At 62.8% G+C, this 57671-nt stretch carries 47 protein-coding genes (1 of these 47 running past the window's edge); 17 read left to right on the forward strand and 30 right to left on the reverse strand.

Annotation, left to right across the window (positions count from 1 at the left end; genetic code table 11):
• Positions 1 to 307 precede the first annotated feature (307 nt).
• The 3 genes from clpB to rluD form a co-directional block, all read right to left on the reverse strand.
• The gene (clpB, locus tag AC6R19_RS16855) at positions 308 to 2911 is read right to left on the reverse strand and encodes an ATP-dependent chaperone ClpB (RefSeq protein WP_500581020.1); all 2604 of its coding nucleotides are present in this window, start codon (positions 2909 to 2911) and stop codon (positions 308 to 310) included.
• 143 nt (positions 2912 to 3054) lie between these two features.
• A complete protein-coding gene (pgeF, locus tag AC6R19_RS16860) occupies positions 3055 to 3819 on the reverse strand; it encodes a peptidoglycan editing factor PgeF (protein ID WP_500581021.1) in 765 nt (254 codons plus the stop codon).
• Between the two features lie 120 nt (positions 3820 to 3939).
• Positions 3940 to 4887, reverse strand: coding sequence for a 23S rRNA pseudouridine(1911/1915/1917) synthase RluD (gene rluD / locus AC6R19_RS16865; protein WP_500581022.1), 948 nt, complete (start codon positions 4885 to 4887; stop codon positions 3940 to 3942).
• A 118-nt stretch (positions 4888 to 5005) separates the two neighbouring features.
• Between rluD and AC6R19_RS16870 the strand changes: the two genes are divergently transcribed.
• Positions 5006 to 5938: an outer membrane protein assembly factor BamD gene (locus AC6R19_RS16870; RefSeq protein WP_500581023.1), complete on the forward strand. Its 933-nt coding sequence runs from the start codon at positions 5006 to 5008 to the stop codon at positions 5936 to 5938.
• A gap of 67 nt (positions 5939 to 6005) precedes the next feature.
• Here the strand turns inward: AC6R19_RS16870 and AC6R19_RS16875 are convergent, their stop codons facing one another.
• Positions 6006 to 7634: an NAD+ synthase gene (locus tag AC6R19_RS16875; protein ID WP_500581024.1), complete on the reverse strand. Its 1629-nt coding sequence runs from the start codon at positions 7632 to 7634 to the stop codon at positions 6006 to 6008.
• A gap of 97 nt (positions 7635 to 7731) precedes the next feature.
• On the opposite strand from AC6R19_RS16875, the gene AC6R19_RS16880 reads away from it, so the two are divergent.
• The 3 genes from AC6R19_RS16880 (at position 7732) to AC6R19_RS16890 (ending at position 11518) form a co-directional block, all read left to right on the forward strand.
• A complete protein-coding gene (locus tag AC6R19_RS16880; RefSeq protein ID WP_500581025.1) occupies positions 7732 to 9327 on the forward strand; it encodes a two-component system sensor histidine kinase NtrB in 1596 nt (531 codons plus the stop codon).
• Positions 9328 to 9442: 115 nt separating this feature from the next.
• A complete protein-coding gene (locus tag AC6R19_RS16885) occupies positions 9443 to 10852 on the forward strand; it encodes a sigma-54-dependent transcriptional regulator (protein WP_500581026.1) in 1410 nt (469 codons plus the stop codon).
• A 102-nt stretch (positions 10853 to 10954) separates the two neighbouring features.
• Positions 10955 to 11518 (forward strand): GspH/FimT family pseudopilin, encoded by a 564-nt coding sequence (locus AC6R19_RS16890; protein WP_500581027.1) that lies wholly within the window; start codon positions 10955 to 10957, stop codon positions 11516 to 11518.
• Position 11519: 1 nt separating this feature from the next.
• Here AC6R19_RS16890 and AC6R19_RS16895 read toward each other — a convergent pair whose 3' ends face one another.
• From AC6R19_RS16895 to murJ, 15 genes are all read right to left on the reverse strand, one after another.
• Positions 11520 to 11978 carry a type IV pilin protein gene (locus AC6R19_RS16895; protein WP_500581028.1) on the reverse strand — a complete coding sequence of 153 codons (459 nt, stop codon included), beginning with the start codon at positions 11976 to 11978 and terminating at the stop codon, positions 11520 to 11522.
• A gap of 72 nt (positions 11979 to 12050) precedes the next feature.
• On the reverse strand, positions 12051 to 15518 hold the full coding sequence (locus AC6R19_RS16900) for a PilC/PilY family type IV pilus protein (protein WP_500581029.1): 3468 nt from the start codon (positions 15516 to 15518) through the stop codon (positions 12051 to 12053).
• 9 nt (positions 15519 to 15527) lie between these two features.
• Complete coding sequence (locus AC6R19_RS16905) at positions 15528 to 16064, reverse strand: pilus assembly PilX family protein (protein WP_500581030.1); 537 nt, start codon at positions 16062 to 16064, stop codon at positions 15528 to 15530.
• The gene (locus AC6R19_RS16910; RefSeq protein WP_500581031.1) at positions 16064 to 17098 is read right to left on the reverse strand and encodes a PilW family protein; all 1035 of its coding nucleotides are present in this window, start codon (positions 17096 to 17098) and stop codon (positions 16064 to 16066) included. The genes AC6R19_RS16905 and AC6R19_RS16910 overlap by 1 nt, the downstream gene beginning before the upstream one ends.
• Before the next feature lie 2 nt (positions 17099 to 17100).
• Positions 17101 to 17571, reverse strand: a complete 471-nt coding sequence (pilV, locus tag AC6R19_RS16915; protein ID WP_500581032.1) for a type IV pilus modification protein PilV — start codon at positions 17569 to 17571, stop codon at positions 17101 to 17103.
• Between the two features lie 9 nt (positions 17572 to 17580).
• Positions 17581 to 18108, reverse strand: coding sequence for a GspH/FimT family pseudopilin (locus AC6R19_RS16920; RefSeq protein ID WP_500581033.1), 528 nt, complete (start codon positions 18106 to 18108; stop codon positions 17581 to 17583).
• Positions 18109 to 18418: 310 nt separating this feature from the next.
• Complete coding sequence (locus AC6R19_RS16925) at positions 18419 to 21409, reverse strand: pilus assembly protein (RefSeq protein ID WP_500581034.1); 2991 nt, start codon at positions 21407 to 21409, stop codon at positions 18419 to 18421.
• 10 nt (positions 21410 to 21419) lie between these two features.
• Positions 21420 to 21959 (reverse strand): pilus assembly PilX family protein, encoded by a 540-nt coding sequence (locus AC6R19_RS16930; protein ID WP_500581035.1) that lies wholly within the window; start codon positions 21957 to 21959, stop codon positions 21420 to 21422.
• Positions 21960 to 22313: 354 nt separating this feature from the next.
• On the reverse strand, positions 22314 to 22808 hold the full coding sequence (locus AC6R19_RS16935; protein ID WP_500581036.1) for a GspH/FimT family protein: 495 nt from the start codon (positions 22806 to 22808) through the stop codon (positions 22314 to 22316).
• A 313-nt stretch (positions 22809 to 23121) separates the two neighbouring features.
• Positions 23122 to 24054 (reverse strand): 4-hydroxy-3-methylbut-2-enyl diphosphate reductase, encoded by a 933-nt coding sequence (ispH, locus tag AC6R19_RS16940; RefSeq protein WP_500581037.1) that lies wholly within the window; start codon positions 24052 to 24054, stop codon positions 23122 to 23124.
• 43 nt (positions 24055 to 24097) lie between these two features.
• Positions 24098 to 24538, reverse strand: coding sequence for an FKBP-type peptidyl-prolyl cis-trans isomerase (gene fkpB / locus AC6R19_RS16945; RefSeq protein WP_500581038.1), 441 nt, complete (start codon positions 24536 to 24538; stop codon positions 24098 to 24100).
• Between the two features lie 5 nt (positions 24539 to 24543).
• Positions 24544 to 25086 carry a signal peptidase II gene (lspA, locus tag AC6R19_RS16950; protein WP_500581039.1) on the reverse strand — a complete coding sequence of 181 codons (543 nt, stop codon included), beginning with the start codon at positions 25084 to 25086 and terminating at the stop codon, positions 24544 to 24546.
• Positions 25079 to 27883: an isoleucine--tRNA ligase gene (gene ileS / locus AC6R19_RS16955; protein ID WP_500581040.1), complete on the reverse strand. Its 2805-nt coding sequence runs from the start codon at positions 27881 to 27883 to the stop codon at positions 25079 to 25081. Before ileS ends, lspA begins: the two co-directional genes overlap by 8 nt.
• 111 nt (positions 27884 to 27994) lie before the next feature.
• Positions 27995 to 28978, reverse strand: coding sequence for a bifunctional riboflavin kinase/FAD synthetase (gene ribF / locus AC6R19_RS16960; protein ID WP_500581041.1), 984 nt, complete (start codon positions 28976 to 28978; stop codon positions 27995 to 27997).
• A 111-nt stretch (positions 28979 to 29089) separates the two neighbouring features.
• The gene (murJ, locus tag AC6R19_RS16965; RefSeq protein ID WP_500581087.1) at positions 29090 to 30643 is read right to left on the reverse strand and encodes a murein biosynthesis integral membrane protein MurJ; all 1554 of its coding nucleotides are present in this window, start codon (positions 30641 to 30643) and stop codon (positions 29090 to 29092) included.
• A gap of 580 nt (positions 30644 to 31223) precedes the next feature.
• Between murJ and AC6R19_RS16970 the strand changes: the two genes are divergently transcribed.
• The 4 genes from AC6R19_RS16970 (at position 31224) to rpsT (ending at position 35922) form a co-directional block, all read left to right on the forward strand.
• On the forward strand, positions 31224 to 31922 hold the full coding sequence (locus tag AC6R19_RS16970) for an OmpA family protein (RefSeq protein ID WP_500581042.1): 699 nt from the start codon (positions 31224 to 31226) through the stop codon (positions 31920 to 31922).
• A 396-nt stretch (positions 31923 to 32318) separates the two neighbouring features.
• Positions 32319 to 33008 (forward strand): proteobacterial dedicated sortase system response regulator, encoded by a 690-nt coding sequence (gene pdsR / locus AC6R19_RS16975; RefSeq protein ID WP_500581043.1) that lies wholly within the window; start codon positions 32319 to 32321, stop codon positions 33006 to 33008.
• 178 nt (positions 33009 to 33186) lie between these two features.
• A complete protein-coding gene (locus AC6R19_RS16980; protein WP_500581044.1) occupies positions 33187 to 35460 on the forward strand; it encodes an ATP-binding protein in 2274 nt (757 codons plus the stop codon).
• 195 nt (positions 35461 to 35655) lie between these two features.
• Positions 35656 to 35922 (forward strand): 30S ribosomal protein S20, encoded by a 267-nt coding sequence (gene rpsT / locus AC6R19_RS16985; protein ID WP_500581045.1) that lies wholly within the window; start codon positions 35656 to 35658, stop codon positions 35920 to 35922.
• A gap of 158 nt (positions 35923 to 36080) precedes the next feature.
• On the opposite strand, the gene AC6R19_RS16990 is transcribed toward rpsT, so the two are convergent.
• From AC6R19_RS16990 to rplU, 5 genes are all read right to left on the reverse strand, one after another.
• Complete coding sequence (locus AC6R19_RS16990) at positions 36081 to 36716, reverse strand: LysE family translocator (protein ID WP_500581046.1); 636 nt, start codon at positions 36714 to 36716, stop codon at positions 36081 to 36083.
• 21 nt (positions 36717 to 36737) lie between these two features.
• Positions 36738 to 37871: a glutamate 5-kinase gene (proB, locus tag AC6R19_RS16995; protein WP_500581047.1), complete on the reverse strand. Its 1134-nt coding sequence runs from the start codon at positions 37869 to 37871 to the stop codon at positions 36738 to 36740.
• A 52-nt stretch (positions 37872 to 37923) separates the two neighbouring features.
• Positions 37924 to 39129, reverse strand: coding sequence for an Obg family GTPase CgtA (cgtA, locus tag AC6R19_RS17000; RefSeq protein ID WP_500581048.1), 1206 nt, complete (start codon positions 39127 to 39129; stop codon positions 37924 to 37926).
• 100 nt (positions 39130 to 39229) lie between these two features.
• Positions 39230 to 39487, reverse strand: coding sequence for a 50S ribosomal protein L27 (rpmA, locus tag AC6R19_RS17005; protein ID WP_193166355.1), 258 nt, complete (start codon positions 39485 to 39487; stop codon positions 39230 to 39232).
• Positions 39488 to 39505: 18 nt separating this feature from the next.
• Positions 39506 to 39817: a 50S ribosomal protein L21 gene (gene rplU, locus AC6R19_RS17010; protein WP_073277570.1), complete on the reverse strand. Its 312-nt coding sequence runs from the start codon at positions 39815 to 39817 to the stop codon at positions 39506 to 39508.
• Positions 39818 to 40051: 234 nt separating this feature from the next.
• On the opposite strand from rplU, the gene AC6R19_RS17015 reads away from it, so the two are divergent.
• Positions 40052 to 41014 carry a polyprenyl synthetase family protein gene (locus AC6R19_RS17015; protein WP_500581049.1) on the forward strand — a complete coding sequence of 321 codons (963 nt, stop codon included), beginning with the start codon at positions 40052 to 40054 and terminating at the stop codon, positions 41012 to 41014.
• Between the two features lie 366 nt (positions 41015 to 41380).
• Here AC6R19_RS17015 and AC6R19_RS17020 read toward each other — a convergent pair whose 3' ends face one another.
• Both AC6R19_RS17020 and galU read right to left on the reverse strand, forming a co-directional pair.
• Positions 41381 to 42754 carry a phosphohexomutase domain-containing protein gene (locus tag AC6R19_RS17020; protein WP_500581050.1) on the reverse strand — a complete coding sequence of 458 codons (1374 nt, stop codon included), beginning with the start codon at positions 42752 to 42754 and terminating at the stop codon, positions 41381 to 41383.
• Complete coding sequence (gene galU / locus AC6R19_RS17025) at positions 42755 to 43612, reverse strand: UTP--glucose-1-phosphate uridylyltransferase GalU (RefSeq protein WP_500581051.1); 858 nt, start codon at positions 43610 to 43612, stop codon at positions 42755 to 42757.
• A gap of 290 nt (positions 43613 to 43902) precedes the next feature.
• Here galU and fabA point away from each other — a divergent pair, with 290 nt between their 5' ends.
• Together fabA and fabB are read left to right on the forward strand one after the other, a co-directional pair.
• Positions 43903 to 44427: a 3-hydroxyacyl-[acyl-carrier-protein] dehydratase FabA gene (fabA, locus tag AC6R19_RS17030; protein WP_091391200.1), complete on the forward strand. Its 525-nt coding sequence runs from the start codon at positions 43903 to 43905 to the stop codon at positions 44425 to 44427.
• 99 nt (positions 44428 to 44526) lie between these two features.
• Positions 44527 to 45753, forward strand: a complete 1227-nt coding sequence (gene fabB / locus AC6R19_RS17035) for a beta-ketoacyl-ACP synthase I (protein WP_500581052.1) — start codon at positions 44527 to 44529, stop codon at positions 45751 to 45753.
• Positions 45754 to 45900: 147 nt separating this feature from the next.
• Here fabB and AC6R19_RS17040 read toward each other — a convergent pair whose 3' ends face one another.
• From AC6R19_RS17040 to AC6R19_RS17055, 4 genes are all read right to left on the reverse strand, one after another.
• Positions 45901 to 46740 carry a sugar nucleotide-binding protein gene (locus tag AC6R19_RS17040; protein WP_500581053.1) on the reverse strand — a complete coding sequence of 280 codons (840 nt, stop codon included), beginning with the start codon at positions 46738 to 46740 and terminating at the stop codon, positions 45901 to 45903.
• A 15-nt stretch (positions 46741 to 46755) separates the two neighbouring features.
• Entirely contained in the window at positions 46756 to 47322 is a 567-nt protein-coding gene (gene ssb, locus AC6R19_RS17045; RefSeq protein ID WP_500581054.1) for a single-stranded DNA-binding protein, read from the reverse strand.
• A gap of 119 nt (positions 47323 to 47441) precedes the next feature.
• Entirely contained in the window at positions 47442 to 48614 is a 1173-nt protein-coding gene (locus AC6R19_RS17050) for an MFS transporter (protein ID WP_500581055.1), read from the reverse strand.
• Positions 48615 to 48956: 342 nt separating this feature from the next.
• Positions 48957 to 50363, reverse strand: coding sequence for a mannose-1-phosphate guanylyltransferase/mannose-6-phosphate isomerase (locus AC6R19_RS17055; protein WP_500581056.1), 1407 nt, complete (start codon positions 50361 to 50363; stop codon positions 48957 to 48959).
• A 243-nt stretch (positions 50364 to 50606) separates the two neighbouring features.
• On the opposite strand from AC6R19_RS17055, the gene uvrA reads away from it, so the two are divergent.
• From uvrA to AC6R19_RS17085, 6 genes are all read left to right on the forward strand, one after another.
• A complete protein-coding gene (uvrA, locus tag AC6R19_RS17060) occupies positions 50607 to 53432 on the forward strand; it encodes an excinuclease ABC subunit UvrA (RefSeq protein ID WP_500581057.1) in 2826 nt (941 codons plus the stop codon).
• A 92-nt stretch (positions 53433 to 53524) separates the two neighbouring features.
• Entirely contained in the window at positions 53525 to 54136 is a 612-nt protein-coding gene (locus AC6R19_RS17065; protein WP_500581058.1) for a hypothetical protein, read from the forward strand.
• On the forward strand, positions 54133 to 55356 hold the full coding sequence (locus AC6R19_RS17070; protein ID WP_500581059.1) for an Nramp family divalent metal transporter: 1224 nt from the start codon (positions 54133 to 54135) through the stop codon (positions 55354 to 55356). Before AC6R19_RS17065 ends, AC6R19_RS17070 begins: the two co-directional genes overlap by 4 nt.
• Positions 55357 to 56109 (forward strand): 5-oxoprolinase subunit PxpA, encoded by a 753-nt coding sequence (gene pxpA, locus AC6R19_RS17075; protein WP_500581060.1) that lies wholly within the window; start codon positions 55357 to 55359, stop codon positions 56107 to 56109.
• Complete coding sequence (gene pxpB / locus AC6R19_RS17080) at positions 56106 to 56834, forward strand: 5-oxoprolinase subunit PxpB (RefSeq protein ID WP_500581061.1); 729 nt, start codon at positions 56106 to 56108, stop codon at positions 56832 to 56834. Before pxpA ends, pxpB begins: the two co-directional genes overlap by 4 nt.
• A gap of 2 nt (positions 56835 to 56836) precedes the next feature.
• On the forward strand, positions 56837 to 57671 hold the 5' portion of the coding sequence (locus AC6R19_RS17085) for a 5-oxoprolinase subunit C family protein (RefSeq protein ID WP_500581088.1). The gene runs 104 nt beyond the window's last position; the window shows 835 of its 939 coding nt (coding positions 1-835); its start codon is at positions 56837 to 56839; the stop codon falls past the right edge of the window.

Genomic DNA, 57671 nt, shown 5'->3' on the forward strand with positions numbered 1-57671 from the left:
ATCTTGTAGGCGCCTTGAGCGACCACGTAGAGAAGCCTGAAACTCAGTAATGGTTGGACAGCGGAAACCAGATTAGTGGTTGACATCAGGAGCCGCTTTAGAGAAGCGGCCTATGGCCGCGATCGGGCTTTCCGGGTGAACCGAACATCGATCGCGGCCATGGGCCGCTCCTACAGTACCCTCTCCCCTTGGGGAGAGGGTTAGGGAGAGGGGGCGCCGACCAGCACCCCCTCCCCCGGCCCCTCCCCCGCAAGCGGGAGAGGGGAGAGTGGTTGCGGCGCCGGAAAAAAGAACGGAGACGCCGCGTTTAGCGGAACACGGCCCTGTCCCCTTCGAGCTCGGCGTGAATGGTATCGCCGGGGGCAAACTTGCCCGCCAGCACGTCCTGCGCCAGCGGGTTTTCCAGCCACATCTGTATCGCGCGCTTCAGCGGGCGGGCGCCGTAGACCGGATCGAAGCCGACCTCCGCCAGCTTGTCCAGCAGCGGCTCGGCCACCTCCAGCTTCAGGTCGCGCTCACCCAGGCGCCGGCGCAGCGACTCCAGCTGTATCTCGGCGATGGAGCGCACCTCCGCCTTGTTCAGCGGGTGGAAGACCACCACCTCGTCGATGCGGTTGATGAATTCCGGGCGGAAGTGCTCGCCCACCACGTCCATCACCGCGCTTTTCATCTGTCGGTAGTGGATTTCGGTGTCCAGTTCGTCCGCGTCGCGGGCGGCGGCGTATTTCTGGATCAGGTCGGAGCCCAGGTTGGAGGTCATCACCACCACGGTGTTGCGGAAATCCACCGTGCGCCCCTGGCCGTCGGTGAGGCGGCCGTCCTCGAGCACCTGCAGCAGTATGTTGAATACTTCCGGGTGGGCCTTTTCCACCTCATCCAGCAGTATCACCGAGTAGGGTTTGCGCCGCACCGCCTCGGTCAGGTAGCCGCCCTCCTCGTAGCCCACATAGCCGGGAGGCGCACCGATCAGGCGCGCGACCGAGTGCTTCTCCATAAACTCCGACATGTCGACGCGCACCATGGCGTCCTCTGTGTCGAACAGGAATTGCGCCAGGGCCTTGCACAACTCCGTCTTGCCGACGCCGGTGGGGCCTAGGAACAGGAAGGAGCCGTTGGGCCTGTTCGGATCAGCGAGGCCGGCGCGGGAGCGGCGCACCGCATTGGCCACCGCGGCCACCGCCTCGCCCTGGCCAATCACGCGCCTGTGCAGCTCATCTTCCATACGCAACAGTTTTTCCCGCTCGCCCTCGAGCATCTTCGCCACCGGGATACCGGTCCAGCGGGAGACCACCTCGGCCACCTCTTCCTCGGTGACCTTGTTGCGCAACAGGCGCGGCTCCTCCTCGTCCTTGGCTTCGTCGGCGGACTTCAGCTGTCCCTCCAGTTGTGGAATCAGGCCATACTGCAATTCCGACATCCGCTCCAGGTCGCCGGCGCGGCGCGCCGCCTCCATATCCAGCTTGGCCTGCTCCAGCTTCTCCTTGATGTCGTGGCTGCCGGCCAGCTGGGCCTTCTCCGCCTTCCACACCTCCTCCAGGTCGGAGTATTCCTTTTCCAGCTTGTGGATTTCCTCCTCGAGCTTGGCCAGGCGCTTCTGCGCCGCCTCGTCGTCCTTGTCCTTCTTGACCGCCTCGCGCTCGATTTTGAGCTGGATCAGGCGCCGGTCCAGCTTGTCCATCTCCTCCGGCTTGGAATCTATTTCCATGCGGATACGGCTGGCGGCCTCGTCGATCAGGTCTATGGCCTTGTCCGGCAGCTGGCGATCGGTGATATAGCGCTGGGACAATCTGGTCGCGGCGATGATCGCCGAGTCGGTGATATCGACACCGTGGTGCACCTCGTAGCGCTCCTTCAGGCCGCGCAGAATCGCGATGGTGTCCTCTTCGGTGGGCTCGTCCACCAGCACCTTCTGGAAGCGCCGCTCGAGGGCCGCGTCCTTCTCGATGTATTTGCGGTATTCGTCCAGGGTGGTGGCGCCGACGCAGTGCAGCTCGCCGCGGGCCAGCGCCGGCTTGAGCATATTGCCGGCATCCATGGCGCCCTCGGCCTTGCCGGCGCCGACCATGGTGTGCAGTTCGTCGATAAACAGGATGATGCGGCCTTCCTGTTTCGAGAGTTCGTTCAGCACCGCCTTCAGGCGCTCCTCGAATTCGCCGCGGAACTTGGCCCCGGCCAGCAGCGCGCCCAGGTCCAGGGACAGCAGTCTCTTGTCCTTCAGTCCCTCCGGCACCTCGCCGTTGACGATGCGCTGCGCCAGCCCCTCGACGATGGCGGTCTTGCCCACGCCGGGCTCGCCGATCAGCACCGGGTTGTTCTTGGTGCGCCGCTGCAGCACCTGGATGGTGCGGCGGATTTCGTCGTCGCGGCCGATCACCGGATCCAGCTTGCCGGCCACGGCGCGCTCGGTCAGGTCGAGGGTGTATTTGTCCAGGGCCTGGCGCGCATCCTCGGCGCCGGCATCGTCGACCTTCTCGCCGCCGCGCACCTTGTCGATGGCCGCCTGCAATTGTTTGAAATCGCCGTTGGCATTGAGGATTTTCGACACCTCGCCGGCGGCGGGATCGAAGGCGGCCAGCAACACCGTTTCGCTGGCGATAAAGGTGTCGCCGTTCTGCTGCGCCCTCTTGTCCGCCAGGTTGAACAGCCGCGCCAGTTCCTGGGACATGCCCACGTCGCCGGTGGGCGTGCCGACGGTGGGCAGGCTGTCGAGCCTTTTCGCCAGGTCGTTGCGCAGGCCGTTGAGGTTGAAGCCCGCCTGGGACAGGAAGGCCGGCACGCTGCCGTTGTTCTGGTTCAGCAGTGCCAGCAGCAGGTGTTCCGGGTAAATCTGGTTGTGGTCGCGCCCGACGGCCAGGGACTGCGCGTCGGCAATCGCGGCCTGCAGCGGATTGGTCATTCGGTCTATGCGCATGGACGAACCCCCTCCTCCTCGGAAGACAAAACAGTGGCGCCGATTTGGCGCCACCCATTCAGTGTAGTAATGGGAGATAAAATAGGGGCGGGAGAAGGGTTTTCAATGATCCAGATCAAATGGCCCCTGTTTCGGGCCGCTGTTCAATCCTGAAGCCAGATCAGGGACGCCATGCGGCCGGTGGTTTTGTCGCGGCGGTAGGAAAAGAAATTTTCTTCTTCGGTAAAGGTGCAGCGGTCGCCGCCGTAAATTTCAGTGACACCCAGTTGCCTGAGTTCTGCGCGCGCCAGGGCGTAGATATCGGCGAGGAAATGCAGCGGCTTTTTGGTGTGCGGGCGGAAGCACTGAGCGATGGCCTCCGCGTGCTCACCGCTCAGCGCATTTTCAAAAAAGACCTCCAGCACATCCACGCCGGTTTCAAACGCCTGCGGACCAATGGCCGGGCCCAGCCACACCACCAGCTCCTGCGGATCGCAGTCGAGCGCCTCGACGCTGGTGCGCAGTATACCTTCGGCCAATCCGCGCCAACCGGCGTGGGCCGCCGCCACCCGGGTGCCGGACTTGTCGCAGAAGAGCACCGGCAGGCAGTCGGCGGTGAGCACCGCGCAGACGGCGCCGGGAGCCGCAGCGAAGCTGGCATCGGCGGTGCGCACCAGGCCGTCGCCCTTCGCCTCGACAACCCTGTCGCTGTGGATCTGCTCCAGCCACTGGGGTTTGGCCGGGAGTTGCAGTTCCTGCAGCAGCTGGCTGCGATTGGCGGCCACCGCCTGCTCGTCGTCCCCCACATGGGCGCCGAGATTGAAGGACTCGTAGTCGCCCTTGCTGTGGCCGCCGCTGCGCAGGCTGGTGGCGGCGCGCACATTGGCGGGCGCGGGCCAGTTGGGGAAAAGGTAGTGTTCTATGGTCATGGGCCTTCCGGGCTCTCTGGTGGATGCGCTTGGCGCTTGCGTGCGTGACCGCCATGGATGGCGGAGTGCCGCCCAGCGGAAATGCTGAAAACGCAGGAGCGGTTTTCTGCCATCCACCGATCAGGGGGTTCGCAACAATTCGAGCAGCCGCAGCATATCCGCGGGCATGGGCGCGCGCCAGTGCATCTCCTCGCCGGTTTTCGGGTGCAGCAGGGACAGCTCGGCGGCGTGCAGGGCCTGGCGCGGGAACTGCTGCAGCGCCCGGACCAGTTCGGCCGAGGCCTCCGCGGGCAGTTTGGGGCGGCCGCCGTACAGTGGGTCGCCCACCAGCGGGTGGCGGATATGGGCCATATGCACGCGGATCTGGTGGGTGCGGCCCGTCTCCAGTTTGCAGCGCAGCAGTGTGTGGGCGCGGAAGCGCTCCTGCACCCGGTAGTGAGTGACCGCCTCCTTGCCCCCAAAGTCGAGGACAGCCATCTTCAGCCGGTTCTGGCGGTGGCGGCCGATGGGCGCATCCACCGTGCCGCCGCCGCTGACGGTGCCCTGGACTATGGCGTCGTACTGGCGGCTGACACTGCGCGCTTTCAGCTGCTGCACCAGGCTGGTCTGCGCCGGCAGCGTCTTGGCCACCACCATCAGGCCGCTGGTGTCCTTGTCCAGTCGGTGCACTATACCGGCGCGGGGTATCTGCGCCTGGGCCGGATTGTGGTGCAGCAGGCCGTTCAGCAGTGTGCCGTCCGGGTTGCCTGCGGCGGGGTGCACCACCAGCCCCGGGGGCTTGTTGATCACCAGCAGGCTGTCGTCTTCGTGGACGATCTCCAGGTCGAGGGACTGGGCGCGCCATTCCCCCTGGGGTTCCAGTTCGGCGCGCAGGCACAGCTGCTCGCCGCCGAACAGCTTGTCCTTCGGCCTGGCGGCGCCACCGTTGACGGTCAACTGGCCGCCTTTTATCCAGGATTGCAGCCGTGCGCGGGAGTAATCGGGAATTAATTCCGCCGCAGCCTGGTCCAACCTGTGTCCGGCCAGGTGGGCAGGCACTTCGATGTCCAGTTCGAGCAGTTCGGTCATGGTTCAACTTCAAACACTTTGGGCAGCTGCACGACTGTGGTTAAATGGCGGGCCGCCGGTTACCTATAATTGGCCGCTAGTTTAAAGGTAGAGAGTAATAATGATAGAGCGAGGGGCTATGCAGGCCTGGAAAACGCTGTGGTTGGCCGTACTATCCACGATATTGGTCGCCTGCGCCAGCACCGATGAATCCGAAGAGGGGCTGCCCTCCGGCAGCCGCACCGAGCAGGCCTTCTACGAGGCCGCCCAGCGCCAGCTGAGGTCCAGCCAGTGGGATCTGGCGATCAAGAACCTGCGCGCGCTGGAGGACAACTTCCCCTTCGGCAACTACGCCGAGCAGGCGCAACTGGAGCTGATCTACGCCTACTACCGCAACTACGAGAACGACGCCGCCATCGCCTCCGCGGACCGCTTTATCCGCCTGCACCCGCAGCACCGCAACGTCGACTACGCCTATTACATGAAGGGCCTGGCCTCCTTCACCGAGGGCAGCGGCCTGTTCGAGCGCTTCCTGCCCACCGACATGACCAGCCGCGACCCCGGCTCCGCGCGGGAGTCCTTCGCCCACTTCGCCCAGCTGATGGCCCGCTACCCGGACAGCCGCTACGCACCGGACGCGCAGAAGCGCATGATCCACCTGCGCAACCTGCTGGCGCGCTACGAGATACACGTGGCCAACTACTACTTCAAACGCGGCGCCTACCTGGCCGCCGCCAACCGCGGCCGCTATGTGGTGGAGAACTTCCAGCAGACCCCGGCGGTGCCGGATGCGCTGGCGGTGATGGTGCAGGGCTACCACCTGCTGGAGATGCCGGAGCTGGAGGCCAATGCGCTGAACGTGCTGCGCATCAACTACCCGAACCACCCGGCCTTCCGCAGTGACGGCAGCTTCAATTACAACTACTACAAGGGCGCCAGCGGCCGCAGCCTGGCCCACCGCCTCACCCTGGGCCTGTTCGAGAAATCGGATCCCCGCGGCTTCGACACCCGCGAGCTGTACAACCCGGAGTACCAGCGCGAAGAGGCGCCGCTGCCGCCGGAGCTGATGTAAACGGCGGATGCCACCAATAAAAAACGGCGCCCCGGGCGCCGTTTTTTTGTTCTCGCCGGATTCCCGCCTATTCGCCGGCCTTCCAGCCATTGGTGATCGGGTAGCGCCGGTCGCGGCCGAAGCCCCGCTCGGAGATCCGCACCCCCACCGCCGCCTGGCGGCGCTTGTACTCGTTGCGGTCCACCAGGCGCACCACCCGTTCCACCGTCTCCCGTTCGAAGCCGCGGCGGATGATCTCCTCGGCGCTGCAGTCCCTGTCGATATACAGGTTCAGTATCTGGTCCAGTATCTCGTAAGGGGGCAGGCTGTCGGAGTCCACCTGGTCCGGCGCCAGTTCGGCGCTGGGGGGGCGGGAGATCACCGTCTCCGGTATCACCTCGGACAGCGTATTTCTATAGCGGGCCAACTGGAACACCAGGGTCTTGGGCACATCCTTGAGCGCGTTGTAGCCGCCCACCATATCGCCGTAGAGGGTGGCGTAGCCCACCGCCAGTTCGCTCTTGTTGCCGGTAGTCAGCACCATGGCGCCCTTCTTGTTGGAGATGGCCATCAGCACCACGCCGCGGGAGCGGGCCTGCAGGTTCTCCTCGGTAGTATCCCGCTCGGTATCGGCAAACTCTTCTGCCAGCGCCCCCATAAAGGCGTCGAACATGGGCTCGATGCTGATCACCCGGTAGTGGATGCCCAGGCGCTTGGCCTGGTCGGCGGCATCGTTCTTGCTCAGGTCGGACGTGTAGCGGAAGGGCATCATCACCGCCTCCACCCGCTCCGCCCCCAGGGCGTCCACGGCGATGGCCAGGGTCAGGGCGGAATCTATGCCGCCGGACAGGCCCAGCACCACGCCGTTGAAGCCGTTCTTGTTCACATAGTCGCGCACGCCGAGCACCAGCGCCTGGTAGACAGAGGCCAGGTCCTCCAGGGCCGGGGTGACCTCGCCCGGGCCCAGTTTCACCTTGCCGTTCCTGTGGGTCACCGCGACCGGCAGCAGCTGCTCCACATACTCCGGCGCCCGCGCACACAGCTTGCCCCGGGCGTCCACGGCGAAGGAGCCGCCGTCGAACACCAGTTCGTCCTGACCGCCGATACAGTTCACATAAAGGATCGGCATATTGCCGGCACGGGCCTGGTTGGCGAGCAGCTCCAGGCGCTCCTGGGCCTTGCCGCGGTGGAAGGGCGAGGCGTTGATGTTCAGCATCAGCTTGGCGCCGGCGGCCGCCGCCTGGGCCACCGGTTCCGGGTGCCAGATGTCCTCGCAGATGGTGATGGACGTGGGGATGCCCTTGATGTCCACGATGCATGGCTGGTCGCCGGGCACGAAGTAGCGCATCTCGTCGAAGACCTGGTAGTTGGGCAGCTTCTGCTTGGCGTACTCCGCCACCAGCTCGCCGTCGACGATCAGTCCGGCCATGTTGAACACCTTGCCGGCCACCACCCGCGGGTAGCCGATCAGCACAGCGCAGGGCAGTTCCGCCGCCATCAGCTGCGCCAGGGCCGCGTCGATGCGCCGCTGCATGCTCGGGCGCAACAGCAGGTCCTCCGGGGGGTAACCGCACAGGGTCAGCTCGGGAAACAGCACCAGTTCGGCGTCCAGTTCGCGGTGCGCCTTCCTGGTGACGTCGATCACCTGCGCGGTGTTGCCGGGAATGTCCCCCACCAGAGAATTGATTTGTGCCAGCACTAGCTGCAAAGTAGACATCTTTGTACCTCGGGTCCAAGAGACGGCTATTGTACCGTGACCCGGGAGACAACCGCAGTAACCACAAAACAACCAGAACAATTCCGAGAGCCACTCCTTGAGCACTGCAGCGCCGGGCGCCAGCGGGACCACCCTGCAACACCACGAACTACTGCGGGTCTACGCCTACTACCGCGTGGCCATAGCCCTGGTGCTGCTGGGTATCTTCACCTCCGGCCTCGGCCGCGGCGCGGTGGGCAACAGCGCCCCGGCGCTCTACCTGAACACGGTGATCGCCTATGCCGCGCTCAACTTCGGCTGGCTGCTGCACCTGCGCCGCAGTGCCTACCACACCAGCGCCGGCCAGGTGGGGTTGATCCTCGGCTGTGACATACTCGTCTTCCTGCTGCTGATCCAGGCCAGCGGCGGCCTCAACTCCGGGCTCGGCTACCTGCTGCTGATCAATTGCTCGGTGGGCTCCATGCTGCTGGACCGGCGCATGGGCGCCTTCTTTGCCGCCGTGGCCAGCCTCGGGGTGATCGGCCAGCAACTGTACGGCCTGCTCGCGGGCCTCGCCAATACCCAGGACATAGTCTCCGCCGGCAGCCTGGGAATACTGCTGTTCGCCACCGTCAGCGCCCTGCAGTACCTTTCCGCGCGCATTCGCAGCGCCACACTGCGCGCCGACCAGCAGAGCCGCCAGGCGGCGCACCTGCAGCGGCTGGCGCAGCAGATCATCGAACGCATGCGCACCGGCGTGCTCGTCGTCGACGCCGCCAACAAACCGGAACTGATCAACCGCGCCGCGCGGCAGCTGTTGGGAGAGCAGCTGCAGCCGGGCGGCGAGCGCCAGGCCGAGCTGCGCCGCATAGTGCGCGAGTGGCGCCGCGACACCGCCCGCAGCGTCGCCCTGATGCAGGCGGACAACGGCGGCGAGCTGCGCCTCAGTTTTGCCAACCTGCGCCGGGAGCACGGCGACAGCACCCTGGTGTTCGTCGAGGACAACCGCAAACTCACCCAGGCCGCGCAGAAACTCAAGCTCGCTTCCCTCGGCCACCTGACCGGCTCCATCGCCCACGAGGTGCGCAACCCCCTCGGCGCCATCAGTCACGCAGCGCAGCTTTTGTCGGAGTCGCCCAATCTCAGCGACGAGGACCGGCACCTGACCCAGATCATCTGCCGCCACAGCCAGCGGGTGAACGAGATAGTGGAGAACGTGATGCAGCTGTCGCGCCGCCGCGCATCGGTGCCGCAGCTGCACGACCTGGGGGACTGGCTGGAGCTGTTTATCCAGGACTTCCGCGCCGGCGCCCCGGCCGAAACCAGGATCCGCCTGGAACTGCCGGAGCAACCGGTCAACGCCCGCTTCGACCCGCAGCAGCTGGCGCAGGTGGTCACCAATCTGTGCAACAACGCCCTGCACCACTCCCATATCTCCACCGGCCGGCGCGACGTGGAGATCGCCGTCTACCGCCACGGGGAGCGCGATTGCGCGGTGCTGGACGTGATCGACAGCGGCCGCGGCGTGCTGCCGGAGCACAGGGACAAGATATTCGAGCCCTTCTTCACCACCGGCCAGGGAGGCAGCGGCCTGGGGCTCTACATAGCGAGGGAACTCTGCGAGGCCATCCAGGCCAACCTCTACTACTGCCGCAGTGAGGGCAACAAAAGTTGCTTTCGGATAGAATTCGCCCACTCAAACCGGATTTTTTGACGCAACAGGGGAACCATTTTCCAATGAACTAGTTGCCAATCGGTAAAGATTCTCTGCCATAATCAGGCGCTGAATCTCAGTGCTTCAAGAAAACCAACAATAAGACCGCGAATAAATGCAACCACTGGCCCTGGTCGTCGACGACGAACCGGATATCTGCGAACTGCTGACCCTGACCCTGCGGCGCATGGACGTCCGCTGCCACACCGCCGCCAACCTGAGCGAGGCCCACCGCCTGCTCAGCGAGAACCGCTACGATTTCTGTCTCACCGATATGCGCCTGCCGGATGGCGACGGCCTGCAGCTGGTGGAGCATATCCAGGAACACAGCGACGGCGACCTGCCGGTGGCGGTGATCACCGCCCACGGCAATATGGACACCGCCATCAGCGCCCTCAAGCTGGGCGCCTTCGACTTCGTCAGCAAGCCGGTGGACCTGGAGCGGCTGCGCAGCCTGGTGCAGCTGGCGCTGCGCCTGAACCAGAAGCGCAACGAAGTGCAGACCCGGGGCGCCGACCAGCTGCTGCTCGGCGAGGCGGAAAACATGCGCCTGCTGCGCCGGCAGATCGCCAAGGTCGCGCGCAGCGATGCCCCCATCTACATCAGCGGCGAATCCGGTTCCGGCAAGGAGCTGGCGGCCCGCTCCATCCACGCCCAGGGTGCCCGCGCCGACAAGCCCTTCGTGCCGATCAACTGCGGCGCCATTCCGGCGGAACTGATGGAGAGCGAATTCTTCGGCCACAGGAAAGGCAGCTTCACTGGCGCCCACAAGGACAAGCCCGGCCTGCTGCAGACCGCCGAGGGCGGCACCCTGTTCCTGGACGAGGTGGCGGACCTGCCGCTGGATATGCAGGTCAAACTGTTGCGCGCCATCCAGGAAAAGCGCGTGCGCCCGATCGGCGCCAGCCAGGAAGTGCCCATAGACGTGCGAATTCTAAGCGCGACGCACAGGGACTTGGCGAGGGAAGTGGCCGAGGGCCGCTTCCGCAGCGATCTCTACTACCGCATCAATGTGATCGAAATCGCCGTGCCGCCGCTGCGGGAGCGCGCCGGGGATATTCCGCAACTTGCGGGCATCATCATGCGCCGCATCGCCGCCAATGCCGGACTCGATGCACCGCAACTCTCAGATGAAGCGCTGGACGCGCTGAAGAACTACTCCTTTCCGGGCAACGTGCGCCAGCTGGAAAACATCCTGGAGCGCGCCTTTACCCTCAGCGACCAGCAGCTGATCCGCGCCGAGGACCTGCTGCTCGACCGCGAGGCCGTGCAGATAGCGAAAGCTCCGGAGCCGCAGCCGGCTCCCCAAATCACAGCCGAGCCGCCGGTTGCGCAGGCCTACCCCGGCCAGTTCGATCCCAGCCACTACGGTTCCCTGGATGAATTCCTTCAAACCATCGAAAGGGAAGCGATTGAGAGCGCGCTGACCGATACGCGCTGGAACAGGACGGCGGCGGCGCAGAAGCTGGGGATCAGTTTTCGGTCTTTGCGGTATCGACTGAAGAAACTCGGGCTGGAAGACTGAGTACTAAAAACAGTACACACGTACGTACTGTAATGGCCTGTGATTGGCTTTTTCGGTTCTATCAGTATGCTGGTGCAAGCTCAAGGAAGTGGAGTTTGCACTGTGAACAAAGTTTCGGGTTTTACCCTAATCGATTTGATGTTGACCATTGCTATTCTAGCCATTGTGATGGCCGTAGCAGTACCGTCGATGACGGACTTTCTCCATCGTTATCGAAGCGAAACATACCGTCAGCAACTGTTCGACCTGATCGCCCTCGGTCGGGGCAAGGCCTACAGCCTGGGGGAAATTTATACTCTCTGTGGGAGCTCGAACGGACAGGAATGTAACGGCGATTGGTCCCAAGGGGTACTGTTGTTCGCGGATGGCAACGGCAACGGCGAGCGGGAGGAAAACGAAACGATCGAACGGGTAATGTCCGCGTTGCCGAAAAGTGCCAGCCTGAAATGGAACAATCTCAGAAATTATCTGCAGTATCGCCCTAACGGCCGCACCCCGCGGCAGACAGGAAATTTTGCCTACTGCCCACCGGACGGAAACCCCGAATACGGTTGGATTATCGTACTCAATGCCACCGGCCGCCCCTATTTTGGCAGGGACAACGACGGCGATGGCATTATGGAAAACGGCAGCGGCGTTGAATTGACCTGCGCCGCAGCAGAATAAATCAGCTGCAGATCTTGTCCCAGCACAAATCGCCCGGATCGGCAAAGGCGCCGTCATTACCGCGGTCCCAGGCCTTTTCGCCACTGGAGCTCAGCCGCAGCTGGCCATCACCAACTTGCGAACCTATGGGAGTAGCGAACAGATCATAGCTATTGCCATCGCCACTCACGTCGATGGTGAGATTGTATCTTTTATTACTACCATCTAGCGGCGACTGGGTCGGGAAAATGGCGGGGGCACCGTCGTCGTTACCGCCTGCAGCAGCGCCGGCATAGGTGCCATTCTGGGTAAAATGCCGCTCCATCGCCTGCGCCAGCCCCAGCAGGGCGCCCTGGGCATCGGAGCGGTTGGAGGAGCGCACCTGGTTCTGGTAAGAGGGCCAGGCGACACCGGCGAGTAACGCCACTATCGCCACGACAATCATCAATTCGATCAGGGTAAAGCCGAACTGCTTTTTCATTTCTCTATCTCGCAGTGTGTAAGAGTGCGGCCGGACACTGCCCGACCGCTGAATCAACCAACCGTTGCGGAATCAGTTTGGAGAGAACTCCTCCCAAGACAGACGGCCCTCTCGTTCCTCCTTACCGGGATCAATCGGGGCACAATCAACGTCTCCCGAACTACCCGGGGTGCAGCGTATATTGCTGATAAAGCCCGGCTCGCCCGGCATTCCCGGATCGGGGGGCGGATTAGAGCCAGTATCGTCGCATTCGGTACCGTTTGCGTTGATACAGCGGCTCGGCTCGAATATCTGGCCCACATAACCGGCATCATCCTGGTCGATCTTGCCATCGTTGTTGAAATCTGTCACCGGTCGATCCAGTCCCTCTTCGGGCAAGCCAGTGCGAAAATCCATGGCCATCAGCCAGCCGGTACCACTGGACGCACAGGGCTGGGGGTTAGGGATAATGGTATTGAAGAACAGGCTGTTACGGCGCAGAGCCGCAGAACTGACCACTCGCTCGGCCGCATAGGCACCCGAGGCGTTATCCAGCGGCATGTACCAGCCATAATCTTCCGCCCAATTGATGTCACCATCAGTCGCATCGGAAACCCTGCGCATCGTGTTGACACGTTGAAGATCACGCTCGACCAAATCACTGGCTGTGCGATTGGCAACCCCTTTGTCCCAAACCACGTAGAAACCACCTCCATTGATTTCCGTCAAATCGCCCGAATTCAGGTATTGCCCGGTGCCGAACATCACCAGCACATTGGGCCCAGCGCCATTCGTCGCCGCCGTATTGCGCGCTACTAACGGCATTGCGGTAATCGCATTGTGCGGTTCGCCATTGCCGGCACTGAACAGCTTGTAATCTTTGCCCCAACCACTGGCCTGACAGCTTCCGTCGCCATCGGCGTTGCACAGGTCAAAGGCCCACATATTGCCCATCAGGTCACCGGCGTAGACACGATCGACTTTGCGGTCACCGTTCAAATCAATAAGGCGCGGAGAGGAGAGGCCGTTCTTCCGGCCACTGTTGTCGGCACCGATACCGGTACTGATAAACTCCCAGTCACCGGCATCCCAACTTCCGTCGGCCCCCTCCTCGATATAGACAATAAAGAGGCCCGCCTCGCCATTGTCGCTGTTATAGCCGTTGCCGAAAATCGCCGCCCACTTGTCATTATTCAGCTTGGCGATCTGCGCCTCGGAAAAACCGTAACCCAGGTTGGCGCGGCCGGTATCGTCGCCGCCATCAAACTCCCACAGCACAACGCCGGCGGCATTGGTTTCATTGAGGTTGGCGGGATTGGTCACATCCAGGGCGAAATAACCCTTGCCGCCGCCGCGCAAGCCGCCCACCAACACGGTTGTCCAATCCGGCTGATTGCCACCGTCCGGATCGATAAATGCATCGGACACGGCCGGTGTCAGGTCCACATAATAATTGTGCGAATAGGTGGAACTGGTATAGGCATGCAGGCCCTTATAGCGCTCGTCGTTCAATACCAGGGCCGGCACATAGGCGAAAACCTCTTCGCCAGTACTCGCGTCAAAGCCGTGCAGCATGCCGTCATTGGCACCCACATAGACCATGGGCGTACGGCTTGCCTTATCGATCTCGAACTGCGCATAGGGCTTGCTGTTACTGCCAAAATCCGCCGGCCAGTTCAGCTCAGGCTTGCCTACATAAATCGGCGTGGAGTGCACTATATCGCCCAACAGTATCTTGCTGCCGGCTGCACTGCCGGTAGAGAAGTCACCGCGGGGGCGGAAGCCGTCCAGGCTGTCTTTGCTGGTGTCGCCGCGGATATAGGCCAGGCGATCACTCCATCGATCGTCGATGGAACCTGTGCTATCGTTCACTCTCAGGTCCGCCCTTTGAGGCGTCACATCGTCCAGTCCGCATTCGGAAATTGAACAAAACTCGATATAGCCATTGCAGTGCAGCCACTCGCTGTTAGTTCCTCCGCCACATGAGTTATTGCCCCAAACCCCTGTATTCACACTCTGATCTTCCGCCTGGAGGGTGCTGCCATCAATCTGGATATAGTCCACCTGCACATCGCGGGACCCATAGTCATTATAAAACTCAACCTGGATTTTCCCCGAGGTATTGCTTGTTACAGCACTATAGGTTTTATAGGTCTTCGAAAGAGTCCAGCTCTCAACTGTTGTACCCCCGACCTTGAGGTGGATCTGCTCAGTGCCCACTACACCCCGCGCGCGTACCGTAATCGTGAAACTGCTGGTTCCATCGTCCAGGTCGGATACGGTGAACGGTACTCCATCGCCATCCAGATACGTAACGATCTCACGGCTGCTGGACGACTCGTTGGCCAGCTTCTCCGCAGCCTCCCATGCGGTGTCGGAAATACGGCCGGTTTCGGGGTCGAGATAGCGCGCATAGAGACGCCCGCTAAAATCCGAAGTATCGAACTTGGCCGAATAGATCACCGAACCGGTATCCAGAGAGGTGGAGTTAAACGAAACCGAGGACTGGGTTCCGATGGAATTGGAGATGGCATCAATCGCCGCATTGAAAGAAGTCACCAGTTCGCTGGCGTTCGACGCATAGCTGTAGCTACCTCCCCCCTGGCTGCCGGCATCCTTCAGCAACTGGTTGTTCGCCAGATTCGAATCCGCAAAGCCGATAAAATAGCTGGTGATATTATTCTTGACTGCGTCGTTGTTATTATCCTTCAGGTCCGGGCGCAGGTCGACATCGTAGAGTGCCATAGCCACATCATCCAGGTAGTCCGAACCGTCATTCGAATCGTAACTTTGATCCGGCTTTTTATCGTGGCTGCCGCAGTTGGAGTCGGCTGCACTGCAGTCGCCATCGTAGTCCCTTAAATAGGGGTTATCGTCGATGTCGACGTCCATGGTCGGCAGGCCATCGGTCAATGCCAGAACGAAATTCTTCTGGCAATAGTACTGAATAGCCGGGCTGGCCGCGGTGGGCGCGTTGACTCCGCTGGCATAGGTCGGCGCAGGCCCGAGTACATCCGAGGCAGAGGCGGTCGCCTGATTGGTTTGGCCCGGGTGCAGCGTCAGTGTCGCCTCCTTGCCCTGCACATAGTAGCGACCGATCGACGCCAGCGATTCCGCCAGCGGCGTCCAGCCTTTTGCGTCAATAGCGTTGATTTTTTTGACCAGGTCCTGTCGCGCACCGCTAGTTGACAGACTGGTAAGCCCCATCAGAATTCGCGCGCCGTCGTCGTCGCCATTACTATCATTCGAAGTGTCTGTAACACCACTGCGATTGAAGCGCGCCAGGCCCACACGCATATCGTTGAGGCCGTTGACCACCCCAACCGCCGCCTCCTTGGCCGCGGTCAATCGGGTCTCACCACTGTCCAGCTTCGAATCCATGGAGCCAGACGAATCCAGCAGGATCATCAGGTTGGGCTCCGCCTTACCGGTGGCCTGCAGGGGTGTATTGGAAAGGGTAAGCGGCTCGGCGCTGACACAGGTTGCAAGGGTCGCGGAGAAGCCGAACAGGCCACACAGCAGTGGCTTGAGTGTGTTTTTTTTGATTGTTGCTCTGCTCATGGAAATATCCTAGAAGCGCTTGCCGTAGTGGCTGACAATGGTGCGGGTTGTGGTGCTCGAAATACCGACACCCAACGCGACTATGCGGAAGACCTTGATCTCGCCACCGCCGGTGGACTCGCCATAGCCTCCGACGGTGATGCTATCGGCCGGATCTTCCTTGTCGGCATTGCCCGCCAGCTCGATATACATGCGGCCGGTCATCTTGTTGCCGTCCGGCCCCTCCATCTCCACTTCAAACTCTGCGGAATTGGTGTCGGTCCAGGTAGCAGCATCCAGCAGATTGTTTGGACCATCCCCTTCAGCGCGACGCCAACCCGTGGCGCCGAAGTCCCCAGTCGTCGAAATACCATCGATATAATTCTCGCCCTGCTTTACCAGCGCCTCCGCCACTTCAAGGGCCGTCTTGGCATCACGGGAAGCGAAGGTCATTTTCTCCTCCAGCAACACGGTACGCGCCGCCGAAACGCCGATCAGGGTAAGCACCAAGAGCACTATCAGACTGACTACCAGCACTGCCCCCTTCTGCTTTGCGGTTGACTGCATCACATATTCCCCCTGTTACGCACTTTGGCAGTGCCCAGGTAGACCTTTCTCAACTTGCCGTCGTTGTAGATAGTGTCGTTACTATCCAGGTCGGTAACCGCCAGGTCATCGGCATTGATGGCCGTATCACTGGCTACCACCAGTTGCACCTTGAGCACCTGTGCCTGCTCCATTATTGCAGGATCGGCGTTCGCCACACTCCAGGTATCCACCGTATCGTCGCCATTGGTATCGCGACCATAGAGTATCTGCATGTCTTCCACACCCGGGATCAGTTCCTGGGCATCTCCACCATTCTCGCTGACGAACAGTGACGGGCTGCCGGCAGCGCTGTCGGCGACAAAGTAGATACGCTGGTAAGGCACCAGGATACGAGAGTCGGCACCGTACTCCCGCTGCAGGTTTTTGCTGAGATTGTCGATGCCGGTACTGTTGCCGGTGTTATGCACCAGCGTCCGTTTTCCGGAGTCGCCACCGCTTCCGTTCTGGATATTGGTAATGGTAAAGAGTTCGCCACTCTGGCAGTTGGTCAAGAGCACGGTCTGATCCACCTCAACTGCGCAATCCTGGCTCGCATGAAGGGATGCAGCGGTGGTGCTGGGAACCATGCGACCGGTACCGCCACAGGCGTCCTCGGCGCCACGTAGGTACAATATATCGGTGCCGTCCAAAACCGCTTTGGTGCCAACCGTCTGGCTGCTCGCGTTGTCAGTTCCGAGAATGCCATTGGCACCGAGATTGGCCAGGTAGCCCGGATCGTAGCCGTCTGCTGTATCGCTAGGATCCAAGTGGTCCTGGATGCTGGCCGAGTCCGGCGCGCAGCCCCAGTAGTCCGCCATACGGATTTCCTTGGTCAACAGGTCCATGGCGAAACGGCCGCTCTCCTGCACCCGTGCGAAAGCGGTCTGCATGCGCATTGTGTCGCGGTTGCTGTCAAATATCTGCAGTACACCCCACAGCAGCATGGCGCTCAGCACCAGTGCAATCATCAATTCGATCAGCGACAAACCGCTCTGCCGGGCGAGAGATTTCATATTCATAGTTCCACCACCAACACGAAGGTTGAATCGTCCAGGCCGCCGTCGCTGGTGCCGCGGTTTTCGCCGGTGTGCTGCTCCCGCCAGCTTACGGTAAAGGTAACGGTATCTCCGTTGCGGCTGATCTGTCCGGTGCCAGAGGGCAGATTATCGCTGATCACCTGCCCCCAGTCGTAGAGATCCATACTGGCCAGCTCCCGCGCAGTGCAGCCGTTACTGCAATCCTGGGGGGCTTCATCTTTTCCGTTGACTGTCTTGTCGTCGTAGCTATTCAGCGCCACCCCGGCGGGGTTGGCCCGCATGCGTTCCGCCATTTCCTGAGATGCCAATGCAGCCAGGTAGCGGTGGTGGGAATTGTTGCCGTTTTTCAGGCTCATCATCTGGGTGGCGGAAAGGCCGAGCAGCCCCACCGCCAGGATCAGGATGGTGACCAACACCTCGATCATCGTCGCACCTGCTTGTCTTTTCATGGAGGCCACCTAGCTGCAAGAGATACTGGAAGTCAGTCGTAAGACACCTGAGGCCAGCAGGCTGAGTTCCTTGCCATGGTCGCCGCTGCGGTCATCACAGAGAGTCAGCTTGAACTGGTTGCCACCTCCGCTGACGGACCCACGCGGGCTGTAGCTCAGGCTTATATTGGCGCTCGCGGTGCCATCCACTTCACCGCTGACGGCAAGATCGGCGGAAGTCGACAGGCGTACCAGGCGCAACTCCTCAGCGTCGTTATCGTCAAAGTTGCCGTCACCGTCGGCATCGAACCAGACCCGCAGGCCCTTAGACAGATCGCCGGCGAGGGCATCCACCCGGACCGTGCGCCCACGGCGGACCGCCTCCGCGCGCGCATAGTTCAGCGCACCGGAGATATCATTGATTGCGGCTGCCAGACGGTTATTTTTTATCATCGTGTTGAACGAGGGGACCCCTATGGCCGTGACAATGGCCAGTATCGCCACCACCATCATCAACTCGATCAGGGTGAAGCCGGCTGCCCGACGCAAACTGTTCATTTTTTATCCTTTTTTACCTTGCCGTTATTTCACTTGGTACACGACGGGCGTACCTATACCCCAGCTATGTTCAAAACTGAAGCGAACAAGCCCAATGTGCCCAGTTTCTCCGATGGGTGGATTGTCGCGGCCGACAGGCGGTAACTACTCGGTGGAAATCTTTTACGGGGAAGGAAACGTCGGCCGGCAGTCTTTGAACAAAAAACGTCCAGCAACCGCGCTGTCAGTGGGAAAGAATGGCTAGCTCATTGCTTTTGTTTCGGCGACCACGCATACGCCAGAGGTGGCTCCCCGCAGCCGAGCGGTTTATCTAGAAAGGCGTCACTTCATTCCAGGACAGACGTCCCACGCGATCGCCGGCATACCAATTGCGATCACCACACAGCAGGTTGCCGTTGACATTGAGACAGAACTTGCCCTGAGAACCTAAGCCGCCGCCACCGGTGATGATGGTAGGTGCGCTGGGCAGACCTCCAGTGGAGCCGCCATTTGAAGTCCCTGATTCGCTGTCCAGATCCAGCGGCAGTTCACCGACGAACCCTTCGTCCACAGCGTCGATAACACCGTCATTATTCGCATCGAAAACCGGGAGAGCAGGCGCGAGACCGGTGGCAAAATCCACACTCATCAGCCAGCCCGTCCCTCCGGACGAGCAGGTTTCCGTGCTCGGAATGGCCGTGTTGAAGAAGAGCACACTGCTCATCAGCAGCGACTCTACGACTACCCGCTCGCCGCCAACTGTCTCGACAGTACCGGCGCTGCCATCGGCAAGGAGGATTTGCCAACCGTACTGGGTAGTCCAGTCGACCGGCTCTCCGGAGACGATGCGCAAGCCATTGCTGAGGCCAAGCCTGCGCAGCTCCAGATCAGATGAATCAAGACCGAAGTCCCCCCTGTCCCAGACCGCGTAATATGAGGAACCATCGGTATTCTGGAGGTCCTCGGTGTTCAGATACTGGCCAGAACCAAACAATACCAGGATGTTGGGGAAGCCCCCCGCAGGTACCGCGTTGTTCCTAGCCAAACGGGGGGCGGTAGTGATGGGTTCGCGCAGCGAACCGGTGCCCATGTCGGTGCGGAACAGCGGATCCGGGTAGGCCTTTCCCCAATTCGTATCTACACTTTCACAAATGCCGTTACTCATGTTGCATAGGTCAAAAGTCCACATGTTGCCCTGCACGTCCCCGGCGTAGACCCAGTCAGCCACGCCGTCGCCGTTCAGATCAGCCAGGGACGGGGTGGACAAACCATTCTTGTCCGTGTCACTCCCCTCTCCGGTCGTGATTTTCTTTACTTCACCATTATCAAAATAATAGATATACAACACCGCAATGCCGTTATTGCTGTTATATCCGTTTCCGAAAATCGCCGCCCAGCGCCCGTTGTTTAGCAGCGCGATTTTGGGCCGACTGAAAGACAATCCCATATCGTCGTCATCCATGCCCAGCTCCCCAAGGACAATTCTGCCGGCATTACCTGCAGAAAAATCGGCGGGGTCGGTGATATCAAGAAAGAAGTAACCCTTACCACCTGCACCGAGACCGCCGACCAGGACCGTGCGCCAGGCGTTATCGAAATAGACATCGGCGACTGTCGGAGTCAGGTCCACGTAGAATTTATGCGCGTATTCCTGACTCGCCAGGTAATGGAGACCACTGGAATTTTCTGTACTCAGCACCAATTCAGGCACATAAGCTATTTTCTCCTCTCCAGTCAGCGCATCAAAACCGTGCAGCATACCGTCATTCGCGCCCACATAAACCATGGCCTGGCGATCCACGTTGTCGGCGACGAATTCCGAGTAAAGATCGGAGGATGTGCCGAAGGGAGGAGAATCCGGGTAATTGAAGTCGGGCTCCCCTACATAAGTTGGCGTGGAGTTGACGATATCACCGATGGCACCGTCGCGCCGGCGGAAGGCACTGGCAGAATCTCCCTCGCCTGCGCTGCTGCCGCGAATGTAGCCCAGCCGCTCTCCAGCCCGATCATCCACTGTTGCAGTGGCAGTATCGATTTGCAGATCCGCTTCATGCACGCTGACCGGTACACCGCCTATAAGGTTATTCGCGAACAGTCTGCCCCTGCCATCCTCCGAGGTCAGGATAAAACGTGCCCTTGGAGCCGGAAGTGCACTTTCTGCATCCCACAGTTCCATTTCGCTGATATCGCCGTCGGAGTCGATCGTATGCGCAAGCAGATTGCCGGACCATTTGTCGCTGTTGTAGCTGGCCAGATAGGCGATAGCACCACTATTCAGCGAAGTCGCGTTGAAAGCCACTGCCGAGGAGGCTCCGATCCTGGAAAAGATGTCGGTCAGAATTGAACGGAAGGCGTTCTGCAGCGCAGCGCTATCCGATGCGAACAAAAATTGACCGCCGGCCTGATTGGCAGCACTTTTCATCAATGGATTGTCGGCCAGTGATCCCTCGGCAAATCCCACCATATAGGTGGTTACATTGTTCTTTGCGGGGTTACTGTGGTCCAGACCACCCAAATCCGGACGAAGATCCATGTCGAACATGGCGGTAGTGACGTCGTCCAGATAATCCGAGCCATCATTTGGATACTGAGGGCAACCTGGTTCCACACTACAGTTGTCACTGTCGTCGTTGTCGTAATCCTGTAAGAGCGCACTGATATTCTGGTCTCGCGTAGGGAGACCGTCTGTCAGTACCATAAAGAAGTTTTTCTGGCAATAAAACTCTACTGTCTGACTCGGTGCGCTCTGCCCGGTGGCAAACGCCGGCTCATTGATAAAAATCTGATCTACGGAGTGGGTGCTGTCGGCGGATTGTCCAAACGAATTTTCCGGGTGTAATGTCAAGCGGTTACTGGCCGGGTAGCCCAAGGTGAAATAGCGCCCTATATCAGATGTGGCTTCTGCTAATGGCGTAAAGCCCCCCGCATTAATACCGGAGATTTTATTCTTTACGTTTGTCTTCTCCGTCGCTGTCAATACAGAAAGGTTCTGGAGGATTAATGCACCATCGTCGTTGTTAAATTGCGCCAGACCGACGCGCATGCTTTCGTCATCCAGGCTATCAATCAGGTTGGAAGCCGCCTTTTTTACCGTCTCAATGCGCGTTTCACCGGAATCCAGTTCCTTGTTCATGGAGCCGGATGAATCGAGCATAATCAAAAGATTGGGTTTGGCACCTCCCTGAGTAGCCAGCGGCACGCTGGAGACGGGGCCCGGCGCAGTCTTTGTGCTCTGTGCGTCAACCAGTATCGATAAGGTATAACCTAGGACGCCGAGCAACAGCATCAGGCTGCGCTGCGAAAAATTCCGGGAAGAAATCATCTGGTTTCCCCTATAGAATCTTTCCGTGGTGAGTGACCAGTATTCGCTCTGTTTTCGCCACTCCCAAACCACGCGCGACAATACGGAACACCTTGATATTGCCGCTCGCCGCGGTGACATTATTGGTACCTTTAACTTCCACTAAACCCACCATGGCCTCCGGGTCCAGCTCACCGGCGAGCTCGATAAAATATTGTCCGGTAAACTCTCTGCCGTTCATGGTTACGACAACCTTTTTGCTTACTTCTTCTTCCCATGTGGTACTGGCAAAGAGGTCTGCCGGTGCACTACCCTGATTGTAATGTCCGCTGGTGCCTATGGCGGTGAAGTCGTCAATCGTACTGATCGCATCGATTTCTGCCTCCGCCGCGCGAAGCGCGGCTTCCGCCACTTCCAGCGCCAACTTTGCATCACGGGAGGCGAATGCCATCTTTTCCTGCAGGATAATACTGCGCGCACCGGATACTCCGATCAGGGTCAATATCATTAGCACTATCAGGCTCGCTACCAATACCGCGCCTCGTTCACGATCAGCTGACAAGTTTTTCATTAGCAATTCTCCATGTTTCACAACTTGTTCGAAGCCGTATACACATTGCGCACTCTGTCATCGTTTTCGAGTGTAGCTGCCGCATTTTGTCCCAGCAGGGTACAATCGAAAGGCTTCACTCTACTGCTTTATCCGGGACAATCAGCAACTGTATTTGGATTTCCGCGACCTGGTGGTTCCCTGTACTGCTCACGGAGGCTTCCCCTAGATACCCGCCGTGCCGTTTCCACTCATGTACGGACCAGGCATATTGGTTGTCTCGTTGCGGCATATAATGCAAGTACGCAAAAAGGTTATAGATCTTTCACTCGGCGAAGATTGCACTTGCTGTTTGTACTCGGGCACAGACCGCCCCTAACCGCAGGTCAAGTCGCGATTTCGAAGCGCCCCACTGGTGAGCAGATTCAGGCTGCGCCCCCTCTCTCCACTAGCTGCGGAATCACAGATTTCGATGACAAGAGGGGCGGCCATGTTCGTCTGACCATTGGGTCGATAAGCGAACTCGATGGAGCCGGCCGTTACCTTCACACTGGCGCCGGCGCATGGGGATGTTACCTGAATGATTTCACCACTACCCACTCTGCTGTTGGCATCCGAATCGTTAAATACCTGCACACCACTGGCGATCCCGTCGCGCGCGGTGATTTTTATAGGTCGGTTGCGCCTCACCGCTTCACTACGCGCCAACTGCAACGCACCGGCCAGTTCGCTGGCACAGGAAAGACGCTGCTTGCGCTTGATCACATCTACAAAGGAGGGGGCAGCGATGGAGGTGATGATCGCGAAAATTGCGATAATAAACCCCAATTCCATCAGGGTAATTCCCGCGGATTGTTTCCGAACTTGCATTTCGCTTCCTTACACTACCGCGGCTGGTCCATCAGCCACTTCGATACAACCACCTTCAGCCTAGGTAGGCCATCAGAAGCAGAAAGCTTTTATGGCAGAGATTTTTCTGTCATAACGACTGGCGGTAGTTGTTCTGCAACCAATGGCGCTCAGGGCAAACTCGACTGGCACCGGACGGCACTCAATGTAAGTGTCCGGTCTCATGTCCAGAGAGCGTATTGGCTCAACTCAGGCCGTGATCAAAATCGAACATTCAGTGAGGATAGCAGGGAATTTTCGGGAGGCGGGTGTAGCGGCGCAGAGCGCCGCCGGTTTAACGCAATTCTTTCGGCAGGGAGAAGCGGATATTTTCCTCGCGCCCAGCCATCTCCCGGGGCAGCTCGGCCCCCAGCTGCTGCAGACGCTCTATGACCTCCTGCACCAGCACCTCCGGTGCCGAGGCGCCGGCGGTGATACCGATGGCGCTCTTGCCGGCCAGCCAGGCGGAATCTATGTCCGCGGCGCCGTCGATCAGCTTGGCGGCGGCGCCGCAGCGCTCGGCCAGTTCGCGCAGGCGGTTGGAGTTGGAGCTGTTGGGGCTGCCCACCACCAGCACAAGGTCGCTCTCCAGGGCCAGTTGCTTGACCGCGTCCTGGCGGTTCTGGGTGGCGTAGCAGATGTCGTCCTTGCGCGGGCCTCGAATTTGCGGGAAGCGTGCGCGCAGGGCGTCGATGACCTTGGCGGTATCGTCCATGGACAGGGTGGTCTGGGTGACGAAGGTGAGGTTGTTCTCGTCCTTCACCTGCAGCCTGGCTACATCCTCCTCGTCCTCCACCAGGTAGATGGCGCCGCCGGCGCCGGTGTCGTACTGGCCCATGGTGCCCTCCACTTCGGGGTGGCCCTGGTGGCCGATCAGTATGCATTCGGCTCCGTCGGTGCTGAACTTGCTCACTTCCATATGCACCTTGGTCACCAGCGGGCAGGTGGCATCGAACACCTTGAGGCCCCGCTCGGCGGCCTCCTGCTGTACCGCCTTGGAGACGCCGTGGGCGCTGAAGATCACGATGACGTCGTCCGGCACTTCCGACAGTTCGTCCACGAACACGGCGCCACGCTTGCGCAGGCTGTCCACGACGAATTTGTTGTGCACCACTTCGTGGCGCACATAGATGGGCGCGCCGAAGACGTCCAGGGCGCGGTTGACGATGTCGATCGCGCGGTCGACGCCGGCGCAGAAGCCGCGGGGGTTGGCGAGTCGGATTTGCATATTCAGTTCAAAACCCTGGTTTCATTGGTGCGCGCGGCGCACCCTACTGAATCGAGTCCACCTCGATGATCTTTACGTGGAAGTTGAGCGTCTGCCCGGCCAGCGGGTGGTTGAAGTCGACGGTGACCTCGTCTTCGCCCACTTCGCGGATCACGCCGGGCAGTTCGCCACTGCCGTTGTCGAACGAGACTACCAGCCCCTCTTCGAGCTCGATGTCCGGTGAGAAGCTGTCGCGGCGCACCTTCTGCACATTGGCCGGGTTGCGCTGGCCGAAGCCCAGTTCCGGCGGTATCTCGATTTCCGCCTCGTCGCCGGCCTTGAGGCCAAACAGCGCCTGTTCGAAGCCCGGCAGCAGGCTGCCGTCGCCAACGCTGAAAGTGGCCGGATCGCCTTCAAAAGTGGAGTCCACTTCGGTGCCGTCGTCCAGTTTCAGGCTGAAATGCAGGGTTACCCGGCTGTGCTCGCCGATTTCGGTATTTGCCATATTCTCTAAACTTCCGCGCCCTTCTTTGCTTCGCCTTTCTTGTCGGCGCCGTCTTTGTCCGAAAAGAACAGCAGTTCGATCACCAGCATGGCAGCGCCGATACTGATCGCCATATCCGCGACATTGAATACCGGAAAACTCCAGCTACCGTAGTAGACGGAAATAAAGTCCCGCACATAGCCGAGCAGCATGCGGTCCCAGAGGTTGCCGATGGCGCCACCGAGAATCAGCGCCAGCGCAAAGGGCTCCCAGCGCTTCGCGGGGGAAAGTCGCCACAGCCACACGCTGACCATGGCACTGAAACCCAGCGCAATGGCGCCGAAGAACCAGCGCTGCCAGCCGCCGGCATCGGCGAGGAAACTGAAGGCGGCACCGGTGTTTTCCGCATAGGTGAACTGCAGCAGGCCGGGGATTATCTGCATCGCGGGGCCGTACATAAACATTTCCACCGCCCACACCTTGGTGGCGATATCCAGGCCTATCACCACCAGCGCCAGCCAGTACCAGCGCCAGGGGTGTCCGAATACTTTCAATCCGTTACTAGGCATAGTGCCTTTCCTCGCCCTTTCCGGCCACGTTTTCCACGCAGCGGGAGCAGATCTCCGGATGGTCCGGATTCGCGCCCACATCGGCGCGGTAGTGCCAGCAGCGCGCGCATTTGGGGTGATCCACCTTGCGCACGTCCACTTTCAGCCCGGCCAGTTCGGTGGCGTGGGCGCCGGCGGCGTCGCTGAGGCGCTGCACCGAGGTGGAGGAGCAGATCAGCACGAAACGCAGCTCGTCCTCTAGTTCGGTCAGTTTCTCGCGCAGATCGTCGTCGGCGTAGAGGGTCACCGCAGCCTGCAACGAGCCGCCGATATTGCCGGCCCCGCGCTGTTCCTCGAGCACCTTGTTCACCGCGGCCTTTACCTTGGCGATGTCCGCCCAGTAGCCGGCACCCTTCTCCGCACCCTCGGGCAGCTTCGGCAGCGGATACCATTCATTTAAGAAAACGCTCTCGGCGTTTTCTCCGGGGATAAACTGCCACAGCTCCTCGGCGGTAAAGCTGAGGATAGGAGCTATCCAGCGCGCGAAGGCCTGCACGATATGATAGAGGGCCGTTTGCGCGGAGCGGCGCGCGACGCTGTTCGGCTTCGTCGTGTACTGGCGGTCCTTGATGATATCCAGGTAGAAACCACCCATCTCCACCACGCAGAAGTTGTGCAGCTTCTGGTAGATCTGGTGGAACTGGTAGTTGTCGTAGGCGGCGATGATTTCGTCCTGCAACCGCGCGGCCTTGTCCAGGGCCCAGCGGTCCAGGGCCAGCAGTTCCCCTTCCGGCAGCAGGTCCTTTTGCGGATCGAAACCGGCCAGGTTGGACAGGAAGAAGCGCGCGGTGTTGCGCAGGCGGCGGTAGGAGTCCGCGGTGCGCTTCAGGATCTCGTCGGACACCGCCATCTCGCCGCTGAAGTCGGTGGCGGCCACCCACAGGCGCAGCACGTCGGCGCCCAGCTTGTTGATCACATCCTGGGGCGCGACGGTATTGCCGATGGACTTGGACATCTTGCGCCCCTGGGCGTCCACGGTGAAGCCGTGGGTCAGCACCTGCTTGTAGGGGGCGCAGTCGTTGATCGCAATCGACGTCTTCAGGGACGACTGGAACCAGCCGCGGTGCTGGTCGGAACCCTCCAGGTAGAGGTCCGCCGGGAAGCGCAGGCCGTCGCGGCGCTCCAGCACCGCGTAGTGGGTGACGCCGGAATCAAACCACACGTCCAGGGTATCGGTCACCTTCTGGTACTGGTCGGCCTCATCGCCGAGCAACTCACGGGGATCCAGGTCGAACCAGACATCCATGCCCTCGGCATCGATGCGTTCGGCCACCTTGTCCATCAACGCCGGGGTGTCCGGGTGGATCTCGTGGGTCTCCCTGTGCACGAAGAGCGCGATGGGCACGCCCCAGGTGCGCTGGCGGGAGATACACCAGTCCGGGCTGGCATCCAGCATCGCATCGATACGCGCCTTGCCCCAGCCGGGGATCCACTGCACCTGGTCGGCAGCCTTCTGCGCGTGGTCCAGCAGGTCGTTCTGCTGCATGCTGATGAACCACTGCGGTGTGGCGCGGTAGATCAGCGGCGTCTTGGTGCGCCAGCAGTGCGGATAGCTGTGCACCAGTTTGTCTTTGTGCAGCAGCACGCCCTTCTCTTCCAGCAGCGTGACAATCTTGTCGTCCACCTTGTAGACATGTTCGCCGGCGAAGAGGGGCACGCTGTCGCGGTAGACGCCGTTGTCGTCGATGTAGTTGAGGGTCTCTATGCCGTATTTCTTGCCCACCACAAAGTCGTCGGGGCCGTGGTCCGGGGCCGTGTGCACGCAGCCGGTGCCGGCGTCGGTGGTGACGTGGTCGCCGAGCACGATCGGCAGCTCTTTTCCGTAGAAGGGGTGATTGACCTTCAGGTGCTCCAGGGCCGCGCCGCGGATACGGCCGACAATGTCACCCTCGAGGCCGGCGCGCTCCAGCACCGCGTCCTTCAGTTCTTCGGCGACGAGGATGCGCCGATCGCCGGCCTGCACGACCACGTATTCCAGCTCGCCGTTGACCGATACCGCCTGGCTGGATGGCAGCGTCCAGGGGGTGGTGGTCCAGATCACGACGGACAGGGGGCCGTCGCCAGCGTGACCGCCTGCGGCATCGGCGATCGCCAGCGCCGTCTCCTCGGTGACCGGGTAGCAGACATCGATGGAGTAGGAGGTCTTGTCCTGGTACTCCACTTCCGCTTCGGCCAGCGCCGAGCCGCCGACCACGCTCCAGTAGACCGGTTTGAAACCCCGGGCCAGGTGGCCGTTTTTCACGATGCGGCCGAGGGCGCGCACTATGTCGCCTTCGAACTGGAAGTCCATGGTGCGGTAGGGATTGTTCCACTCGCCGAAGACGCCGAGGCGGATAAAGTCCTTCTTCTGCCCCTCCACCTGCCTGGCGGCGTATTCGCGGCACTTCTGGCGGAAGGTCTTGTGGTCCACCTTGGTGCCGGCCTTGCCGATCTTGGTTTCCACCTTGTGTTCGATGGGCAGGCCGTGGCAGTCCCAGCCGGGCACGTAGGGGGCGTCGAAGCCACTCAGGGTCTTCGACTTGACGATGATGTCCTTGAGGATCTTGTTGACCGAGTGACCAATATGGATATCGCCATTGGCGTAGGGCGGGCCGTCGTGCAGGATAAACTGCTCGCTGCCGGCGCGCGCCGCGCGGATCTTTTCGTAGAGCTTGCCCTGCTGCCACTGCTGCAGAATCGCCGGCTCCCGCTGGGGCAGGTTGCCGCGCATGGGGAAGTCGGTTTCGGGCAGGTTCAGAGTCGCTTTGTAGTCGGTCATTGAAATGGATTCAGCTCTGTAGGATGGACAAAGCGCAGCGTGCCCATCTTCGGCGTTGTTGATGGGCACGCTGCGCTTTGCCCATCCTACGGGTGTTGTTTACCGGTATTGTTACGGATTCTGTGCGAACCAGGCCTTGGCATTCTCGATATCCCGGGCAATCCATTCTTTCAGGATTTCCAGGGAGGCGAACTTCTCCTCGTCGCGCAGTTTGTGGCAGAACTCCACCGCCAGCTCGCGGCCGTAGAGATCGCCGTTGAAATCGAACAGGTTCACTTCCAGCAGCGGCTGCGCGCCCTCGCCCTCCACGGTTGGGCGGAAACCCACATTGGCTACGCCGTTTATCTCCCGGCGACCGGTGGCCAGTTCCGAGCCGTCGGTCGCGGTCACGCGCACCGTGTAGACGCCCACCAGGGGCGAGCGGTAGCGGTGCAGGCGCACATTCGCGGTGGGCGCGCCCAGTTGGCGTCCCAGCGCCCGCCCGGGCGCCACGCGGCCGGTGATGCGGTAGGGTTTGCCGAGCAGTGTTTCCGCCAGTTCGAAATCCGCATCCTCCAGCGCCTCGCGGACGCGCGTGCTGCTGACCCGCCCGCCGCGGACCTCCACCGTGGCTGTGTCCTCCACGGTAAAGCCAGCCCCGGCACCCGCTTCCTGTAGCAACCGGTAGTCGCCGCTGCGATCGCAGCCAAAGCGGAAGTCGTCACCCACCACCAGGTGTTTGATGCCAAGGCCGCCCAACAGTATGCGCTGGATAAAGTCCTCTGCGCTCAAACTGCGCAGTTTTTCATTGAACTGAAGGCACAGTACCCGGTCCACACCTGCGTCGAACAGTGCCAGCACCTTCTCCTTGAAGCGCATCAGCCGCGCCGGCGCCCGCTCGCCGGAGAAGTACTCGTGGGGCTGGGGCTCGAAGATGATCGCCACCGACGGCAGCTTCTGTTCGCGGGCGCGCCGGTTCAGCTGCGCGACGATCGCCTGGTGGCCGAGGTGCACGCCGTCGAACGAGCCGATGGTGGCCACGCAGCCTTTGTGGCGGGGACGCAGGTTGTGCAGCCCGCGAATCAGTTCGCGCTTCTGTTCCCGTTCTTGGGCCAAGGCGGTTCTTCCCATCCTCACAAAATCGAGCGGCGCAGTATAGCTGATATGTGGTTGGCGGCGTAGGGTGCGCCGTGCGCACCATTGGTTCCGCCGGTGCGCGCGGCGCACCTATGAGGAGGCCCGGAAATGGCGGGAGCGCAGGCCCGAGGCCAGCAGCACCAGGACATAGGCGGCCGCGCCACCGGCGACCAGCACGCCCATACGCCCGGCACGGGCCTGCCAGGACCAGTCGCTCCAGTCCTGCCAGTAGTAGAGCGCCACCAGCAGCACCCCCACCATCGCCAGGTTCGCCAGCAGCAGGCGCAGCAGATAGGCGCCCCAGCCCGCCTCAGGGCGATAGACATCGTCCCGGCGCAATCCTTTGTACAGCAACCAGGCGTTGATCGCCGCCTGGCAGGCGGTGGCCAGGGCCAGCCCCATGTGGCCGAGTCTGAGGTAGTAATTCAGCGGAATCACGAACGCCAGGCTCAGCACCATCTTGGCGGCTATCGCGATCAGGCCGAAGCGCACCGGGGTATAGGTGTCCTGGCGGGCGAAATAGCCCGGGGCCAGCACCTTGATCAACATGAACGCCAGCAGGCCCAGTGAATAGGCCCGCAGTGACCAGGCGGCCATCTCCATATCCCGCGGCTCCATGGCCCCGTACTGGAACAGGGTCGTCAGCAACGGCTCCGCCAGAACCACCAGCGCCACCGCCGCCGGCAGCGAGATCAGGGTGACGCTGCGCAGCGCCCAGTCCAGGGTGTGGCGGAAGCGCCGAGGGTCGCCGTCCGCGTGCTGGCGCGACAGGTTCGGCAGTATCACCGTGGCCACGGCCACGCCGAAGACCCCCAATGGCAACTCGGTCAGGCGGTCGGAGAAGTACAGCCAGGACACGCTGCCGGTGGGCAGGAAGGAGGCCAGCAGGGTGTCCAGCACCAGGCTGATCTGGGTCACCGACACCCCGAAGATGGCCGGTGCCATCAGTCGCAGGATCTTGCGTACACCGGGGTAGTGCCAGTCCCAGCGCGGCCGCGGCAGCAGCCCCTGGCGCATCAGGAAAGGCAGCTGGAACAGCAACTGCACCACGCCGGCGGCAAACACCCCCCAGGCCAGCGCCATGATCTGCGGCTCGAACCAGCCGCTGGCGATGGTGGCCGCCGCGATCAGCACCAGGTTCAGCAGCACCGGCGTCAGTGCCGGCACCGCGAAGCGGTCGAAGCTGTTCAGTATCGCGCCGGCAAAACCGGTCAGGGAGATCAGCATCAGATAGGGAAAGGTGATACGCAGCATATCCGCCGCCAGATCGAACTTCTCCCGCTCGCTGCCGTCCCACCACCAGCCGAATGCGAAGATTCCCGCCACCAGCGGCGCACAGAGCACACCGAACAGGGTCACCAGCAGCAGGGTGCCGCCCAGCGCACCGGCGACCCGATCGTTCAGCGCTCGCGCCGCGGCGATACCGCCCTTTTGGCGGTACTCGGCCAGCACCGGCACGAAAGCCTGGGCAAAGGCGCCCTCGGCGAACAGGCGGCGGAAGAAGTTGGGGATCTTGAAGGCCACGAAGAAGGCGTCTGCGGCATCGCCGGCACCGGCAAAGCGGGCTAAAACCATGTCCCGGGCCAGCCCCGCCACCCTGGAGAGCATGGTGGCGCCGCCGACGATGGAGCTGCCGCGCAGCAGGCCGGAAGCGCCGGACCGGCTACCGGGCCGGTCGCTCGGGCGCTTCTGGGGCTTGTCCTTGTTGGCGGGCGACTGCGACAAAACGGCGACTCCTGGCAGATGATAGGGACCCACAGGGGCCCGGTGGCCGGCAAGTCTACCGCAATTCCCCCGGAGGGACGGAAGCCCCGGAACACCAAACAGTGCCTACTACCGCTGGCACGCGAGCCTATACTCAGAGTGAGCAAGTGGCGCGCCCCAAGGGAGAGAGGGGCGGAAGGAGATGACGGATGACCATCAACGCATTGATTATTGCTCTGGCGCTGGCAGTTTTGCTGTATGTCGCAGTGGCGCTCGGGCCCCGCCCCCAGCGTGTGCGTGTACGCATAGACGCCCCCCGCGACAGGCGCTATCGCCGCCCCCACTGGCGCCAGCCTGGGTAAGCGCGGCGAGGCTGCCAGATTTCGCCACAATTGCGCTCGGGTTCGCCACTCCGGCGCCACGGCAGCGCCTCCTTGCGGTTTTTTAATAAGTCCCGACCGGGCCGGAACACAGGGTGGCCCATACGAGAGACTCGAAGAAAACCGCAAGGAGATGGATCATGAAAAAAGTACTGATAGCCGCGACTCTGGGCTCCCTTATCGCCACCGGCACCCAGGCCGCAGATCACAAGCGTGAGTTCCAGGGATCGAAACTGACTCCGGCCAAGCAGGCCACCGTATTTACCGGCGCCGCCGTGGCGGGCGCAGCTGTGGGTGGGCCGGTCGGGTTTATCGCCGGTGCCCTGGGCGGAGCCTGGCTGGGCGAGCAGATCAAACAAGCAGAAGAGGCAGATATGCTGGCGACACAACTGACCGAGAGCCGCGTAGAACTGGGCAACCTGGCGCAACAACTGGACGCCGCGCGCCTGTCGGCCAACGACGCCAACGAACTGGCCCTGGATTCACTGCAATTCCAACTGATGTTCGCCACCGGCGACGACCAGCTGCAGGAAGAGCAGCTGCGCCAGGTCGCGGCCCTGGCGGACTTCCTCAACCGCCACAGCCGGCTGCAGATACAACTGGAAGGTCGCGCCGATCCGCGCGGCAGCGACGGCTACAACAATGTGCTGTCCGACCAGCGCGCCCTCTCGGTACAGCGCGCCCTGGAAGCCTGCGGTGTCGACCCCGCCCGCATCAGCCGCCGCGCACTGGGCGCCACCTACTCCAAGGCCCCCCGCGGCGACGCCGACGCCTACGCGATGGAGCGCCGGGTGGACATCCACTTCGAGCTGCCGGAGGCCATGGCGGGGAATTTTTAAGGGACGGGACTCGGGACTCGGGACTCGGGACTCGGGACTCGGGACTCGGGACTCGGGACTCGGGAAAGAATACCGAAGCCGATGCGAAGGTCCTGATGCCGGGGGCGGCTCGCGGGACCTTCTGCGGCCATGGATGGCCGCGGAGAGCGTACAGGGATGTATTCACGGGGGGGCGCCTAGCCCGTGTCCCGCAAACCGCCACCGGCAGCAGGACCGCCACAAGGCGATCTACAGGCACCTGTAGCCCGGACTGAAAATCCGACCCACACCAACACCCTCCTGTGAAACCCCTGTTGTACTTGATGTATTTGCGGGCGCCTGCGCCCGCTTTTTTGCCATTTCCCGGCGAATTCAGGCATGATTCCCCGCCAGTATAAAAATCACCCGGATCCAGCCATGTCTGCCACCATCGCCATCGTCGAAGACGAACGCGCCATCGCCGAGAACTACCGCGACGCCCTGCGCCGCAGCGGCTACCGAGTCGACCTCTACAGTTCGCGTCCCGACGCCCTGGAGGCCTTTCGCCAGCGGCTGCCTGACCTGGCGGTGATCGATGTCGGCCTGGGCGCGGAGGTCGAAGGCGGCTTCGAGCTGTGCCGGGAGTTGCGGGCCATGGCGCCCACCCTGCCGATCCTGTTCCTGACCGCGCGCGACTCGGAGCTGGACATCATCTCCGGCCTGCGCCTCGGCGCCGACGACTACCTGACCAAGGACATCTCCCTGCCCCATATACAGGCGCGCATCAATGCACTGCTGCGCCGGGTCAGCGTACTGCGGGACCAGAATGACGACACCGAAACCCTGACCCAGGGCAAGCTGGAGCTGGATATCTCGCGCCTGCACTGTCACTGGGAGGGCGAGCGGGTGGACCTGACGGTGACCGAATTCTGGATAGTGCACGCGCTGGCGAAGCGCCCCGGCCACGTGAAGTCCCGCAGCCAGTTGATGGAGGCCGCGCGGGTGGTGCTGGACGACAACACCATCACCTCGCATGTGAAACGCATCCGGCGCAAGTTTCAGGCGCTGGATGGAGGGTTCGATGCCATAGGTACTGCCTATGGGATGGGGTATCGGTGGCAGGTATGAGGCGAGAAGAAACGGGACTCGGGACTCGGGACTCGGGACTCGGAATAAGCAGCATTCCTGCTGACACGGCAGCGGTTTACTCCTTTCTTCACCAAGAGTGGACACAGAGCCACCGGCTGCACATTCATTGTTGGTATTTCGGGTCCCGAGTCCCGAGTCCCGAGTCCCGGCCAACTCCATGAACCTCCGCCGCCAACTCCTCCTCGTCAGCCTGGTCGCCCTGGCGCTGCCCTGGGCCGGCTGCCAGTATCTGCGCCAGGTGGACAGCGCCCTGGCCCAGGGGCAGATGCAGGCCCTGGAGGCCACCGCCAGCGCCGTGGCGGCGCGGCTCGCCAGTTCGCCGCAGCTGATAGTCCCGGATCCGGAGCGTCACGCCCGCCCGCCGGGCGCCCAGCTCTACCTGAATCCCCTGCCCCAGGCGCCGCTGCTGGACGGCTACGGCGACGACTGGCACCGTTGGAAATTCCCGACGCGCCAACTGCTGGACGCCGATGGCGAACCCCTCGCCCGGGTCACCCTGGGCCAGTTCGACGGCCGCATTTACCTGCTGCTGACCGTCGCCGATACCACCTCTGCCCATCACGATCCCCGTACCGGCCTGTTGGCCAGCGGCGATGCCATCGAATTCCACACTGCCGACCGCCACTACACACTGCCGGTGGCCAGCCAGGGCTCCGCCCAGGCCCTGTGGCACAACCCCAGACGCGGTGACACCGAGCGCGAACTGCGCCTGCGCGGTCGCTGGACCTCGTCCGCCCGCGGCTATCAATTGGAAGTGTCCCTGCCCTATGCGCTGACCGGCGGCGAACTGGCGATTACTGTCGTCGACCGCGACACCAGCGACGGCGGCCCGCCACGGCGCAGCGCCGGCACCCTGCCCACCGACGGCCTGCCCGGCAAGCTGGTGCAGCCGCTGGCTGGCCTACAGGCGGAGCTGGACCACTTCGCGCGGCCGCAGCTGCGCCTGGCAGTAGTGGACAGCGAGGGCTTCCTGCTCGCCAGCAGCGGGCGGGTTGAGACCGAAAACGAAGGCGAGCCGCAGGAATCCTGGCTGCGCAGCTGGATCTACCGCCGCCTGCTGGCCCGCGAGGCGCTGCCGGCCATGCCGGACAACGCACTGCCTGAGACGATGACCGGAAACCGCATCACCGAGCAGCAGTGGTTCCGCGGCCCCCTCGCCGGCCGTATCGGCGCGGTCAGTGTGCCGGTGATCACCCGCGCCCAGGCCCACAATCCCCGCAGGCATCCTACTGCGGCTGTCCCAGAGCACGGCCTGGCCGCCTTTCGCTCGGTCGGGGCGCTCGACGTACAATCCGGTACGCCTGCGCACCCCTCGGTCGCGACAAATCCGCCGGGAGCGGACTTGGGCGGCTCCGCCGCCCCGAAGGGCGCAGGGCAGGATGCCCGAAGCAAAGACGGCCAGTCCGCACCCCGGCACAGCCTCGCTACGGATCCCTGCGGGGATTGTGGACCAACCGTCGGGCGCCCACTGCTGGGCCGGGTGATCGCGCTGCAATCCGGCGAGGCGTTGCAGTCCCTGACCGAATCCGCCGCCCACCGCCTGTGGCTGATCAGCTGCGCCGCCGCCGGCACCGCGCTGTTGCTGCTGCTGGGCTACGCCAGCTGGCTGTCCTGGCGCATCCGCCGCCTGCACCGCGCCGCGCGCAACGCGGTGGACGCCAGCGGCAAGCTGCGCGGCGATTTCCCCCGCTCGCGCATGGGCGACGAACTGGGGGCCCTGAACCGCGCCTTCGCCAGCCTGCTGGCCGAGCTGGACCAGTATCACCAGTACCTGCGCACCCTGGCCGGCAAACTGTCCCACGAGCTGCGCACGCCCCTGGCGGTGGTGCGCTCGTCCCTGGACAACCTGGCCGCCAGCGACCTGGACGAGCACGGCCGCCGCTACGCCGAGCGGGCCATGGAAGGCGGCGCGCGCCTGTCCGGCATCCTCAACAGCCTGTCCGCCGCCAGCCACCTGGAGGCCAGCATCCAGCAGGCAGAAAAGGAAGACTTCGACCTGGCGGATCTGCTGCAGGTACTGGTGCAGAGCTACGGCGATGCCCAGCCGGCCCATCGCTTCGCCCTGGACAGGCCCGGGGGCGAGCTGCCATGTCACGGCGCGCCGGAACTGCTGGCGCAACTGCTGGACAAGCTGGTGGACAACGCCTGTAGCTTCGCGCCCGAGGGCAGCGAGATACGCCTGTCCGTGAGTTCGGAGGTGGGCCGCTACCGGCTGTCGGTGGAGAACGACGGCCCGCTGCTGCCGGAGGGCTACGCCCACAAGCTGTTCGACTCCCTGGTATCGGTGCGCGGCGACGGCAGCAGGGCCGGCCACCTGGGGCTGGGGCTGCATATCGCCCGACTGATCGCCGACTTCCACCGCGGCCGCCTCAGCGCCGCCAACCGCGAGGACGGCTGCGGCGTAATATTCACCCTGGATCTGCCGCGCTGATTTTCCTCCCCAAGGCTCGGACCCTGTAAGGGCCCGGGGGGCGGCCCTGCTGCCGGGGCCTTCTCATCTGATTCCCCATTCTCCCCCGTCCCCACAATGGTTGACAAACAACCAACGGTGGGGATAATGTCGCGTCCCGATCGGGCCCCGGCCCGTTAGTTACAGATTTATTGAGATTCCAGACAGGAGCAACCGGTGGCCAACTCACCTCAAGCGAAGAAACGCGCGCGCCAGAACGACAAGCGCCGCAAGCACAACGCCAGCCTGCGCTCCATGGTGCGCACCTACATCAAGAAGGTAGTTGCGGCCATCGATGCAGGTGACGCGGAAAAAGCCAAGACAGCCTACGCGGAAGCGGTGCCGGTCATCGACCGCATGGCGGACAAGGGCATTATTCACAAGAATAAGGCCGCCCGTCACAAGAGCCGCCTGAACGCGCAGATCAAGGGTCTGGCCGCCTAAGGATTCCGCAGAGGCGAATCTTGTGTTCGCCCAATAAAAAAGCCCCGCCAACGGCGGGGCTTTTTTATGCCTGCGGATCGGGCGCCATTTCAACGCACCCCCTACATCCCCCTCGCGAGCCCCCATAGCGGGCCAGGAACCCCTCGTATTTTAACCCTTCAGACCCGCCGCTGTTCCGCGGCCAGACGCAGCGCCAGGCCCGCCAGCACAAAGCCCATTATGTAGCGCTGCACCGCCAGCCACAGCGGGTTGCGGCTGAACCATCCGGAAATGCCCGCCGCGGACAACACGATCAGCAAGTTTACGGAAAAACTGACCGCGATCTGCGTCAGGCCGAGCATCAGCCCCTGGGAAAATACGGCACCCCGCTCCGGATCGATAAACTGGGGGAAGATGGACAGGTAGAAGACCGCGGCCTTGGGATTCAGCAGGTTGGTCAGGAAGCCCATCGCAAACAGGCGGCCCGGTGAATCCGGCGGCAGCGGCCGGGGGTCGAAGGGAGACCTTGCACCGGGGCGCAGCGCCTGCCAGGCGAGCCACAGCAGATAGGCGGCCCCGGCCCACTTCAGCAGCTCGTAGGCCATGGGCACTGCCAGCAGCAGCGCGGTCAGGCCCGCGGCGGCGGCAAGGATATGCACCAGGAAGCCGGCGACCACCCCCAGCAGGGAGATAAACCCGTCCCGCCTGCCCTGGCAGATGGAGCGCGACACCAGGTAGATCATGTTCGGGCCCGGCGTCAGCACCACCAGCAGCGCTGCGCCGGCGAATACCAGCCATTCGGTTGCGGAAATCATCGATCCCTCCCGGGCGCCGGATCAAAGGAGAATCAGGTTGTCGCGGTGAATCAGCTCGTCGTCGTCGCGGTAGCCGAGCAGCTCGATAAATTTTTCCGTCGGCTGGCCGAGTATCTTCGCGGTCTCGCCGCTGTCGTAGTTGACCAGGCCGCGGGCGATTTCCTCGCCGGCACCGTTGCGACAGGAGACCAGCTCGCCGCGGTGGAAGCGCCCCTCCACGGCGGTGACACCGACGGACAGCAGGCTCTTGCCGCCGGTGCGCAGGGCCGCCTCGGCACCGCTGTCGAGGATCAGGGCACCGCGTACCTGCAGCTGGCCGGCCAGCCAGCGCTTGCGTGCCGTGAGCGGGTCCGCCTCCGGCAACAGCAGCGTGCCCAGGGGCTCGCCGGCGCAGACCCGCTCGATGATGCTTTCCCGCGCGCCGCCGGCGATCACAGTACAGGCGCCGGAGCGGGCCGCCAGCTGCGCGGCGCGCACCTTGGTGGTCATGCCGCCGCGGCCGAGGCCGCTGCGGGAGCCGCCGGCCATGGCCAGCAGCTTCGGGTCCGCGGCCGAGGCCTCGCCGATCAGCTCCGCCTGCGGATTGTCGCGGGGGTCCTGGGTGAAGAGGCCGTCGGCGTCGGTCAGGATCAGCAGCGCATCCGCCTCCACCAGGTTGGCCACCAGGGCCGCCAGGGTGTCGTTGTCGCCGAAGCGGATCTCGTCGGTGACCACCGTGTCGTTCTCGTTGACGATGGGCAGGGCCCCGAGGGCCAGCAGGGTGCGCAGTGTGCTGCGCGCATTCAGGTAGCGGGTGCGGTTGGAGAGATCGTCGTGGTCCAGCAGTATCTGCGCGGTGCGGCAGTCGAACTGGCCGAAGGCGTGTTCGTAGACCTGCACCAGGTGGCTCTGGCCTATGGCGGCAGCCGCCTGCAGTTGGTGAATGGACTCGGGGCGGCGGCGCCAGCCGAGCCGGTCCATGCCGGCGGCCACGGCGCCGGAGGAGACCAGGATCACCTCTACGCCGCGCTCGCGCAGCGCGGCAATCTGCTCCACCCAGTTGAATATCGCCGCGCGGTTGACGCCGCGGCCGTTGTCGGTCAGCAGGGCGCTGCCGATTTTGATGACCCAGCGCCTGGCTGAAGCGAGCCGCTGGCGAGACGATCCGGAATCCATTTCCCCCTCCCCCACCCCCTCCCCCGCAAGCGGGAGAGGGGAGAAAAACGAATCAGTGGCGGTATTCTATATCGACGTCGTGATCGTCGTCGTCCCAATCTTCATCCTCGCCGCCCAACCCCTTGGCGGCGCGGCGCTTGGCGCGCTGGATCTCGCGCAGCTCGTCGATGCGCTCGCGCGCCTCGCGCTGCATCTGCCGCTGGGATTCCAGCTCCGCCTCGACCAGCTCCGGATCGGCGGCCTCCTCTTCCCTGCGCTCCTCCAGGTAATCCATCAGGCGGCCGGAGAGCACATCGGTGCCCTCGCCGCGGATGGCGGCGACGCGGAACACCGGCCCCTTCCAGCCCAGCGCCCGGACTATGGCATTGCAGCGCTCGTCCAGCTCCGCCACCGGCACCAGGTCGGTCTTGTTCAGTACCAGCCAGCGCTCGCGACCGGCCAGGGTGGGACTGAAACTGGCCAGCTCGCGCTCGATCGCCAGTGCGTTTTGCGCCGGGTCCGAACCGTCGAAGGGCGCCAAGTCCACCAGGTGCAGCAGCACGCGGCAGCGGGTCAGGTGCTTGAGGAAGCGGACCCCCAGGCCCGCCCCCTCGGCCGCGCCCTCGATCAGGCCGGGGATGTCGGCGATCACGAAGCTGCGGTGCTTCTGCACCTGCACCACGCCCAGGTTGGGTACCAGGGTGGTAAAGGGGTAGTTGGCCACCTTGGGCCTGGCCGCGGACACGGCACGGATAAAGGTGGACTTGCCGGCATTGGGCAGGCCCAGCATGCCCACGTCCGCCAGCACTTTCAGTTCGAGCTTGAGGTTGCGCTCCTCGCCCATGCTGCCTTTGGTGGTCTGGCGCGGGGCGCGGTTGGTGCTGGACTTGAAGCGGGTGTTGCCGAGGCCGTGCCAGCCGCCCTGGGCCACCAGCAATCGCTCCCCGGCCTCGAGCATGTCGCCGAGGGTCTCGCCGGTGTCAACGTCGATCACGGTGGTGCCCACCGGCACCTTCAGCACCAGGTCCTCGCCCTTGGCGCCGGTACAGTTGCGGCCGCGGCCGGGTTCGCCGCTCTGGGCGGCATAGCGGGTCTGGTAGCGGTAGTCCACCAGGGTGTTCAGGGAGTCGTCGGCCTCCAGGTAGACGGAGCCGCCGTCGCCGCCGTCGCCGCCGTCGGGGCCACCCTTCTCGACGAACTTCTCCCGGCGAAAGCTCAGGCAGCCGTTGCCGCCCTTGCCGGCCTGGACGTGGATGGGAGCTTCGTCTACGAATTTCATGGTAATTCCAGTGTAGTTTTTCGGGACCCGACCCCGGATACAAAAAACCCCGCTCAAGGCGGGGCTTTCGGGACTGTCTCGGCAGCCTTGGCCAACAACCTTATGCCGTTTCGATGGAAACGAACTTGCGGTTGTTGGGGCCCTTCACCTCGAACTTCACGACGCCGTCCGCGGTGGCGAACAGGGTGTGGTCCTTGCCCATACCAACGTTGACGCCGGCGTGGAACTTGGTGCCGCGCTGACGCACGATGATGTTGCCCGCCAGAACGGACTGGCCGCCAAAGCGCTTCACGCCCAGGCGTTTACTTTCGGAATCGCGACCGTTGCGCGTACTACCGCCAGCTTTCTTGTGTGCCATGAGTCGTTACTCCTCTGCTTATGCCTTGATGCCAGTGATCTTGACTTCGGTGTACCACTGACGGTGGCCCTGGCGCTTCAGGGAGTGCTTGCGGCGACGGAACTTGATGATCTTCACCTTCTCGCCGCGACCGTGGCTGACCACTTCGGCAGTCACTTTAGCGCCGTCTACTACGGGGGCGCCGATGTTGATCTTGTCGCCGTCGACGACCATCAGCACCTTGTCGAAATCGATGGATTCGCCGGTGGCGACTTCCAGCTTCTCCAGGCGAAGTACTTCGCCCTCTTCTACGCGGTGCTGCTTGCCACCGCTTTCAATAACAGCGTACATATTTCTATGCTCCGATATGGACGACACGAAGCAGCGGATGGGACTCTGCAGTCACTGCCCCGCATTTTGGGAGCTTGCGCCGTGTGTTTAAAACTACATGCCGCCGCCGGCAGTCGAGGGCCGGTCAATGCGGGGCGCAGATTCTAATCAATTCGCCGGATTGATACAATAGCGCCCCTTCGCGATCCGGACGCCTCCGGAACAGCCCTCAGAAGCAGTATAAGGAATCTGTACATGTTGCCTTTCCACCGGGTCGCCGCCGACGATTTCGCCGCGGTCAACCAGCGCATTCTCGACCAACTGCACTCGGACGTGCCCCTGGTGGAAAACATCGGCCACTACCTGGTGGAGGCCGGCGGCAAGCGCCTGCGGCCGCTGCTGGTACTGCTGTGCGCCCGCGCGGCCGGCTATAGAGGCAGCGACCATATCGACCTGGCGACCATCATCGAGTTCATCCACACCGCCACCCTGCTGCACGACGACGTGGTGGACACCTCGGACAGGCGCCGCGGCCGCCTGACCGCCAACGCCAAGTGGGGCAACGCCCCCGCGGTACTGGTGGGCGACTTCCTCTACTCCCGAGCCTTCCAGATGATGGTGGCGCTGCAGAATATGGACATCATGGCCATCCTCTCCGACACCACCAACACCATCGCCGAGGGCGAGGTGCAGCAGCTGGTGAACGCCGGCGACCCCGAGGTGGGCGAGGACAACTATCTCACCGTGATCCACAAGAAGACCGGCGCCCTGTTCGAGGCCGCCTGCGAGACGGCGGCGGTGCTGGCCGGCTGCTCGGGCGGGCAGCGCGAATCCCTGAAACTCTACGGCCGCAGCCTCGGCCTGGCCTTCCAACTGGTGGACGACGCCCTCGACTACCGCGGCAACCCGGAAGAGCTTGGCAAGAATGTCGGCGACGACCTGGCCGAGGGCAAGCCGACGCTGCCGCTGATCTACACCATGGCCAACGGCACAGCCGCGCAGGCGGCGCTGGTGCGCGAGGCGATCGAGCGGCGCAGCGCGGACAAGCTGAGCCAGATAGTCGAGGCTATCGAAGCCTGCGGGGCGCTGGAGTACACCATGGAGCGGGCGCGGGCGGCTGTGGACGAGGCCAAGGATCAGTTGGCGTTCCTGCCGGAGGGGGAGCAGAAGACGGCGCTGCAGCAGCTGGCGACTTTTGCCGTGGAAAGAACGGTCTAGAAAGGTACTGCGGAAATTGATCCGAAGGGCGAACCTTGTGTTCGCCCTATGAGCGGCGGGCTATAAGACAAGGTCGATGCAAAGGCCCTGATGCCGGTGGCTGTTTGCGGGACTGTCAGCGAGAGGGGCCGAAGGCGCCGTGAATGCCTGGAGCGGCCGGGCCACCTCGCTGCCAAGCCTACAGGGATGGCCGGTTTTTTGCTCCTGCAAAACCAGCATTTCCGCCATCCATGGCGGTCATATTCACGACGTGTCCCGCAAACAGCCACCGGTAGCAGGGCCGCCACTGAGCCTGCTACAGAGCGGCCCCCACCACCGATGGGCGAACACAAGGTTCGCCCCTACAGCCGAACCTCGAGGCCAGAATCAGCCGCGAATCAGCTGCAGCAGCTCCTCGGTCTTCTCCTTCATCAACGCCTCATCCCCGCGGGACTCGACGTTCAGGCGCACCACCGGCTCGGTGTTGGACATGCGCAGGTTGAAGCGCCAGTCCGCGAAGGCGACGCTGAGGCCGTCCACGTGTTCGACGCTCTCGGCGCCGGGGCCGTACTTTTCCTCCGCCGCCTTCAGCAGCGCCGCTGGATCCGCCACCTTGGAGTTGATCTCGCCGGAACAGGGGAAGGCGGCCATGCGCTCGCCCACCAGCTGTGACAGCGGCTTGCCACTGCGGCTGACCAGTTCGGCCACCAGTAGCCAGGGAATCATGCCGCTGTCGCAGTAGGCAAAGTCGCGGAAGTAGTGGTGCGCGCTCATTTCGCCGCCGTAAATGGCATCCTCTGCGCGCATGCGCTCCTTGATGAAGGCGTGGCCGGTCTTGCTCTGTATGGGCTCGCCACCGGCGGCCCTGACTATGTCCTGGGTGTTCCACACCAGGCGCGGGTCGTGCACTATTTTTGCCTTTTCGCTGTGGGCACCCTTGGCGCTGTCACCTTTGGCCAGGAAGGCCTCGGCCAGCAGGCCGACCACGTAGTAGCCCTCGATGAAATTGCCGTTTTCGTCGAAGAAAAAGCAGCGATCGAAGTCGCCGTCCCAGGCGATGCCGAAGTCGGCGCCGCTTTCTTTAACGGCACACGCAGTGGATTCGCGGTTTTCCGGCAGTATCGGGTTGGGGATACCGTTGGGGAAGCTGCCGTCCGGCTGGTGGTGCACGCGCACGAATTCGAACGGCAGGTGCGGCGCCAGGGCGTCCACGATGCTGCCGGCGCCGCCGTTGCCGGCGTTGACCACCAGTTTCAGCGGTTTCAGCCCGGAGACGTCCACATAGCCGAGCAGGTGCTGCACGAAATCGGCGCGGTGTTCGTAGCGGCTCAGTTCGCCGCGCCTCTCCGCGGGGGCGAAGTCGTTCTCCTCCGCCAGGCGCTTGATATCCAGCAGGCCGGTATCGCCGCTGATCGGGCGGCTGCCGGCGCGCACGAACTTCATGCCGTTGTAGTCCATCGGGTTGTGGCTGGCGGTCACACAGATGCCGCCGTCAAAGTCGCCGTGAAAGGTGGCGAAGTAGACCTCCTCGGTGCCGCACTGGCCGATATGGAAGACGTCGGCACCGGCATCGCGCAGGCCGTCGGCCAGGGCATCGGTCAGTTCGCCGCTGGTCAGGCGGATGTCGTGGCCGACGACGACGCGCTTGGCACCCAGGAACTGGGCGAAGGCGCGGCCGACGCGGTAGGCGATATCGGTGTTCAGCTCATCGGGCACGCGGCCGCGCAGGTCGTAGGCCTTGAAACAGGTCAGCTCGGTCATTTACTTTTTCTCCGCCGCTTCGAGACGAGTCTGCTCCGGCAGGTAGACATTCTCGTAGACGTAGTTGGTGGCCTCGATAAAGCCGTCCACGGAACCGCAGTCGAAGCGGCGGCCCTTGAAGGCATAGGCCAGCACACAGCCGCGCTGGGCCTGGGCCAGCAGGGCGTCGGTGATCTGCACCTCGCCGTTCTTGCCCGGCGGCGTTTCGCGGATCAGGTCGAAGATATCCGGGGTGAGGATATAGCGGCCGATAATGGCCATATTGCTGGGCGCATCCTCGGCGGCTGGCTTCTCCACCATATCGGTGACCTGGTAGAGGCCGGGCTTGATCTCGTTGCCGGCGATGACGCCGAACTTGTGGATATGCTCTTTGGGCACCTCCTCCACCGCGACGATGCTGCAGCGGAACTGCTTGTACAGCTGCACCATCTGCCCCAGCACACCCATGTCCTCGTTCAGGCACAGGTCGTCCGCCAGTACCACCGCGAAGGGCTCGTCACCGACAAGGCGCCGCCCCTGCAGTATCGCATCGCCGAGGCCGCGCATCTCGCCCTGGCGGGTGTAGGAGAAGCTGGCCTCGTCGATCACCTTGCGGATGCTCTGCAGGTAGCTTTCCTTGCTGGTGCCGTTGATCTGGTGCTCCAGCTCGAAATTGGTGTCGAAGTGGTCCTCGATGGCGCGCTTGCCGCGACCGGTCACGAAGCCGATCTCGGTCAGGCCCGCCTCGATGGCCTCCTCCACGCCGTACTGCACCAGCGGCTTGTTCACCAGCGGCAGCATCTCCTTGGGCATGGCCTTGGTGGCCGGCAGGAACCGGGTGCCGTAGCCGGCAACCGGGAATAGGCATTTCTTGAGCATTCTTATCCCCAACGTATCCTTTTTAAACAGCGTCACTCCCCCCCGGCGGCGCCAGACCGCGCAACTTATCACAATTCTGTTACACGAATCACTCACCCGGGATGATAGGAACCGCTGTCACCCGATGACCACAAATCCTGGGCAGATGTTGCAGATTTGTGGCAGCAATTTCCGTGCCGGTCACAAATAGGACTATGACTGACTGGACAAGCTATCCTCAGACCTTAGAATGCCCGCTCTTGCAAAAGCGCCCACAGTTTATGGCGCAAACACCCAACAACGGGGACAAAATGAGTAATTTCGTTCAAAAAAGCAGCTACAGCAAAGAAGAGCTGCTGGCCTGTTCACGCGGTGAGATGTTCGGCCCCGGCAACGCCCAGTTGCCCGCACCCAATATGCTGATGCTCGACCGCATCACCCATGTCTCCAAGGACGGCGGCGCCTACGGCAAGGGCGAACTGATCGCCGAACTGGATATACACCCGGACCTGTGGTTCTTCGAATGTCACTTCCCCGGCGACCCGGTCATGCCCGGCTGCCTGGGCCTGGACGCCATGTGGCAGCTGCTGGGCTATTTCCTGGCCTGGAAAGGCAACCCCGGCCGCGGCCGCGCCCTGGGCTGCGGCGAGGTGAAGTTCACCGGCCAGATACTACCGACCGCCAAGAAGGTCACCTACCATATCCAGATGAGCCGCCTGGTGGAACGCAAACTGGTCATGGGCATCGGCGACGGCAGTGTATCCGTGGACGGCCGCGAGATCTACACGGCGAAAGACCTGCGCGTGGGCCTGTTTACCCGCACAGACAACTTCTGAGTCGCCCCGGCACGCACGACCCGAAAAATCGTCCGCGCCGAACCGGGCCCCGAGAAAAATAACTGAGTACACTGTCGAAAAGCTTTACTGGAGATCACTATGCGCCGGGTTGCTATTACCGGAATGGGTATCACTTCCTGCATCGGCACCAACACCGAAGAGGTGACCGCCTCCCTGAAGGCGGGCCGCAGCGGTATCCGCTTTATGGAGGAGTACCGCGAACTGGGCCTGCGCAGCCAGGTGGCCTGCCCGGCGGACATCGACTTCAAGGAGCATATCGACCGCAAGGTGCTGCGCTTCATGGGCGACTCCGCGGCCTATGCGTATATCGCCATGCAGGAAGCCATAAACATGTCCGGCCTGGAGGAGAGCGATATCTCCAACCCCCGCACCGGCATAGTGATGGGCTCCGGCGGCACCTCCACCCGCGAGATCATCGAGGCCGCCCAGACCCTGAAGGAAAAGGGCGTGCGCCGGGTCGGCGCCTACCGGGTACCGCAGGTGATGGGCAGCACCGTGTCCGCCTGCCTGGCCACGCCCTTCAAGATCAAGGGCGTGAACTACAGCATCTCCTCCGCTTGCGCCACCAGCGCGCACTGTATCGGCAACGGCGCCGAGCAGATCCAGATGGGCAAGCAGGATATCGTCTTCGCCGGCGGCGGCGAGGAACTGGCCTGGAGCCTGACGCATCTGTTTGACGCCATGGGCGCCCTGTCCACCAAGTACAACGACGAGCCCACCCGGGCCTCGCGCCCCTACGACGCGGACCGCGACGGCTTCGTGATCGCCGGCGGGGGTGGCTGCCTGGTACTGGAGGAGATGGAACACGCCAAGGCCCGCGGCGCCAAGATCTACGCGGAACTGGTGGGCTACGGCGCCACCTCCGACGGCTACGACATGGTGGCTCCCAGCGGCGAGGGCGCGGTGCGCTGCATGCAGCAGGCCCTGGCGGGCATGGACGGCAAGGGACTTGAGGGCTCCGTGGACTATATCAACACCCACGGCACCTCCACCCCGGTGGGCGACGTGGCGGAACTGAAAGCCATGCGCGAGGTGTTCGGCGACAAGGTGCCGGCCTTCGCCTCCACCAAGTCCCTGACCGGCCACTCCCTCGGCGCCGCGGGCGTGCAGGAAGCCATCTACTGCCTGCTGATGATGCAGAACGACTTTATCGCTGCCTCGGCCAATGTGGAGAACAAGGACGAAGCCGCCGAGGGCATGGACCTGGTGACCCAGCTGCGCGAACAGGAGATCAAGCGCGCCATGTCCAACAGCTTCGGGTTCGGCGGCACCAACGCCTGCCTGATCTTCGACAAGGTCGAGTAAGAATAAGAATGCGGAATGCGGAATGCGGAATGCGGAATGCGGAACAGGATGTTTCGCCCGCATTAGCCTTCAAGCCGACTAGCCGAAGCGATTAGACGCGGCCCGCCAGCCATCGGCAGGCACGGCATCAAACCGCGTATTCCGCATTCATTCCGCATTCCGCATTTTTTCCAACCACACCTCCACCTGCCGGGTCAGCCCCTGGCGCCAGCTGCGCTGCTGTATGCCGAACACATCGCGCAACTTGCCGCAGGCCAGCACCACGCTGTGGCTCTCGTTGTCTGGCAGCGGGTCCAGCTGCACGGGAAATTCCTCATCGTAGAAAGACTGGGCCCGCTCCACCACTTCGCGGGCAAACTCCATCGCGGTGCAGCTGTCGGCGGCGCCGTAGTGGTAGACACCGGACGAGGGGGCGCCGCTGGCCAGCTGCTGGGCCACCGCCACCACCACCCGGGTCATATCCGTCACGGTCACCGGGCTGCCGCGGCTCTGGTCGTCCAGGGCTATCGGCTGGCGCGCCACCAGGCCGCGCAGTATGCGCCCGAGCAGGGCATCCCCGTTGCGGTCCACCATCCAGCCGAAGCGCAGGATGGTCAGATTGTCGAGCCCCGCCAGCGCCTCTTCGCAGGCCAGCCACTGCTGCCCGGCCTCCGAGGAGGGCGTCGGTGGCTCGTCCTCGTCGTAGCGCTTGCGTGCCCCGCCCCGAAATACCCGGTAGGAGGAGAGGTGCAGCAGGTAGCTGCAATTCCCTTTATGCGCGAGGGCCTCACACACTTGCACTGCCGCGGGCATTCCCCGGCGGCCGGCACAGGCGGAGGCATTGATTACGATTGAACGGGGACGCAGCCGCTGCAGCTCGTCGGCAGCCAGCAGCTGTACGCGGAAGCCGGCGCGCTGCAGGCGTTTCTGCAGCGCGCCGTCTATGGCGTTGCCGGCACCGATGACCGCGACCGAATCCGGCTGGTAGCCGGTGTTGTGCTCTGGCACGGGTCGGGCGAAGCCTTAGAAGGGGATGTCGTCGTCGAAGCTGTTATCGAAACCGCCGGCGGGGGCCTGGTTCGACGGCTGGCTGGACTGATTGGTGGACGGTGCCATCGGCGAGGGTGCGCTGCGCCCCTGGGCGAAGGAATCCGGCTGGCCACCCTGATTCTGCTGATAGCCGCCCTGATTCTGCTGGAAACCGCCGCCCTGGCCGCCCACACCCTGACCAAAGCCGCCCTGGTCGCCGCGGCTGTCGAGCATCTGCATCTCGTTGGCAACAATCTCGGTGGTGTAGCGGTCCTGGCCGGTATTCTGGTCCTGCCACTTTCGGGTACGCAGGGAGCCCTCGATATAGACCTTGGAACCCTTGCGCAGGTACTCGCCGGCGATCTCCGCCAGGCGATTGAAGAAGACCACCCGGTGCCACTCGGTGCGCTCCTGCGGCTGGCCGGTCTGCTTGTCCTTCCAGGTTTCGGAAGTCGCCAGGTTCACGTTGGTCACGGCGCCGCCGCTGGGCATATAGCGGGTTTCCGGGTCTGCGCCCAGATTGCCGATAAGAATGACTTTGTTGATACCCCTGCTGGCCATGGGCCTCTCCTCTCGTAAGTTCGAAATAGGTGCGGAATTAGGTGCGGATCCGATTCGAAACGGATTCCGGGAAATTGGATGTGCAAATTATGGATATTTATCCAGCGGCATACAACCGGTTAGTAAGCGCTAGCCGTCTGCCCGCGCCCGCGCAGCAGCAACCACAGCAACCCCCACAGCAGCAGCACTGCAAAGCCCAGCGCCGCCACCGCCGCGGCCCCGCCGAGGCCGTAAAAATAGCCCCCCAGGGTACCGCCGGCGAAGGCGCCGAGGAACTGCAGCGTCGCGTAGAGGCCGGTCGCCGCGCCGCGGGCCTCCGCCGGCGCAGTGCGGGTCAGCTGCGCCGGCAGCAGCGCCTCCAGCAGATTGAAGGCGACAAAGAAGACCGCCAGCAAGGCTACCAAGGTAAAACTGTTGCCGGCCGGCAGCAGGGCGACACTGCCCGCCGCCAGGCCGCCCAGGGCCAGGCCCATCGCCAGCAGCACCCGGCCGCTGCGCTCGGCGATGCGCATCAGCGGCAGCATCACCACGAAGGCAGCGAGCATCAGCGGGCCGTAGAGTTTCCAATGCTCATCGGCAGGCAGGCCAAGCCTGTCCACCAATGCCAGCGGCAGCGGCACGAACAGTGCCGTCAACAGCAGATGGGAGAAAAAGACGCCACTGACCAGTTGCCAGGTTTCCGGGCTGTGCAGCAGGCTGCGGAAGCTGCCGCGATAGACTGCGGAACTGCGCATTCTTTCCGGGTTAGGCACCAGGCGCCAGACCAGCAGCATGCCCGTCAGGGCCAGCACCATGGTCAGCCAGAATATCGCCGCCAGGCCGCCGAAGCCGGCCAGTGCAGGCCCCAGTATCACCGCCAGCATAAACGCCAGGCCTATGGCGGCACCGATCACCGCCATGGCGATACCGCGGTTCTCGGCGCGGGTCAGGTCCGCCACCAGCGCCATGGTGGCCGCGGCGATGGCGCCGCAGCCCTGCAGTACGCGACCAATGATCAGCCCGTAGACCGAATCCGTCAGCGCCGCCACCAGGCTGCCCAGGGCGAAAATCGCCAGCCCCACAAAGATCACCGGCTTGCGCCCCCAGCGGTCCGACAGCATGCCCAGCGGAATCTGCAGCAGCGCCTGGCTGAGACCGTAGGCGCCCAGGGCCAGGCCCAGCAGCGCCGGCGTGCTGCCGCGGTAGTCGGCGCCGTAGACCGACAGCACCGGCAGCACCATAAACAAGCCGAGCATGCGGAAGACGTAAAGGGAAGCCAGGCCCGCGAGGGCGCGGCGTTCGGTGGAATTCATCGGGATCCCGGGACAGCTTGAACAGGGCGCGCATTGTACAGTGGTGCGCAGTTGGGCTGTAGGGGCTCACCCATTCGGAAGCTGGATAAAACGGCGGTGTCGATGCGAAAGGTCCTGATACCGGTGGCTCTTTGCGGGACTGTGACTCGGGCCATCCATGGCCCTCGCCCTTCGGGCGCCTTCGGCGCCCAAAACGGCAGTCCTGCCGTTTTGTCAGCGAGAGGTACCTCGCTGCCAAGCCTACAGGGACGTATTTAGGGGGGCGCCTAGCCCGTGTCCCGCAAAGAGCCACCGGTAGCAGGGCCGCCGCGGAATTGGCTGCAGGAGCCCCACGCCCGCCCCCTACGAGCGCCCGTAACTATCGTCGAAGCGGACTATATCGTCCTCGCCCAGGTAGCTGCCGGACTGCACCTCGATCAGCTCCAGCGGAATATTGCCGGGGTTTTCCAGCCGGTGGCTCACCCCCAAGGGGATGTAGGTGGACTGGTTCTCGGTGATAAGCAGCTCCTCGTCGCCGCGGGTCACCTTGGCGGTGCCGCGCACCACTATCCAGTGCTCGGCGCGGTGGTGGTGCATCTGCAGGGACAGTTTCTGCCCGGGCTTGACCACTATGCGCTTGACCTGGAAACGCGGGCCGGCGTCGATGGAATCGTAATAGCCCCAGGGGCGGTAGACCTTGCGGTGGCGCTCGGCCTCGCTGCGCTCGGAGCGCTTCAGGCTCTGCACCAGCTTCTTCACCTCCTGCACCCGCTGCTTGTCCGCGATCAGCACTGCATCGTCGGTGTCCACCACCACCAGGTCGCGCACGCCGAGCAGCCCCACCAGGCGGCTGTCGGCGCGCACCAGGCAACCCTCGCTGTCCTCCGCCAGCACATCGCCGTGCAGCAGGTTGTCGTTGCCGTCCTTCTCCGCCAGTTCCCAGAGGGCGGACCAGGAGCCCACGTCGCTCCAGCCGGCATCCATGGACACCACCGCGGCGGACTCGGTTTTCTCCATCACGGCGTAGTCCACCGAATCGTCGGGACAGGTGGCGAAGGCTTCGGCATCGACGCGGGTGAAGTCCAGGTCCCGCGCGGCGCCGGCGAAGGCGGCGCGGCAGACCTCGAGGATATCCGGCCGGTGCTGGCCCAGCTCCTCCATATAGCGCGAGGCGCGGAACAGGAAGATGCCGCTGTTCCAGGCGTAATCGCCAACCGCAAGGTATTGCTCCGCGGCGGGTTCATCCGGTTTCTCGACAAACTCCGCCACCTTCCAGGCGCTCCCGCCAATGGCCTCGCCGCGGCGGATATAGCCGTAGCCCGTTTCCGCGCGGGTGGGCACTATGCCGAAGGTCACCAGGTGGCCCTGCGCGGCCAGTTCTCTCGCCGCTGTCACCGCGTGTTGGAAGGCCGCGACATCGGCGACCGCGTGGTCCGCAGGTAGCGCCAGCAGCAGCGGGTCTTCTCCTGTCTCCAGCGCCGCCAGGGCGGCCAGTGCAATCGCCGGTGCCGTGTTGCGTGCGCAGGGTTCCAGCAGTATCGACTGGGCCGCGCGACCGATTTCCTGCAGCTGCTCGGCGGCGGCGAAGCGGTGCTCCTCATTGCACACCAGTATCGGGGGCTGGACGCCCCCGAGGCCGTCCAGACGCAGCGCCGTGGCCTGCAGCATCGTCTCACTGCCGGCCAGGGGCAGGAATTGTTTCGGGTAGGCTTCGCGGGACAGCGGCCACAGGCGCGAGCCGGTGCCGCCGCAGAGGATGACGGGAATCATGCGGTATCGATCAGTTGTTTAATTTTTGGGACGGGGAATTTTGGCACACTTGACCCGGTACATGGCAAGCCCGGCCTTCAGGCTGGAGAAGGATAGCGTGGGCGGCGTAGCCATCCTATAATCGGATGCTGTATAAAATCACAGGTTGCGAATCGGTCGTGCAACCTGTTTTTCCGGCGGCGCAAGCACTAAAGTGCGATGCGCCCGGGACTTAACTAGGCACCACCGAAAGATAGGTAGAGCGTGGACACGATTTATGTAAGGGGTGCGCGCACCCACAACCTGAAGAATATCGACCTGGATATTCCCCGCGACAAGCTGATCGTGATCACCGGCCTGTCCGGCTCCGGCAAGTCGTCGCTGGCCTTCGATACCCTCTACGCGGAGGGACAGCGGCGCTATGTGGAATCCCTGTCCACCTACGCGCGCCAGTTCCTGTCGATGATGGAAAAGCCGGACGTGGACACGGTGGAAGGCCTGTCGCCGGCGATCTCGATCGAGCAGAAGTCCACCTCCCACAACCCGCGCTCCACCGTTGGCACCATCACCGAGATCTATGACTACCTGCGCCTGCTGTTCGCCCGCGTCGGCGAGCCGCGCTGCCCGGACCACGGCGAACCGCTGCAGGCGCAGACGATCAGCCAGATGGTGGACCAGGTGCTGGCCCTGCCAAAGGGCACCAAGGTCATGCTGCTGGCGCCAGTGGTGCGCGACCGCAAGGGCGAGCATTTGCACGTGTTCGAGCAGCTGCGCCGTGACGGCTTCGTGCGCGCGCGCATCGATGGCCTGGTCTGCGACCTGGACGACGCGCCCAAACTGGACAAGCGCAAGAAGCACACCATCGAAGTGGTGGTGGACCGCTTCAAGGTGCGCGGGGATTTGCAGCTGCGCCTGGCGGAATCCTTCGAGACGGCGCTGAACCTGACCGACGGCATCGCCTCCATCGCCTTTATGGAGGGCAAACAGGAGGACCGCCTCTTCTCCGCCCGCCACGCCTGCCCGGTGTGCGACTACTCACTCAACGAGCTCGAGCCCCGATTGTTCTCCTTCAACAACCCGGCCGGCGCCTGCCCCAGCTGCGACGGCCTGGGCGTGAAGCAGTTCTTCGACGAGGAAAAAGTCATCCTGGATCCGGAGAGCAGCATCTCCGAGGGCGCCATCCGCGGCTGGGACAGGCGCAATATCTACTACTACCATATGCTCGACTCCCTGGCCGAGCACTACGGTTTCGACCTGGACAAGCCGTGGAAGAAGCTCGCAAAGAAGTATCGCGAGGCCGTACTCTACGGCAGCGGCGACACGCCGATCGATTTCAGCTATGTGAACGACCGCGGCGACGTCACCGTGCGCCGCCACACCTTCGAGGGGATTATCCCCAATTTCCAGCGCCGCTACCGCGACACCGAATCCCAGTCGGTGCGCGAGGAGTTGGCAAAGTACCTGAGCACCCAGAAGTGTCCCGACTGCAGCGGCACCCGGTTGCGCCGCGAGGCACGCCATGTGTTCGTGGACAACCGCACACTGGCGCAGATCACCGAGCTGCCGGTGGGCGATGCGTTTGAATACTTCGCCCACCAGCTGCAATTCGAGGGTGCGCAGAAGGAGATCGCCGACAAGATCCTGAAGGAGCTGCGCGACCGCTTCCGCTTCCTGGTGGACGTGGGCCTGAATTACCTGACCCTGAACCGCAGCGCAGAGACACTGTCCGGCGGTGAGGCGCAGCGAATCCGCCTGGCGAGCCAGATAGGCGCCGGCCTTGTCGGCGTCATGTATATTCTCGACGAACCCTCCATCGGCCTGCACCAGCGAGACAATGAGCGGCTGCTGAACACCCTGACCCACCTGCGCGATATCGGCAACACGGTGATCGTCGTCGAGCACGACGAGGACGCCATCCGCAGCGCCGACTTTATCGTCGACATTGGCCCGGGCGCCGGCGTGCACGGCGGCGAGGTGGTGGTGGCCGGCAGCCACGATGAAATAGCCGCTTGCGAGCGCTCGCTCACCGGCCAGTATCTGTCCGGCAAGAAGAAAATCGAAGTGCCGGAGGAACGCTACGTCGCCGATCCGGATTATCTGCTGCGCATCGAGGGGGCCAGCGGCAACAACCTGAAGAATGTCGACCTGGAAATTCCGGTGGGGCTCTTCACCTGTGTCACCGGCGTGTCCGGCTCCGGCAAGTCCACGCTGATCAACACCACCCTCTATCCGCTCGCAGCCACGGCGTTGAACAAGGCCACCACATTGAAGGCCTCTCCGTATAAGGCGGTGCACGGCCTGGAGCATTTCGACAAGTGCGTCGACATAGACCAGAGCCCGATCGGGCGCACGCCGCGCTCCAACCCGGCTACTTACACGGGTATTTTCACCCCGATCCGCGATTTGTTTGCAGGCACCCAGGAGGCGCGCTCCCGCGGCTACAAGCCGGGGCGCTTCAGTTTCAACGTCAAGGGCGGCCGCTGCGAGGCCTGCCAGGGCGACGGCGTGATCAAGGTGGAGATGCACTTCCTGCCGGATATCTACGTGCCCTGCGACACCTGCAAGGGCAAGCGCTACAACCGCGAAACCCTGGAGGTGCACTACAAGGGCAAGAATATCCACGAGGTGCTGGAGATGACCGTAGAGGACGCGCGGGAATTCTTCGACCCGGTGCCGGCCATCGCCAAGAAACTGCAGACGCTGATGGACGTGGGCCTCTCTTACATCAAGCTGGGCCAGGCGGCGACCACCCTGTCCGGCGGCGAGGCGCAGCGGGTGAAACTCTCCCGCGAACTGTCCAAGCGCGATACCGGCCAGACACTGTATATTCTCGACGAGCCCACCACCGGCCTGCACTTCGCCGATATCCAGTTGCTGCTGGATGTGCTGCACCGGCTGCGCGACCACGGCAACACCATCGTCGTGATCGAGCACAATCTGGACGTGATCAAGACCGCGGACTGGATTGTGGACCTGGGCCCGGAGGGCGGCTCCGGCGGCGGGCAGATAATCGCCACCGGCACACCGGAAGATGTCGCCGATAACCCCGCGTCCCATACCGGGCGCTTCCTGCAACCGATGCTCAATTGAGGAGCGAAAGATCTCTTTCGTCAGCTGTAGGAGCCTGCTTGCCGGCTCCTACAGGAAAACTTCCACACACCACAGAAGAATAATAAGACGCTATGAAATTCCTGACTCCGGAAAGGCTCAACCTGATCATTGCCCTGTGCGCGGTGCTGATTTCCGGCGCTTCCTTCTATGCGACTTACCTGCAGGCAGATGCGGCAAAGAAGCAGGTCAGGGCGATGACTCTTCCCTTAGTAAATTTCGAGCAGGGCAATTTCGATCCCTCGCGGAATAGGTTCCAGATTTATTTCGAACTGAACAACAGCGGAATAGGCCCCGCGCTGGTGCAAACCTTCGAGATCGAATACAAGGGTCAGAAGTACCATTCCCCCGAAGCCTTTCTCCTTTCCTGCTGCAATTATCGTGAGTACCAGGAAGCCTTTCGAGCGGCCACAAAAGACTTCAGCGAAATCGACAATAACCTGGAACTGATCGAGGGAACCGTTGTAACCGGCAGTGTCGCCAACACCGTCATCCCCGGCCAGTCCAGTTACAATTTCCTGACCGTAGCCTACGGTGACATGAACAAAGAGCTTTGGGAAAAATTGAACAAAGAGCGCAGGGAGGTCACCGTGAGGACCTGCTACTGCTCCATGCTGGGCGAATGCTACTGGTCCGGGGCCGACAACGATCTCACTGAGACAGAGCTTTGTCCGACTGACACATGAAGATTCGGCGTCTGAATATAGGCCCCGCCACCATGGTGGCGGCCGCCTTTATCGGCCCGGGCACCGTTGTCACCGCCAACCTGGCCGGCGCCCGCTTCGGCTACACACTGCTCTGGGCGCTGCTGTTCGCAGTAGTGGCGAGCATGATCCTGCAGGAAATGGCCGCCCGCCTCGGTATAGTTACCCGACAGGGACTCGGCGAAAATATTCGCCAGACCTTCCGGCAGCCACTGGCGCGCACCCTGGCCATAGCGCTGGTGGTAAGCGCGATTGTGATCGGCAATGCCGCCTACCAGAGCGGCAATATCGCCGGCGCCGGTATGGGGCTGGATGCGCTGACCTCCGCCCTCCTCCACCGGGAACCCACATTCAACCCCTGGCCCCTGCTGATCGCCGCGGCGGCGTTCGCACTGCTTTGGCGCGGCGAGTATCGCCTGATCGAGGGGACACTGGTGTCGCTGGTCGCGCTGATGAGCCTGGCATTTCTGGCCACCCTGGTCATCACCAGACCGGACCTGCCCGCCCTGTTCAGGGGGCTGCTGCTTCCCGCCATTCCATCTGGCGCGGCACTGACGGTAATCGCGCTGATCGGCACTACCGTGGTGCCCTACAACCTGTTCCTGCACAGCTCCAGTGTCGGCAAGAAATGGCCGGGCCCCGAACACCTGCCGCAGGCGCGCCGGGATATCTGTATCTCGATTCCGCTGGGTGGCCTGATCTCCATCGCCATAGTGGCCACCGCCGCCTCGGCCTTCTTCGGCAGGCAGGTTGCGCCCGGCGACGCCGGGGATATAGCCCAGTCGCTGCGGCCACTGTTCGGCGACGGCGCCCAGTACTTTATGGGCATGGGCCTCTTCGCAGCCGGTATTTCCTCGGCCATGACCGCGCCGCTGGCCGCCGCCTACGCCCTGAGCGGTATACTGGGTATTGAGCCGAACCTGAAGTCCACCGCCTTCCGCCTGGTGTGGGCGACGATACTGGCCATAGGCACCATTGTCGCCACCCTCGGCATCAGGCCGGTCGAGGTCATCTGGTTCGCACAGGTCGCCAACGGGCTGCTGCTGCCAATCGTGACCGTGTTTCTGCTGTGGGAAATGAATTCGGCCAGGCTGGGCGATTACAGAAATTCGACATTGCAGAATCTGCTCGGACTGCTGGTACTGCTGGCGACCCTGCTCCTCGGCGGCCGCAGTTTAATGTCGGCCTTCGGGTACTTGTAAATGGACAGGATTGATATCAACTGCGACCTGGGCGAAGGCGTGTCTGCCGTCGACTGCGACAGGGATGCGCGGATAATGCCGTATATCTCCCGCTGCAATATCGCCTGCGGCGGCCACGCCGGCGATCCCTTCACCATGCGGCAGTCGCTCTCCAACGCGCAGAAAAACCAGCTGATTGCCGGCGCCCATCCGGGCTATCCGGATCCGCAGAATTTCGGCCGCATCTCCCTGGCCATGGACACCGATCGGCTGCTCGAATCCATAGGTGAGCAGGTGGAGAGTCTGCGGGGTGTCGCCGAAGAGGTGGGTGTTGAACTGGACCATATCAAACTGCACGGCGCCCTCTACAACGACGCAGAGGCCGATAGCGAACTGGCCGAACGGCTGACGGAGTTTGTCGCCAGTGAATTTCCAGCGCTGAGAATCATGGGACTGGCCAATGCCGAAATGGAAGCCGCCGCGGATAGGCGCGGCCATCCATTTATCCGTGAGGGTTTTATGGACAGGCGCTACCTGAACGATCACCAGCTGGCGCCGCGCAGCTTGGCGGGCTCGGTGATTGCGGATCTGGACCTGTGCCTGGAGCAGGCCCTGCGCCTGGCCCGGGGCCTGCCGTTCGATTCCTATGATGGAAAACCGCTGCAGTTTTCCGTCGACAGCATCTGCCTGCACGGGGACAATCCCAACGCGCCCGAGATAGCGCAGAGACTGCTGCAGTATCTGCAGGCACAGGGCGTGCAGGTGCGCCCGTGAAATTGACCTTTGCCCTGGCCACCAATGGCGACAGCGCCCTGGATATCCGCTTTGATGCAGAGCCCGGCGAGGGACTCAGCAGACGCATCATCGCGCTGGAGCAGGCGATCGAGACGCAGAAGTGGGAGGGAGTGCAGGACCTGATTCCGGCCTACCAGTGCCTGACGGTCTGCTACGACCCGCTGGCCCGTGGCAGCGAACAGCTGTCCGCGCAGATTGAGACATTGACAAAACAGCTGCTAAGCCGGCCACCCGAGCTGGACAGAAAGCCCCGCCTGATCCGCATACCCGTCTGCTACGACTCCGAGTTTGCACCGGACATGCAGACGCTCAGCGAACACGCCGGCCTGTCCGTGGAGCAGATAGTCGCCAAACACTGCGCGCCTCACTACCTGGTGCATATGCTGGGCTTTACACCGGGATTCCTGTATCTCGGCGGACTGGATCCGCAACTGCACTGCCCGCGCAAGGCCACCCCGGAACTGCGCGTACCCGCCGGCGCTGTCGGCATCGGCGGCAGCCAGACCGGTGTCTATCCGCAGGCCACGCCGGGGGGCTGGCAGATTATCGGGCGCACCCCGGTAAGTCTGTTCCGCCCGCAGAGCGATCGGCCCTTTGTTGCCGAGCCACTGGACAGGATCGTATTCTTCGCCATCGACCGCGACGAGTTCGAACGCTTCGACCAGGAGGCGCTGGAAGTCAAGATACTGGAGCCGGCGCCGTGAGCATGCGGTTTATTCAGGCGGGGCTGCAGACCAGCGTGCAGGATCTCGGCCGCAGTGGCATGATGCGCTACGGCATCCCCCGCGGCGGCGCCGCCGATCCCATGGCGATGCAGCTGGCCAATCTGCTGCTGGGCAATGCCCCGGAAAACCCGGTACTGGAGGTGGCCCTGGTGGGCCCCAGCATCGAGTTCCAGTGCGATATCTCCATCGCCATTGCCGGCGCCCGGTTTGAGCTGACCCTCGATGGCGAAGCCGTCGACAACGACCGGGTCATTCAGGTCGAGCGCGGCAGCACCCTCAGTTTTGGCCGACTGATCAGTGGCGCAAGGGCCTATATCGCCTTAGCCGGCCGCATGGAATTGCCACAGGTTTTCGGCAGCTTCTCGACCCATCTGCTGTCCGGTTTCGGCGGCTATTGCGGCAGGGCCATCAAGAAGGGAGACGTTATTCCGTTCGCGGAAACGCGAACCGTCGGCTCGCGCCGCCTGGAAGGCGAGTACCGCCTCAGGTACACCCGGCATCCGCAGCTGCGCCTGGTTGCCGGCACGGAAGCCGATTACTTTTCCCGGGATACCATCGGGTGTTTTTACAGCCAGACCTACCAGGTCACGGCACAGAGCAACCGCATGGGGATCCGCCTGGCCGGAGATCCACTACATTGCGAGAATCAATCGCAGGTTATTTCCTCAGGCCTGTGCCCGGGCACAGTACAGATCCCGCCGGACGGCAAGCCGATAGTCTCCTTCGTCGAGGGGCAGACCATAGGCGGCTATCCGCGCATCGCTCATGTGATCAGCGCCGACCAACATCTGCTCGGCCAGCTCAATGCCAACGACC

The sequence above is a fragment of the Microbulbifer sp. SE14 genome, assembly GCF_059834885.1.

What these genes read in the sequence shown, in the direction of transcription:
- clpB (WP_500581020.1), bottom strand. Translation starts at nt 2,911, where the DNA reads ATGCGCATAGACCGAATGACCAATCCGCTGCAGGCCGCGATTGCCGAC.
- pgeF (WP_500581021.1), bottom strand. Translation starts at nt 3,819, where the DNA reads ATGACCATAGAACACTACCTTTTCCCCAACTGGCCCGCGCCCGCCAAT.
- rluD (WP_500581022.1), bottom strand. Translation starts at nt 4,887, where the DNA reads ATGACCGAACTGCTCGAACTGGACATCGAAGTGCCTGCCCACCTGGCC.
- AC6R19_RS16870 (WP_500581023.1), top strand. Translation starts at nt 5,006, where the DNA reads ATGCAGGCCTGGAAAACGCTGTGGTTGGCCGTACTATCCACGATATTG.
- AC6R19_RS16875 (WP_500581024.1), bottom strand. Translation starts at nt 7,634, where the DNA reads ATGTCTACTTTGCAGCTAGTGCTGGCACAAATCAATTCTCTGGTGGGG.
- AC6R19_RS16885 (WP_500581026.1), top strand. Translation starts at nt 9,443, where the DNA reads ATGCAACCACTGGCCCTGGTCGTCGACGACGAACCGGATATCTGCGAA.
- AC6R19_RS16895 (WP_500581028.1), bottom strand. Translation starts at nt 11,978, where the DNA reads ATGAAAAAGCAGTTCGGCTTTACCCTGATCGAATTGATGATTGTCGTG.
- AC6R19_RS16900 (WP_500581029.1), bottom strand. Translation starts at nt 15,518, where the DNA reads ATGAGCAGAGCAACAATCAAAAAAAACACACTCAAGCCACTGCTGTGT.
- AC6R19_RS16905 (WP_500581030.1), bottom strand. Translation starts at nt 16,064, where the DNA reads ATGCAGTCAACCGCAAAGCAGAAGGGGGCAGTGCTGGTAGTCAGTCTG.
- AC6R19_RS16910 (WP_500581031.1), bottom strand. Translation starts at nt 17,098, where the DNA reads ATGAAATCTCTCGCCCGGCAGAGCGGTTTGTCGCTGATCGAATTGATG.
- pilV (WP_500581032.1), bottom strand. Translation starts at nt 17,571, where the DNA reads ATGAAAAGACAAGCAGGTGCGACGATGATCGAGGTGTTGGTCACCATC.
- AC6R19_RS16920 (WP_500581033.1), bottom strand. Translation starts at nt 18,108, where the DNA reads ATGAACAGTTTGCGTCGGGCAGCCGGCTTCACCCTGATCGAGTTGATG.
- AC6R19_RS16925 (WP_500581034.1), bottom strand. Translation starts at nt 21,409, where the DNA reads ATGATTTCTTCCCGGAATTTTTCGCAGCGCAGCCTGATGCTGTTGCTC.
- AC6R19_RS16930 (WP_500581035.1), bottom strand. Translation starts at nt 21,959, where the DNA reads ATGAAAAACTTGTCAGCTGATCGTGAACGAGGCGCGGTATTGGTAGCG.
- AC6R19_RS16935 (WP_500581036.1), bottom strand. Translation starts at nt 22,808, where the DNA reads ATGCAAGTTCGGAAACAATCCGCGGGAATTACCCTGATGGAATTGGGG.
- ispH (WP_500581037.1), bottom strand. Translation starts at nt 24,054, where the DNA reads ATGCAAATCCGACTCGCCAACCCCCGCGGCTTCTGCGCCGGCGTCGAC.
- fkpB (WP_500581038.1), bottom strand. Translation starts at nt 24,538, where the DNA reads ATGGCAAATACCGAAATCGGCGAGCACAGCCGGGTAACCCTGCATTTC.
- lspA (WP_500581039.1), bottom strand. Translation starts at nt 25,086, where the DNA reads ATGCCTAGTAACGGATTGAAAGTATTCGGACACCCCTGGCGCTGGTAC.
- ileS (WP_500581040.1), bottom strand. Translation starts at nt 27,883, where the DNA reads ATGACCGACTACAAAGCGACTCTGAACCTGCCCGAAACCGACTTCCCC.
- AC6R19_RS16970 (WP_500581042.1), top strand. Translation starts at nt 31,224, where the DNA reads ATGAAAAAAGTACTGATAGCCGCGACTCTGGGCTCCCTTATCGCCACC.
- pdsR (WP_500581043.1), top strand. Translation starts at nt 32,319, where the DNA reads ATGTCTGCCACCATCGCCATCGTCGAAGACGAACGCGCCATCGCCGAG.
- AC6R19_RS16980 (WP_500581044.1), top strand. Translation starts at nt 33,187, where the DNA reads ATGAACCTCCGCCGCCAACTCCTCCTCGTCAGCCTGGTCGCCCTGGCG.
- AC6R19_RS16990 (WP_500581046.1), bottom strand. Translation starts at nt 36,716, where the DNA reads ATGATTTCCGCAACCGAATGGCTGGTATTCGCCGGCGCAGCGCTGCTG.
- proB (WP_500581047.1), bottom strand. Translation starts at nt 37,871, where the DNA reads ATGGATTCCGGATCGTCTCGCCAGCGGCTCGCTTCAGCCAGGCGCTGG.
- cgtA (WP_500581048.1), bottom strand. Translation starts at nt 39,129, where the DNA reads ATGAAATTCGTAGACGAAGCTCCCATCCACGTCCAGGCCGGCAAGGGC.
- rpmA (WP_193166355.1), bottom strand. Translation starts at nt 39,487, where the DNA reads ATGGCACACAAGAAAGCTGGCGGTAGTACGCGCAACGGTCGCGATTCC.
- rplU (WP_073277570.1), bottom strand. Translation starts at nt 39,817, where the DNA reads ATGTACGCTGTTATTGAAAGCGGTGGCAAGCAGCACCGCGTAGAAGAG.
- AC6R19_RS17015 (WP_500581049.1), top strand. Translation starts at nt 40,052, where the DNA reads ATGTTGCCTTTCCACCGGGTCGCCGCCGACGATTTCGCCGCGGTCAAC.
- AC6R19_RS17020 (WP_500581050.1), bottom strand. Translation starts at nt 42,754, where the DNA reads ATGACCGAGCTGACCTGTTTCAAGGCCTACGACCTGCGCGGCCGCGTG.
- galU (WP_500581051.1), bottom strand. Translation starts at nt 43,612, where the DNA reads ATGCTCAAGAAATGCCTATTCCCGGTTGCCGGCTACGGCACCCGGTTC.
- fabA (WP_091391200.1), top strand. Translation starts at nt 43,903, where the DNA reads ATGAGTAATTTCGTTCAAAAAAGCAGCTACAGCAAAGAAGAGCTGCTG.
- fabB (WP_500581052.1), top strand. Translation starts at nt 44,527, where the DNA reads ATGCGCCGGGTTGCTATTACCGGAATGGGTATCACTTCCTGCATCGGC.
- ssb (WP_500581054.1), bottom strand. Translation starts at nt 47,322, where the DNA reads ATGGCCAGCAGGGGTATCAACAAAGTCATTCTTATCGGCAATCTGGGC.
- AC6R19_RS17050 (WP_500581055.1), bottom strand. Translation starts at nt 48,614, where the DNA reads ATGAATTCCACCGAACGCCGCGCCCTCGCGGGCCTGGCTTCCCTTTAC.
- AC6R19_RS17055 (WP_500581056.1), bottom strand. Translation starts at nt 50,363, where the DNA reads ATGATTCCCGTCATCCTCTGCGGCGGCACCGGCTCGCGCCTGTGGCCG.
- AC6R19_RS17065 (WP_500581058.1), top strand. Translation starts at nt 53,525, where the DNA reads ATGAAATTCCTGACTCCGGAAAGGCTCAACCTGATCATTGCCCTGTGC.
- AC6R19_RS17070 (WP_500581059.1), top strand. Translation starts at nt 54,133, where the DNA reads ATGAAGATTCGGCGTCTGAATATAGGCCCCGCCACCATGGTGGCGGCC.
- pxpA (WP_500581060.1), top strand. Translation starts at nt 55,357, where the DNA reads ATGGACAGGATTGATATCAACTGCGACCTGGGCGAAGGCGTGTCTGCC.